Source organism: Pseudomonas sp. MYb327 (assembly GCF_040438925.1).
Lineage (GTDB): Bacteria > Pseudomonadota > Gammaproteobacteria > Pseudomonadales > Pseudomonadaceae > Aquipseudomonas.
Genome location: NZ_CP159258.1, coordinates 458,892 through 505,000 on the forward strand (window position 1 = coordinate 458,892; position 46,109 = coordinate 505,000).

Consider the following 46,109-nt stretch of genomic DNA (forward strand, 5'->3'; position numbering starts at 1 on the left):
TCGGTGTAGGGCTTGCCGGTTTTCGGGTGCCGGGATTGGCTGAGCCAGGTTTTGGCATAATCATCAAAGGTTTCGGTGGTCATGCCGGTGTGGGTGGCGCCGACAATCTTCAGCAAACCGTCCATGCCGGCAGAGGCCAGTGCCTTGTGATCGTTTTCCAGCACCGCCTTGAACGGCTGGGTGGTTTTCCATTCCGGGTGCTGTGCCGCGTTGCGTTTGACCTCATCGAGGGCGAACAGCAACTCGAAGTACATCGGCTGCTCGCTCCACAGGGTACCGTCATTGTCGAACACAGCGATGCGGTCTTCGGGTTTGACGAAGTCCTTGCTGCCTTGGTCGGTCACGGCCTGGACGAACTCGATGATCTGTTTCTTCGAAGGGCCGTCGTTCCAGGAGGGCAACGGTTCGGCCGCCTGTACTAGAAAGGGCAGGCTCAAGGCCAAGGTCAACAGGAAAACCATCCTGTGATAATGGCGTTGTAATGTCGAGTTGGTCATGGGAAATCCTTCTCCTGAACCGGGTTGAGTGGGCGTAACGCCGGGGTGACGGGTGCCTTGTCACGTTCGGCCTGACTATGCAGCGTAGACAAGGATTCTCCCAGTTGACGCAATGCCTGTTCTTTGACCGATTCCCGGCCATAGCAGGCACGCAGGAAGGTTTGCAGGCGCGGGCCGAGGTGAGTCAACTTCAGGCCGTGACGGGTGCGGCGTGTCCAGAGATACAGGGCACTCAGCTGTGCCGGTCTGCTGTCGATTTGTGCCGGGATTTGCTGCCACGCGTAGTCGGCCGACGCTTGCCACGCGGTGTGCCTCGCCTGGCGTCGGGCCCGCCAGCCAATGTATAGACGGTGGGCGAGGGGGCGGGTGAACCAGCCGAGGGCCACTATTGCTGCCAGCAGCGCAAGCCAGCCGACCCAGTGTCCGGACAGGTGCAGGCGGTTTTGCTGGCCGAGTTTTTTCAGGTCTTCGGTGATCGAGAACACCGGCTGGTAAGCGGTATTGATCGCCGCGTCGAAAGTCAGCGCAGGCACGGTCGCCGTGCGCGTCTGGCGACTGCCGGCGTCCCACCATTTCAGCTCGATGGCGGGCAAGGTGTAGTGGCCTTCTGTGTCGATCCGGTAAGTCACGGTGTCGATCCGCTGGCCGCCAGTGAAGTTGCCTCGGCCGTCGTTGAGGTTGTTGATCTGCGGCGCTTTCGGATAGCGGCTCAGGCCCTTGATGTCGCCCAGTGACGGGGTGGGCAAGGCCATGGCCAAGGCGCCATCGGCCTGCAGCGTCAGTTCCCGGGTGATGCTGTCGCCTGCCTTCAGCGGTGAGGCGGAAGGCGTCATTTTTTGCGTGAAGCGCAACGCCTGAGCGACCAGCACCGGCTCATCGGGTTGGAACCCCGGGGGCTGGGCAGCGGTGAAGTGTAATGGCTGACTGTTCGCACTCAGCTCATTGGTGGCTTGTCCGGGCGTGACGTGTACGGTCAGTGCCGGAATGTCGAACTCCTGAGCCAGGTTCGGCGTGATGAAGTAGCTGTAGCGCATGCCCGCGTAGGTTTTGCCGTCGAGAGTCTGGTTCAGGTGCTCGGCATGGCCGTCGGGTGGGCGCACCAGTGCGCCGGATATTTTTAGGTCAGGCAGGGTTGGTGCATCGGTGAACCAGGTGTCGGTGAGAATCACCAATTGCAACTCGACCAGGCTGCCAACCATGACCGAGTCGGCAGGTTGCAGGGTGGCCTGGACTTTCAGCTCGACAGCGAAGGAGTTAGTCGCGAACAGACAAAGGAGTATCAGCGGAAGTTTTGTAGTAAATGGGCTTACGATAGACTCAATGTGATTTTTCAGGCTGATCATGGTTTACCCCCCACCTGATCCTGCAAGCTGAATTTTTGTTTGAGGAATTTGGCCGGCGAGGTGGTCAGGTTCTGCAGCCACTGTTCATCGGACGCGGCCTGCGCGGTCTGCACCTTTTTGCTTTGTCCCTTGCCCGGCGCCTTGTCCATCTTGATTTCATCAGGCTTAACCTCGGGGGTGTTCTTTTCGGCGTCTTCGGTGTCTTTCTCCAGGGCAATGGCCAGCGCCAGGTTGGCCGTGGCTTCCGGAAACTGCGGCTGTAATTTAAGCGCCTGGGTATAGGCGGCGATGGCCTGATCGAACTTGAAGCGGCGCACGTAGATATTGCCCAGATAAAAGTAGGCTTGCGGCGTGTCCAGCCGCGCGAAGCTGGCAAGCGCCAGGTCGAAGTCCGCAGCGTTGTACGCGGCCACGCCTTTCCAGTACGGATCGACGAACAGCGCGGCGGCCTGCGGATAGTGTTCATGTTCGAAAGCCCAGCGGCCCTGCTGGTCGCGGGTGAAGAAGGCGTCCGTCAAGGCATTGGCCTGAGCCGGCGTCGGTTGCAATCCCAAGCCCACGGCTAGCAATAAACCGGCCATCCAGTTCAGGCTCCAGCCCTTGCGCACGCTGAAGAACGCAATCAACAGCAGCGGCCAGCACAACCAGTAACCGGCGTCTTTCCAGTGCAGTTCACGCTGCTCGTCACTGGCGGCCTGGAAGTGTTGTTCGGCGTGCAGTTCGATCCAGTCCAGATCGTCGTTGTCGAGGGTCAGGCTGCCCAACGGGGCGTCCAGCGCGGATGCAAGTTGCTTGAGCGCGTCCTGGTCGAAACTGCCGATCTGCGGGCGCCCGTTGCTGTCGGTGCGAGGGCCGCCACCCGCGTCATGGATGATGCCACCATCCGTGTTGCCGACGGCCAGGATCATCACTTGAAGGTCACTGCCATCGAGTTGCTTGTCGAGCCCGTCAAGCGCCGAGGTGTCCGCGCCGTCGGTGATCAGCAGCAGGGTACCGGGAGTTTTTTCGGCGGCGAGCAGGCGATTGGCCTGATCGATCACGGCGCTGACGCTTTTCCCTGGTGTGCTGATGAGGTCGGTGCTCAAGGCTTGGATAAAGGTGTCGAGCAACGCTGGATCGTCGGTGGCCGGCAGCACCAGATGGGCGCTGCCGGCATAGGCGATCAGGGCGTTGCGTGCGCCGGAGCGGCGTTGGATCAGGTCGTGGAGCTTGTGTTTGGTCGCTTCCAGGCGTGTGGGCGAGACATCGCTGGCGTCCATGGAGGGTGACAGGTCGACGGCGATGATCAGCGGCGCCCGGTTTTCCAGAAAGTCTGGTCGATCCTGTTCCCAGGTTGGCCCAGCCGCCGCAATGGCACCTAATACCAATAACGCGCACACCAGATGTACAGGGCGTAGGCGATGAGGATCTTTTGGGGTTATTAACAAATGCGACAACAGGTGCGGCGCGATTCTGTTGCGCAGACGCTTTTGCAAATCACGACTGTGCCGCCAAAAAAAGGGCAGCGATGCGCCGAACAAACCGAGCAGCAACCAGTAGGGGCGCAGGAAGTGGAAGTCGCTTAGATTGATGTCCATCTCAGGCCTCCTGCTTTTGACGCGCGAGCATCAGCCGTGGAAGGAGCAGGGCGCCCAGGTGATACAGCGCCAACAAGCCGATCGCCGCGCCCAATGGCCACCAGAACAGGTCGCGCTTGGGCTGATGGCTTAGGGTTTTCACCTGATGCGGAGTGAGTTTGTCGAGTGTGCTATAGACCTGATCCAACGCATTGCGGTCTTCGGCGCGGAAGAACTGCCCGCCGGTGGCTTTAGCGATGTCGCGCAGGCCTTGCAGGTTGACCTTGGCTTCACCCTCGGCATTCGGGTCGCCGATGCCGATGGTGTGGATCACCACGCCTTTCGCAGCGGCCATAGCGGCCGCGTGATCCGGGGTGATGGCACTACTGGTGTCGTTGCCGTCGGTGAGCAGGATCAGCACCTTTTCCTGCTCGTGAGCTTTATCCAGCATTTTCAGGCTTAAGCCAATGGCGTCGCCGATGGCAGTGTTCGGCCCGGCCATGCCGATCCCGGTGTCGTCCAGCAACAGCGACAAGCTGGCATGATCGAGGGTCAAGGGTGCCTGCGGATAAGCACCGGTGCCGAACACGATCAGGCCGAGGCGATCCTCTTTGCGCTTGTCGATAAAACCATGCACCACTTCCTTGACCGCTGCCAGACGATTGATTTTCTGGCCATTGACGTCGGTGAAGTCGGTGGTTTCCATGGATTGGGACAAGTCGATGGCCAACATCAGATCACGCACCGGTTGTTGACGCTCGATGGGTTTCTCCACCAGCACGGGGCGACTGGCAGCGACCAGCAACAACGCCCAAACCAACAGGTTGAGTAGCAGTTGCCAGCGATTGCTGCGGGTGCCAGCTTGTCTCGGGGGCTGGCCGACTGCACGGCTCATCGCCCTGAAGAACGGCACGCGCACGGCGCTGCGGGCTTCACGGTAGTCCGGCAGGTAGCGATAGCCGAGCCACGGCAACGGCAGCAGGATCAACAACCAGGGGTAATCAAGCTGCCACATGGTGATGCTCCACCCAGTTCTTACAGGTACTGAACAGCGCCTCACGCTGCTCATTGGATAGGGCAAGCAACGTGGCGTCCGGTGCGTAGGCCAGCAGCGACAATTGCTGGCTGAAGTCGGCAGGCAACGGCTGTTTGCTGTGCTGCTGTAAAAAGGCCTGCCAGTCCTCCTTCCCCAAGGCCGCCGGCGACCCTGGTAGAAGCGAGCCTGCTCGCGATGAGGCTCTGACATTCGACATCGATGTTGGCTGACGAGACGCCTTCGCGAGCAGGCTCGCTCCAACAGAGGCCGTGGCTGGCATGGAGAGGGCCACGCGTTTCAGTAACTCCGGCAACTCGCGCAGCGCATTGAGGTCATTGCCGCGCTGCTGCAACTCCGCAAACCGCAGCAGCGCTTCACGCCGATACCGATCCCGGCGCCATTGCCAATAACGCCGTACGCTCACCAACACCACAGCAAGCAACAATAAACCTAGAAGCGCCCACCAGCCCCAGGTCTGCGGCGCGTAACTGATCGGAGTCGGCAGTGCCATTTCCTTGAGTTGGTCGATGCTCGGAATGTTCGGATTCATCGGCGTCCCCCGGCCAGCTTGCCCAGTTCGGCGCGCAGTTGTTCCTGGGCGTCGCTGGCAGTGCTGAACATCATCAACGGCACCTGGCTGCGCCGCAGCAACGTGGCAACATCCTTGAGCCGGCCACTGAGAAAATCCCCCAGGGGCTGATGCACCTGACGCTTCTCCACTGCCAGTTCCACCTGCAACTGGCCCTGGGTGATCAACACCCGGCCATTGGTTGGCAGGTTCAACGCCAGCGGGTCGTAGACTTGCATGGCAATCACATCGTTGTGCGCCGACAGTTGCCGCATCAGTTGCAAGGTACGTTCATCGGCCCCGGCAAAGTCGCTGACGATGCAAATCAGGTGGTCGTGGCCGGCGACGGCCAGGCAATGCTGCAGTACCTTGTTGAGCTGGTCTTCGCCTTCGGCGTCCGGATTGGCTGCGTTCAGCGCCTGATTCTGTTCGACAATGCGGCTGCATAGCGCTTCGATGCGTTTGCGACTGCGCAGGGGGGCGATACTGTCGATGCGCTGATCGTTGAACACCAGTCCGCCGACCCGGTCACCGGCGTTGAACACCATCCACGCGGCCAATGCGCCGAGTTCGGCGGTGATCGCGGATTTGAAGCTGCGTTGCGAGCCGAAGAACATCGACATGCGTTGGTCAACAAGGATCAGCGCCGGGCGGTCGCGCTCTTCAGTGAAGGTGCGCACCACCGGTTTGCCGGTGCGCAGCGAGGCACGCCAGTCGAGGTGGCGCAGGTCATCCCCCGGTTGATAGCGGCGCAATTCATCGAAGTTCAAGCCACGGCCACGCAGGCGTGATGCATGGTTGCCGGCCAGGATGCTGCCCTGGGGCTGACGCGCCAGAAAGCTCAGGTCGCGGGCCTCGAACTCCAGGGCCATCAACCGTTGCAGGGAGACATACACCAGGCCGTCGGCAGTCATCTTTCACCTCAGGCCGGAATCGCGACTTTGTCGAGCAGGCGGTTTAGCACCTGGTCGGCCGTGACGCCATCGGCCACCGCGTCGTAGCTCAGTTGCAGGCGATGGCGCAGCACCGGGTGCACCACGGCGCGCACGTTGTCCGGCGAAACGAAGTCCTGGCCCTGCAGCCAGGCGTCGGCCCGGGCGCAACGGTCGAGGCCGATGCCGCCACGGGGGCTGGCGCCGATATTGATCCAACGGCCGAGGTCGGCGTCGTAATCGGCGGGGTGGCGAGTGGCGTTGATCAGGTCGATCAGGTAGCGGTCGATGGTCGGTGAAACGTGCACCGCACTGACCTCCCGGCGCGCAGCAAAAATCACGTCTTGGGAAAGTTCGAAGCCATTGGCGGCGGCAGTTCTTGCGCCGAGGGCCTGTTCTTCTTCACGTAAAAGGCGCAACACCTGGCTTTCGTTATCCGCACTCGGGTAATCCAGCAGCAACTTCATCAAAAAGCGATCCATCTGCGCTTCCGGCAACGGGTAGGTACCTTCCTGTTCGATGGGATTTTGGGTTGCCACTACGATGAACAACTCCGGCAGCGCGTGACTGTTGCCGGCCACAGTGATTTGCCGTTCTTCCATGGCTTCCAGCAATGCCGCCTGCACTTTGGCCGGGGCGCGGTTGATTTCGTCGGCCAGGATCAGGTTTCCGAACAACGGCCCTGGCTGGAAGCGGATCTCGTTTTTACCCTCGACCTGGTGCAGCACTTCGGCGCCGGTGATGTCGGAGGGCAGAAGGTCGGGCGTAAACTGGATGCGGCTCATCTTCGCGTCCAAATGTTTGGCCAATGCCTTGACTGTGCGTGTCTTGGCCAATCCGGGCAAACTTTCCAGCAGCAAATGTCCGTTGGCTAGTAGACCCACGAGGATCTGCCGGATGACCTGATCTTGACCCAGCACCGCTTCGGCGATGCTGGCTTGCAGGGCGTTGATATCGGTGAGCGCTGTCATGCGGTTTTCCTTTCTTAAGCATGAAAGTCTGAGTCAATGAAATTAAACAGTAGACGAGATGCAGGAACACTCAAAAATTTTGCTTGAAATGAACGCTTTCATATGTTTTGCCACCGCACGTGGACGAAGCCCTGAAAACCTCGTTAATAATTGAATGCTCAAATATTTTTACATCTTGAGAGCCTCTTCGAAAAAGTGTCGCTCCTGCCCCGCTAGGCCAATAAACGCCTATCATTCCTCCATAAATATTTCGAGAATCAACCTCGTGTCTTAATCTGCGGGAAAATAACCTGCTTGGCTCGACAACGACATGAGCCGCTCCGCATAAGTTTCTAGCAAGCCTGTCAGGAATTAAGGCGTATTTATCTTTTTCGCTGGCACTAATGTAGATTATTGGTAGTGCACATTTAAGCGTTTGCTCAAAAATAGAGCGTGCAATATTTCTATCGGCCTTGGTTTCTTTTAATTTTATTGACGAAATTCCAATAGGGAGTTCACTGTCCCACCCTCCGCCGAACTTACTGATTAGTCGTATGACTAAACTTGAGATATGGAGCCGGGGGAGCTGATCTGGAAATTCTTTAATGGATTCAATTGAGAAAAATTTTATCCATTGGTGACCCTCGTTCACTGTGGCTTCGATTTTTATGTTCAGATCATGCGCAGACGAGAATTTATGGTAGGTCAGTAATCCTGATGAAAAGGTGGATTGTGTTTCCGATATTGAGAAAGTAATATGTTCTTGGTCGTTCGAGAGAATAAAATCACCCTCCAGGCTTGCTCGATTGAAATCATCAGATTTGAAATAGGTAAAAGGTTGGCACAATATCCAACTCATGCATTCTTGAATGACGCTTTTGATTGGCGGTGTTTTGCTAAGTGGGAATTTATAATTTACGCACACATTTGAATCCTTCAAAGCAAATAGAGTATTTGTTGCTATTGTAGGTTGCGTGAGTGAATCGAAGCTTAACGCGGAAGGTTAAGTCATGTTGTTTGAATGTTCGCAATTACTCCCTTCACTGATCAGGATAGCAGCGAATTTTGATGTTGCAATTGATGCGTTGTCGAATGCGCGCGAGCGCCCACTGGGCGAGCATTCGGAAGCGAATGCCCTCATCGACGAGGTTGAAATTGGAAGTGGGGGGGGGCTTCTTATGCTTTTTGGGTGTCTTTTAATTGTTTTTAGAAGGCACTACGGTTGAAGGAGATAAATATGCAAGCGGGTTGATTAATGTATTCGGTGTTCTTAGACTATGCTTCAAAGCGTCTGCTACGCGAGGAGTTGCTTTTTGTGCTTTCCGTAGTTTTGGTATATACCATTTTTGCGAGAGAATAATATGAAGTATGTCTTAGGATTGTTATCGTTGGCGTTGTTGACAGGTTGCACAACTCCAACCATGGATGAAATGCGCCAGGAAGAACCTCGACAGGTTTTGCATTCAAAAAAAACAGACAAAGTCATCGCTGATTGCGTGCAGCATGCATGGCAGGATATGCCCGTTTTTGAAGGGGAATCCGGGGCCACTCAGGAACCTGGCAGCAACGGAGGCTACACGGTGGCGACCGTCGGCGAGGCATATTTTGTCGATATTCAAGCAGATACGGAAGGCTCGGTAGTTAAGTATTACGCTATGACGTATCGCTGGATATCCAGGAAGCACCTGGCGGCGCTACAAGGTTGTTTGTGATTCCATCTAACATAAAATATCTCTTGGAAGTATTTTCTCCCCTTGCAGACGGGTGGCCCCGACAGTAATGCGTGCGGTGCTGAGACAGTGGGTTTTCGCGCAAAAAAAACCCGCGAGAAACTGCGGGCGGGAAATCCCAAAGGAGCTTGATTCACGGTGTATATATCAAAACGCCAAGTCGCTCCGCCACCAACGATGTGCAGGGCCGAATTACGATAGGTGCCTGAAAGGGTATTACCCGAACGTGACTTGGTTTGTTCGACGTCCATGTCACCCAGCCAGACCAAGGTGTAGGCCGCATGCAGGTCGAGCCCTTCGTCAAGCTTGTAATTGATCCCGGTGGCTAGGCGCCAGGCTTCGCCCATGGGATTATCGACGGTGCGATCCTTATCATCTACCGCCGAGCTGTCGTAGCCAAGTCCCATGCTCCAGCGCACCCTTGAGTTGGCCTGGTACTGAGCTCAGAGAGAGGCATGCCAGGTGTCTTTGTATTGGCGGTCGGCGGTACGGTTGACATCGGTGGCATTGGCGTCGACCTCTACACCAATGTCGCCAAACTCGCTCCAGTCCTGCCAGCCGAGACTGCCCAGCAACTTCCATTGCGGGTCGAGATCGTGCGCGATGCTGAACAGCATAGTCTGAGGCACCGACATATCCAGCTCAATAGAGTCGACATCCAGACGACGCAACGCGGCGTTGATGATTGGATTGTCGACCTTGCGCACGCTCGGGCTGTCCTTGAACTCCAAATCAATCTTGCTGGTATAGGCGAGGCCAATCTGGGTGCGATCATTCATTCGATAGAGCAAACCGATGTTGACCCCAGCGCCGACATCAGTGTCCTTGTATTCAAGCTGGCCGTCGGGGTTGTCCCGTAACCCAAGCAGGTTGTTGTTGATGGCCGTCTCGTTTCGGTAGTAGCCATACATGATGCGTGGGCCAATGCCGATGGAAAGATCGTCTGTGAGTTTGTGCGCCAGCGTGGGCTGGAAAGACACACCGATGATCGCCGCCTCCTGATTGAAGTAGCGTCCGGCCCAGTCATCGTCATAATCCAGGGCCAAGCCAAAATTGCCATACATACCGAACCCGATGGCCGAGCGTTCATCGATCTGGTGGCTGACAAAAAAACTGGCTCCCGGAAGGTATTGCAAGGAGTTGCCGCCTTCGTTGCCGTCGAACTGATTGTGGTTGTCGCGAGAGAAGCTTAGATCACCCAGAATGACTTGAGCATTGGCGCTGATCTGGGTGCCCGCCAATTCGGTAATGCCAGCCGGATTGCTCATCAGTACGCTAGGGTCGGTCGCAAGAGCAGCGGCCCCTGCATTGGCCAAGCCATTACCTTCCTGCCCTGTTTCATAAATCAAGATGCCACCGGCCCAGGCATTGCTGGCGAGTAGGCTCAAACCAAGAGCCAACGATATGGGTAACCGGAGAGATTGGTAACTTCTGTACATCACGCGTCCTCTGCGAGGCCCTCAGGCACGAAGGAAGGTCTGCCAAACTCTTTCGTGCTGATAGGAAAACGACCATCAAGACTGCGCTTACCTCTCAGACTGCATCACGCATTGCAGTGAGTCACGGCAAGGCAATTCTGTTGGCCGTATTTAGGTACTACTTGGTTTTAAGCTGTTTGTAGGATTTGACGATGTCTTGTGCCCAGATATCGAGCACTCCCCTGAAGTCTTTGGCTTGCACGACTTCTGAGGAATTTGCCAATTCAGACCCTGCGCCTTTACGAACCAATTGGGCCACCACCTTATTGTCGCCACCATCGATAAATGCCGCTTCAGTGGCGAGAGTGGTGTCCTGGTCGCGAATGCCGGTCGCCGCACTGACACCGGCGGCGACCAAGGCAATCGGGATTATCTCGTAAGGTTGCAGTCCCTTGGTCTTGGCACTGACGGCCGTAATGGCCGGACGCACAACCAACACGCCTGGGCCAGGGCCAGTAGCCAATGGAAGCTCTCTGGCAAAGGCATTTTTCAACGCTTGGTCATAAAACTGAGTAATACCATTGAGTGCACTTTGCGGAATTTTTTCGGTCGGTTGCGGTGGTGGATACATCTGGCTATGTTCGACGAATACGCTGGTGTAGCTGTTCGCGTCAACGTTCGGGTCGATCCAGCGCATGACGGGTTCACCCGACGGCGATTTTTCCTCTTTTAGCGCGCTGTAATCTTTGAGAAAACCCGAGTATTGCTCAGGATCAACGTAGGGGCTGGCGCATCCGGCAAGCGCCAAGGTCAATACGCATGCGGCGAGCGGTCTGATATGCATAAAAACTCCAGAGTAATCTATTGAAATCGAAAGTAGCGTCCACAGTAGCCACGCTGACGGCAGCGCTTTCAGCACTGCTGTCTGTTGAGGTGATTTTTCAAGGCGCGTATTTCCTTTACTTCCTGGCTATGCGCTTGAACGGGCTAAAAACCGGGGTGAGCTCCTTAGACGGCATCTCGTGTTTCCTCTTCCATTTCCTTGTCGTACCTCTGCGCCATACCAGGGGGAGCGGCGAGCTAATTTAAAAGTAGTAGGAACTGAAAAAATTTCGAGTAAATACAGGCAGTTTTAATGGAATCTGTGAGAAGAGGGTAAGAAAAGGCCCTGGCGGATCTCTGTAAAAATTAGAAAATTTTTTAATGCCTCAGGTTCTGAATTAAACCAGCCGATATCGAACGTACGTTCAGTTAGGCTTCATGGGTAGGACTTGTAAACGTCAAGCGGCTCGCTTACGGAGCCAATCCGCGAAAACGTTTTTAACCACAGGAGTGACATTGAAGCCAAGCATCCATCGAGGGCCGAATGCGTCGGAACGCTCTGTGTAGTAATTGACTTCGACACCAAAACGCCAAGGTGTGTCGCCAATAATTATTGTTTTGGCAGCTGTGAGGTTGATGGGAATCGTCCATTGATCGGTTTCCCAGTCGTAGGTCATGGTCGGATTTGTGCCATAGATCCAAGCATTGCCGGGAAGAACGAGGGCCAAAGGTTCTATGGAGGTTCGATTGACGGGGGTCTCGCCCCAACCAGCAACGTCCCATTGGTGAGAGGGGAATATACCCACGATGTACGTTTGAGTCTTTTTGGCAACAAAGAGCTCTGGGCCGAGGCTAACTTGGCCGTTGCCTAGCTCGCTTTTGGTGGCGGTAGGCAAAGAGCCGGTGATACCGACTGACCAAATATTGCCTGACGCGGAGCCGTGCCCAAAAGAGAGATCGAATCCCATATCCCCCAAGCCCGCTTCGTCTTGAAAGCTTCCTGTTTGACTGTTGTGGACGGGCCCCTCGTAAATAATCGGAATCGCGGGACGAGCGAAAATCATATATCCATCGTCGAGGCTAATCGGAAATGAGGGCTGAAAGAGGGTTCCGAAACCATGTTTATCGGCACCGGGAAGCTTGCCATCAAACCAGTACATTTCATTCTTAAATGTCAGTTTGGCGAGATCGGTGTTCGGGTTCGCGAGTTTTTGCGCCACCGCATTAGCGGAGTCATTTTCTTGCTCCTGCGCAATTGCTCCCTGAGTGTTGACCAAGGAGATTAGGCATAAGAAGGTAGGGATAGGAAAAGGGATGCGCATGGTTAATCTCCATTGTCAACTTGACGTTAGGCGCAGCCGAGCTTGCCAACCCATCTATGACTCAGCGTCTCACTTTGTATGGTTTTCGGATGGCCTTTGATTTTCGGTGCCTACCGATGGGAGCGGCCCTATGAACATTTTTTTCAGACGATCATGTCCGATGGCACGCGCAAGCTCCGAGATAACGCAGTACATGAATATCAACGTAACGAGCAGAAGCTGTACCGCCCAAAATTGGGGCCAATTCATAGAGTTCCAAAGCGTGGAGTTCGCATCCATGATGCTCGGAGCTTCTTTCCAGAACTCATATAGCCGTTCCAAATAATGAACAACAAGCGCGACCAAGGTATACATAAGCGTCTTCCAGGTGACATTCCAAATCAGTGGCTTTTCCGGAAAGCGGTTAATAAAGGGCAACATATCTGCAACTAATACTGACTTGCCGAGTATTAGAGAAGCAATCAGAACCGACGCTGAAACCGGAAGCGAAACGCCCGTTCCTTTAATCATGAGCGAACGGATGGCCGCTACTATGTGCAGAATGACGAAAAAGAATAGCGTAGGTGGAATTGCCTTGATGACTTCATGCTTTATGGTGAGCAGCACTGCTTTCATATTGTTCCCCTGGGAAAAGCTTGTGACCATAGATCGTTCCAGATTAGTACAAAATTTGGATTCCCCATCCGTGTGTCGAGTGAGTACCTCCAGACCAGGAACCGCTTGTCGTTGGAAGCGTGTCGTGATGCATTGGAGGAGGGGCGGGTCGAATCGCTGTAGCCTTCCAGCGGAAAAAACTGTATAGGTGGCAAAAAATAGTGAAGAAAAGAGGCTGCCGATGAACTGTTTGATATGCGCTGGTATAGCAGAGCGTATTAATTGCAAAGGGGCTTGGGAAGAAAGAGATTGCCCGAGTTGCGGACGGTATCGCGTGGCGGATGCGTTGGTTCTAACGCTAATGGAGCAAGGGCAAATTTTCGATGTGGGAAAAACCAGGGAGTGGCTTGCGAATAGGCGCCGAATCGAATGTGTGCCTTGTATTGAGGTCGAGGAAGCGTTATTAATTCTGTGACGGATGATGTAAGGACTTATGGTTTTACCATTAGCCGTCAATGCGAAATGGCGCAGAGGTCTTGTTCAGTTTCGTTTGAGCGCTATGGATTGCGGTTGGGCGGGTAGATGACTATGAACCTTATAGGGTCAATCCACTTGGGGCGATGCCGTCTGTCGCCTTCACTCAGGCATTTGTTACTCTGAGGTATTGTTCAACACCTGTTCATGGGCAACACGCAATACCTGAATGGCATTCGACAAATGGGGAAAGCCAACCCAGCGGTAATGTTCACCCTCAAGTAAACCAACCGTCGCACTTTCAACCAAAGCGGCCGAGTCTATTCCGCTGGCAACCACAGCTCCAATAAACGCAACAAGTGCCTGCTCAAGTGCAATTTCGCGATCAGTCACCATACATCTCTCCTTGAACCATCTCCTTGTCAAGCGGTGAGATTAATAACTCACTTGCAGTCATTTCGCCACTACTTTCTGTCGCATTTGGCGAGGCTAATGAAATTCAAGCTCAGCGGCGACCAGTTAGGGCTGAAGGTCATTGAAAATTAGGCGTACAAGAAAGTGAATGGCTCCAAGTCCTCCAGTTATTTCTCACCTATGCTGTTGGCATTCTTGACCAATTAGATGAATTGGGGGTGCTAGATGCGTCTTGTGAGAAAGGCTGCGGTGCTGCTTATAGTCGGGGTTGTAGGAACAGTTTGTGCACAAGAAATGCCGAGAGAGGCACAACCCTGTGTCGCCTGTCATGGCGAACATGGTTTGGGCACAGCCAAAGGCCCGATGCTCGCAGGACTGTCGAAGGAATACATTTACGCACAGATTGGGCACTTCATTTCTGGGCGGCGCAGCAACATACAGATGAGCCCAATGGCTCAGGGCTATACCGACCCTCAACTGCGTGAACCCGTGGCAGCCTATTTCGCTGCCCAAGGGAAACAACCGCAATTGCAGTTGCGAGGACAGCGTCAGCCTAAGTCGCTCGCGGAGCAGCTCTACTATCAGGGTGACCCCACACGGGATATACCTGCTTGCTTTAGCTGCCATGGGCCGGCCGCAGTGGGAGGAGGCCCCTTCCCGCGTCTCGCTGGGCAGCAGGCGGATTACCTGGGTGCGCAATTAGTAGCTTGGCAGAAGGGCGAGCGAAGTGGTGACCCGGATAACATGATGGGCACCATCGCCAATCGTTTGAGCGGAAAAGATATTCAGGCGCTAGCTAGCTATCTGTCGTCTATTCGGTGAGGAAACAGTCATGAGATTTGCCAAACTCAGGCAGGTGATACTGCTCTGCAGTGTACTTCCGAATCTAGTCCTGGGCGCCTATCCGGACATGCAAGATGAAATTGCAGCCCAGCCCAAAGCGGCTGACCTGCACTATTTCACGCCGCGTGACCTGTCGCGTATTCCCAACGACGCTTTTGGTGACAAGGTGCGCAAGGGATACGAGCTGTTTGTCGATACCCAGCAACTCAAGGGTCGTTATGTTGGCAATACGCTCAATTGCACCAACTGTCATTTGGATGCCGGTACAAAAGCCTATGCCGCGCCAATGTGGGCTGCCTATTTAGCCTACCCAGCGTTTCGCAAAAAGGATAACCGGGTGAGCAATTTTGCAGAGCGCATCCAAGGCTGCTTCAATTATTCGATGAATGGAAAAGCTCCAGCTATTGGTTCCCCCGAGTTGGTGGCTATGTCCGCTTATTCATATTGGTTACTAATGGGTGGGTTGCTCGATATGTACGGCATGCGGGACAAGCCCGTGCCCGAACTCAACGACACGCGACTTCAACTGGGTGGGAGAGACGACTCGTTCGTCCTTCCTGGGCCACTGACAGGTCAAGTCAAGCTGGCCGGGCGCGAGCACATGCCGGGCCGCGCATTTGCTGCTCTGCAGGAACCAACCCAGCCAGCGTCTCCCTTACGTGGAAAACAGGTCTACGCCCAGCACTGCGCGGTGTGTCATGGTGAACAAGGCCAAGGGCGCTTGATGGCCGGCGTCCCCGTCATCCCTGCACTCTGGGGGCCGGAGTCCTACAACTGGGGAGCCGGAATGCATAGGGTCAATACTGCCGCCACTTTCATTTTCGAAAACATGCCGCTGGGCAAGGGGGTGCAACTCGATGTTCAGCAGGCCTGGGATGTGGCGGCGTTCATGAATAGCCGCGAACGACCGCAGGATCCCCGATTTGACGGTGACCTATCAAGAACCACCAAAGCGTTTCATGACTCGGATCAGGGCTATTACGGTAAGACCGTTGACGGTGCGCCGCTGGGAAGTCAGGCATTCCCTGCCGGGATCCAGCCCTAGTAGGCGGGAGTCGTAGAGGAGTCATCGAGATGACGGGGAACTGCTCGATTAATAATCGAGAATCGGAATATCGATAAGGCACATGCCCGATGCACAGCCGCTCGTAAACAGGTTCAGCCCTGCGCAGTGATACTGGCTTTGCTTTGGAACATGGCGGTATCGGCCTTGAACATCAGCTCGTCGAGGTATTCACCATCTTCCGGGTACAGCGCCACGCCAAGGCTGGCACTGACCTTGATCTGGCTGTTTTTCCAAGGAATGGCCAAGGCGATGGCCTTGCAGATTTCCTGGGTGACACGCTGGATATCGCTACTGTGATGCGCGCCGTCGAGCAACACGACGAATTCGTCCCCGCCCATGCGCGCGGCTATTTCGAACTCGCGAATATTGGATTTTATGGCCCAAGCCGCGTGGATCAGGATGGCATCGCCCGCCTGGTGGCCGAAACGGTCATTGACCTGCTTAAAGTTGTTCAGATCGATATAGCACAGCGCCAGGTGCTCCCCACAACGCTCGGCGTTGAGCAGCTTCTGAGTAGCGAAGGGGATAAAACTGTTGCGATTGGGCAAACCAGTCAGGCTGTCATTGAAAGCCAGTTTGCGTACTTCTTCTTCGGCCTGTTTGCGTAACTTGATCTCGTTGTGCAGGCGGCGCTGGGCCCTCAACAGAATCAGGGTGAGCATCAGCGCCAGCGCGCAGCCAATGCTGATCAGGACAATAATTTTGCGCAGTCGCTCAAGCTGTGGCGGATTAGGATCATAGATGAAGTCCTTCAGACCTTCGATATTGCTGACCATGCCCAGTTCGAGGAAGTCTTCAGCCATACGTTGCCAGCGCCCGGGGTTCATGTGGCCGATCTCGATCAGGTCGGGTAGCACCAGCGCCCGCATGGCTTGAGCTTCGAACTGCAGGTGTGCGCGGCTTTTCTTCACCGAATACTGATTGAGCAGCAGGTCTATGATTTGCTCGGGGTTGTCCATCGCATAGCGCCAACCACGCAGACTGGCGCGGCGGAAGGCCTCGGCCCGTTGTGGATGATCGTCAATCTCGCCCTGGCTGGTGAATAAGATGTCGCTGTAGAAGTCGATCCCGTAGGTGATGGGCGCGATAATGTTGTAGTCGATGCCGCGCTGTTGCAGGTAGAAGGGCTCGTTGGTCAGGTAGGAGTTGAAGGCCGTCACTTTGTCGTTGGCCAGATCCTCGACTTTAAAACTGCTGGGTAGCAATTGCAGTTTATCGAGGGCTATACCCTCGTGGCGAAACATGGCCAGAAACTCGGCATCGGTCTGTGCATCCATCAGCATCACCGGCTTGCTGATCAGATCATGCACGGAGTGAACACCTTTGTCGGCGCGAGCCAGGAGCACTGAGGGGGAGTGTTGAAAAATCACCGCCAGCGCCACCAAGGGCTTGCCCTGCAAACGTGCGTAGAGCAATTCGCTGTTGGCTTCGCCGTACTGGGCGCGCCCGGAGAGCACTTCTTCGACCGGTGTGATGCTGGGGCCACCTTCGTGTAGGCGCACCTCCAGACCTTCTTCGCGGTAATAGCCCTGGGCGATGGCGGCGTAGTAGCCAGCGAACTGGAACTGATGTTTCCAACGTAGCTGGACGTCAATCACCTGTACGTCGTCATTCTGTTGGGTGACGGGGTTTGCCCACGCGGCCTGACCTGAGAGCAGCACGAAGAACAGCAGTCGACGCAGACGAGTCGACAAGGCTCTCTCCGGCTGGCGTGGCGTGATAGAGCAGCAACAGAGACTGGGCATGGTGGTCGTCCGTGAGTCGCGGTTATTGCTTAGGGTGCGGGACTTCGTGTGGCATTGTGGCATCACTTATGCGGTACCAGCAATCACGTGTCGGGATAAGAAAAACGGCTTCTACGGTTCCCCGAGTTCTGCACGAAAGCGACCTTCACCTCATCGATTGAAATTTTGAAGCGCTCGAACTCCAGGCTCTAGGTAAAGGAGTAGCGGTTGAGGCGTGCAAGCTGGTGAAACAACTAATATGCGACCTTATGCGTGCGACCGCTGTTGGCCGAGAGTGTGTAAAAACGCCTGCGCGAACCCTTGCTATGATTTCTGAGGATTTCATCGCAGGGAACCGCCCATGAAGCGCTTTATCCAAGGTGAACAGTACGCGGAAATGAAATGAAATTCTTCTGGACTACACTCGATGAGTAGTTGTAGCCCACGCGCATGTTGGACAGGACATGTGAACTCTTTGCTTCAAAAGAGAGCGACTCATTTATGGACAGCCCCTCCAATCCAAAGAGCACCCTAAATCCGCCGGTGTTCTATACCAGCGCGATTCTGATTTTGTTGTTGGTTCTTTACACCGTCGTCTTTCAGGTCGAAGCCCAGACTCAGTTCGATCACATACAGCGCTGGATCAATACTAATGCCAGTTGGTTTTATATCTTGGCTGTCGCCCTGATTCTGATCAGCGTGGTGTTTCTTGCCGTGAGTCGCTATGGGGATATCAAGTTGGGGCCGGATCACAGCGAGCCGGATTATCGCAATAGCAGTTGGTTTGCCATGCTGTTTTCCGCAGGCATGGGCATCGGCTTGATGTTTTTTGGGGTGGCTGAGCCGGTCATGCATTTCACCAGCCCGCCAGTGGGCGAGGGTGGCACAGTCGCCGCAGCGCGCGAAGCGATGAAAATCACTTTCTTTCACTGGGGCCTGCACGCCTGGGCGATCTACGCAATGGTTGCGTTGATCCTGGCCTATTTCAGCTTTCGCAATGGCCTGCCACTGACCTTGCGCTCGGCGTTATATCCGTTGATTGGCGAGCGAATCTACGGCCCGATTGGTCATGCCGTGGATGTATTTGCCATCCTCGGTACCGTGTTTGGTGTGGCGACTTCGTTGGGTTATGGCGTGCTACAGATCAACAGTGGTTTCCATCACTTGTTCGGCCTGCCTGTGAACACCACGGTTCAGGTCATATTGATCACGGCGACTTGCGCGCTCGCAACGCTGTCGGTCGCCAGCGGACTGGACAAGGGGATCCGCATACTGTCCGAGATCAACCTCGGGTTGGCCGTAGTGCTAATGATCTTTGTACTGTTGCTGGGGCCGACGGTTTTTCTGCTTCAGGCTTACGTGCAAAACACTGGCGCGTATTTGTCAGACATCGTGAACAAGACATTCAACTTGTACGCCTACGAACCCACCGACTGGATCGGTGGATGGACGCTGTTGTATTGGGGCTGGTGGCTGTCTTGGTCACCGTTTGTGGGGTTGTTTATTGCTCGCATATCGCGCGGTAGAACCATTCGCGAATTTGTCTGTGGTGTCCTCTTCGTACCGGCCGGCTTTACGTTGTTGTGGATGACAATATTCGGCGATTCGGCAATCCATATGATTCTCAACGAGGGCGTCACAGAGTTGGCGAAGGTGATTGATCAGGACAGTTCGCTGGCGTTATTTGCCTTTCTAGAGCATTTCCCTTTTTCCGGTTTGATCTCGATGCTGGCAGTCCTGATGGTGGTGGTGTTTTTCGTCACCTCCGCCGATTCGGGGGCACTGGTGGTCGACATGCTGGCGTCGTCCGGGCATGACCACTCTCCATTATGGCAGCGCATTTTCTGGTCGGTGACGATCGGAATAGTGGCCATTGCACTGCTGCTGGCCAATGGGTTGAAGGCACTGCAGACCGCAACGATCGCCAGTGCCTTGCCGTTCTCGATCATTCTGCTGGCGTCCATATGGGGTTTGTTCAAGGCGCTCAGTCTGGACGCTACCCGCCGTGGGCTGCGCAACCAGGCGTTGCCTGGGCTGCATAACACCCGCCACCCTCATGGCGGATGGCAGCGGCGATTGCGCGGTATTGCGATGCGTCCCCGACGTGCCCATGTCAATCGCTTCATCACCGAGGTGGTCAAACCCGCTTGTGAAGAGGTGGCTGGCGAATTGCGCAAGCAGGGTTATGAGGTCACGGTGAATGAGTCCGAGGGTGGCAGTGTGGTATTGGAGTTGTTGCAGGCAGGGGAAGGGCGCTTCCTCTATGAAGTACGCCCGCGTGCGTTCACCAGCCCGAGTTTCGTGGTTGGTGATAGCGAGGATGGCTCTGACGCCCGCAAATACTTTCGCGCTGAAGTCCACCTGCGAGAAGGGGGGCAGGACTACGACATCATGGGCTGGAGCCGTGAGGACGTGATCGGCGATATCCTCAATCAGTACGAACGTTATTTGCACTATCTGCATCTGGTGCGCTGAGCTCAGCCGCTATGAACCCCGGCACAATAATGCGACTGCTGAGTAGGTCTTTATCAATGGCAATGAAAGATCAGTACTCTGACGGCCACTTTTTCCGATACCAACGTTCGAACTGGTAAATACCGATGAAACATTCTTCAATGGAGATGTAAATGGCATCAGGGCAAGGTCTTTGCGCGGCTGTACGCTTTTCCCTGGGGTTGAACCAAGATTTTATTATCGCTGCCATTGCACCCTGTGCCGCAAGCTGGCCGGGGTCGGCCATAATGTCGCCACGCTAGTCAAGGTTCCAGACTTTTGTTGAGAAGCAGAGCAGGATGCGATCACCTGTCAGCACAAACGTAGCGGGTAGAGAAACGATTTTTGCTCACGATGTGGTTCGACCGTGCCGAGTGCTATTCACTAGACGCCTTGCTTCTGGATCCCGCTTGGCCTTCCAGATGGCGAACTGGACATAGAGTGTGTTGAGATTTCTGCACCGATGACGCTATGCCACGGGATGAGCAACGCAAAAAAAACCGTTGCGTAGCGTCGGATTTACTTGAGTTTCTTCTACATGAACCAGATCAACAATGTTTGATTCGGGAAGTTGATCAGCATAGGGAAACAAGCGATCCAAGCATTTTCACACAGCCTGGGCCGATAACTATCTATTCATCGCTTAGCGGGATAATCCGCAGCTCATATTCGAACGACAAGCGGTCGTACTACTCACCGATTGATTGATCCAAATTAATGTACAGCCGGTTATGCATTGACCTGAATGCGATGTGCCAACAAACTTTTCTTCTCTTTTTTCTTTCTAGAGGTCTGCCTGATGCGTAAAGTATTATCTTTCGTTGTACTAAGCCTTCTTGTATCGCAGTACTCCTTCGCCAGCGAAACCAGCAACACGGCTATCGGTGGCGGTGTCGGTGGCGCCCTTGGTAGCGTCGTCGGTCAGGCTGTGGGAGGGAGCACTGGCGCTGCGATTGGAGCCGGCGTAGGTGGCGCGGCTGGGGGCGCAATGACCGCGAAGAGTGGCAAGAAGACCGAGTCAGCTATTGGCGGGGGGCTCGGTGCAGCGGGTGGACAGGTAATCGGCAACAGTGTCGGTGGTTCCACCGGTGGCTTGATCGGCGCTGGACTGGGCGGCGCAGCAGGTGGTGCTATCGGCAACAATATGGCCGATGACAACGACCACCACGATTCCGATTACAAGCATAAAAATAAGTACAAGAATAAACATAGACACAAGCATGACGATTGATCTTGGATTCCGAGACTGAACATTGGACGCATTCTTTGAAAAGGGGGGGGACGTAGATTTCTCCCTATTGATCGGCTATCAGGCGGTGGCATTCATTTCTGCGTCTTACAGCAGCGACGTGATATCGCGGCATTGCCAAGCCACTCGCGGGCGCCAGGTTACTGGCGGTGCTTCCATTTGGTGTGCGTGCACCTACTTCGTGGGTATGCCGCTTTGCAGCACGAATATGCAGCCTAGCCCAATCAGGATGGCGCTGCTCACGCAAGGTACCAAACGTTGGAAGCCTGTCGCCGAGAATGGGCCGCGAAGTAGCGAAGCGCCTGGCACTGCCATCACGTCAGCCAGGGAAAAGACCAGGTTGACGAAGTTGCTAATCAACAGAAATTGCAGCCATACCGACGCGGCGCTGGTGGCATCGACGAATTGCGGTAGAAAGGTCAGAAAAAACAATGCCGTTTTCGGGTTGAGCACTTCCACTACCACGCTGTCGCGCAAAACCCCCAGCTTTCGTAGCGGCTCTGCCGTCACGGGTTGGCGACTATTGATGATCATCCCGCCCCCCAACCAGACCAGATAATCGACGCCGGCCAGGCGAATCACGTCGATCGCCATTGGTGCTGCCTGAAGCAGTGCGGATAGCCGACTGTCATTCTGGTGCCATCAGCACCGCGAGCGACATATTGATGAACTCTTCATTCTTGCTGATTGTGTCCAAAGCACCGCGTACGTTGCCGGCGACCTCCGCTGATCCGCGCTGTTCGACCCAGAGCGTGAGTTCCATGATTGCTGCTTCAAGAGCCAATTGATTTTGGTTGATTTTGAAGAGTACGGCAGGGAGTAAGTCTGCATTCGACATCGGGATACCTCCATAGAAAGAGGTCAGCGTAGCAGGCGGGTGTTATTCCTATTCGAGCCGCATGGGAGCTCAGGGCAATGCTCCTATGATAGAAACCAGGTCTCTGGGCGCAACAGCGTGGAGGCGAGTGAGACATCGCATCGGCTCAGTGGGCACTAGGCGATGCATGCATCAACTGAATCGGATGCTCGGCATTCAAGTTTGAGCAAACCGCCTCTGCCTCAGGCCTCGCTTTGAACACTCCATGCTTGCTAGCTGAGCCTCCCTCAACAAGATCGACGACCCTGTATCGCTTGCTGCCATCGTCCAGTGTGGTGGTCTCGATCACTCTGAATCTTGGGTGCATGGTTGCTTTCCGTGCATGAGATTGGTGTCCTACAAGTACCCGCAAAAGGAGACGACTTCAAGAACGGGACGGGCTTCAGCTGAGACAATTTATTACAGTGCAATGCACTCGCCTTTGCGGGAAGGCCGGCTCAGCAGTAGGTGGTGTGAGGATGCATTTTTCTTAAGGTCGCTGCTTCGGGCCGGCGGGCCCGGCTGAGTCAGCTTGAATGACGTCGGGGGCACTGACCAGAGACGGTAGTATGGTGCTGTCATCGATCAAACCGACCCTGCCTATTGAGCAACTGCTCGTTGTATCCCGCAAAACCAAACACCAATCAAGAACTTGCTGAGACGAAGGATTAGAGATGGAATGTACTTTTACCCTGACGTACCAATTGCTGTCTGACGACAAAGATATGGATGCGATTATGGATCGCTTGGCGGAAGCAGGCTGTGATGATGCTTTGGTTGGAGTCGGACAGCCAGGTCGCCTGGCATTGGAGTTTGTCCGTGAAGCAGCCTCTGCACATGACGCAATAGAGGGCGCCATAGAAGACCTGCGCCGAGCCTTACCTAACGCACGCTTGATCGAGGCAGCACTCGCTCTATGACTGACTGCGGTCGCCATACATTGCGCGGGTGGCACATGTGAGATTCGATAGGTGATGTGTTCGGCTGCGGAGCTAAAGCTACTTCGGCTATCGCTCTTTCGGGCTTTAGCCCGGCTCCACTTTACCTCCTCACGTTTGGTCGCCGTTGCTATGAGCCGGCAAGCAGTACCCGCCAGTAGATTCTCCGGGGCACGTTTACAGATCCGGATAATCATCAAGCTTAAGGCTAGGAGCGCCTCCGTCCTCCGGCTCGCGCTTGGGCGTATGTATCACTCCGGCTTCAGCATCTGCACGCATCTGGTCGAGCTCTTTGTGAAATGCCTTGTCCTGAACCGTGGGTTTGCTGGTGTATGGTTTTCGGTCAGGTACAGGCTGGGCTGCGTAAGTCGTTACCGCGTCTGGATCGTGCTGCAGCTTTTCTTGAACTTGCGATTCCAGCATTGCACGGAGCGCATCTTTGTCGGGACGGTTCAGCAATTTGTTACTCCTATTCGGGAGCCAGGCACTAGCCATTCGATTGGTACATTGAGCCGTTGGTAAGGGCAGGGCCGTTTATTTCGTGGTTGCATCGCAGATTGGCAGTTGCCCGGATTGCAGGTTAAAAATCCTGGTAAGCCTACCAAGCCTTGGCGGCAACCGTCTGTGATGAAAATGATGTCATAGCTACAGTCTTGGATGCAGCTTTCGAGATGACTGAAGTAACCAAACCCTCACCTGCCTTTTTTTGCATGGAGGCTCAGAGGGCAGCGAGCAATCGTTCGAGCTGTTCTCGCTCCCAGGCGCTCAACAGCTCGACAGGGTCAACTCCATCGCGCTCCCAGAGCTCAAGCGTCCCGATTCGGCCATCAGGCGACCTGCAGTAATCGCAGTAGTCCAGGGTGTCACAGTCATTGAAAAGCGTGAGCTGCCAGCCATCAATCTCCACGGGCATGAGGCCGTGGTAGATCTCGCTCCAGGACTGGATGGAGCTTCGCATCATGATGCGTTTGCCGAGCGCGACGTCCGTCAGCATCTGGTAGACCTCGCGGGCCGGTAGGAGAGGGGGCGTGTTCAAAGTGTTCTGCGCTCGCGTCGTCGCTTGCCCATAGCCAGGCTGCGGTATGAAGTGGCGTGAATGGAGAGGTCGCGCCTTCGGGCAAACCAGACCCGGCTAGCCTTACAAACTCGAAACCTATCACTCTGGCGACATCAGCACCGCAAGCGTCATGTTGATGAATTCCTCGTTCATGCTGATTGTGTCCAAAGCGCCACGAACGTTGCCGGCAACCTCTGTTGATCCACGCTGCTCAATCCACAGTGACAGCTCCATGATCGCAGCTTCAAGCGCTAACTGATTTTGATTGATCTTGAAGAGTAGGGAAGGGAGTAAGTCTGCGTTCGGCATTGTGATTCTTCCGTGAGTAAGCTCAAAAAATGCACGCTGTCGAGCAGGGCTCGTCTAGGAAACAGCATGAATATCGGATAAGTCAGGCCGTTTGAAATGGCTTTTTCCTGGCCGCATTGCGATCTGATCTGGCCTTTTCGTACGCCTTTTTCCTCTTTGTCGCTTCACCTATTAGATCGATAGCTACCTCGACATCACGTAGCAGTTGTTCAGGTGGTGGGATCGGCAGTTGACGTGCAGCGGGCGTATCGTGCGCTTCAATTGCCTCGCACGACCGGTCATAAATGTCGATCAATGTTTCCCACTCAGCTTGGGTGTGACCGATCACTGCTCCGAAGGACTCAACCGATACGACATCGCTAAAAGGCTGCACGGTATTGTTCATAAATTCTTCGCGAACAGCTCTTTCAATGGTGCCCCGTAATTTTCCGTATGCCCTTGTCACAGCCTGCGCGCTGTCGTCATTCATATACGTCCCCATAGTCTTTTGTATTTCTTGGGCAACCTCAGCGATGTCCTCCAAACGCATCTTGCAATTCATGGTTTCCCAGGTAAGACCGTCGACTATTTGGCCTGGCGCGTTATCCCAACGAACGGATTTGTAGCTAGCCTCGACTCCCGATTTTCGTTGAGCGGTGTTCAGCTCTGTGAGGAAAACCGCGTCATGGGTGAGCACAATGACTTGTCGTTCCTCTGCCAATAATGCGAGACGTTCTGCCATTTTCCGGCGGTAGCGGTGATCCAATGATGTCGACGGGTCATCGAATATGACGGCGGAGTGATGAGGCAACGAGCGGATTTCGGCCAAGAAGAGTGCCAGTGCAATTGCTCGTTGTTCCCCCTCGGAAAGCAGATGGTGAGCATCAAGATTGGAACCTTTTATTTTCAGTGTGACTTTGGTTGTGCCCGCACTCGTTCGCCCAGCGAGCTCAGGTTCAATGTCACGTCGATATCCTAGAAGCTGCAACTCGGCCGTCATAGCTTCGGCCAAAGCAGAAGTGACGTACAGCCTGGCGAGGTTCGTCATTTTTGTTGAGACACCGGTCGGACTTAGTGCTGCTAGGCACTTATCGAGATTTTGCCGCACGATGCTGTTTTGAACATATTGCTCAGCTTGTGGCAGCAACAATACGAACGCCTGACGAGCCCTGAGCTGCTTAAGCTCCTCCTGAAGTCGCGCTCGATTCTCCGGATCATCCGATTCGCGCAGCGTTTTGGCAGCTAATTTGTTTGCTTCTATTAACCGGCGTAACCGGATTTCCAGCCGATCGCCGTCAGGGAAGTCCGGAGCCGCCGGAGTCCAATCATTCGTTTCGACCGCCGTTTTCAGCCATGCTCTGCGTAACTGCCAGGCCTCACAAACTGCTACCAAATGAGCATGCTCATCCGGTGCTATTGCTATCAATTCGGCCAATGAGGGGGCGTCGAGCGGGGTAAAGCTTGCACTATTCAGTACAGTTAAAGCTGCTCGAAGTGCGTTCGCAGCAGCGGTTGCATTTGCCGCTGCATGCTCGTTGACGAAGGTTGAAAAATCTCGCATGCGCTGCTGTGCATCAGGGGCCAAAACTGTCTGACATAAAACGCATTTCGCTCCGTCCTCTGTGTGTGGAAACGGGTGCCTTGGGTACGCATCCGTAGTAGAAAAGCGTTCGGCGGCCTCAAAGAGTAATTTCCAAAGACCGTTTCCAGTTCCAGGAAGCGTTGCTTCATCCACCTCGCGTAAGTTTTTCTGTGCAGCCTGGTAGGCCGCCTCGGCATCTATGTTTTCATCATGAAGGCGCCTGAGAGTCTGAAGGGCTTCATCAGACACTAGGGCATAAGCTGACACTGCGTGCTGAGCGCCAACCTCCAGCCGCTCGGACTGTCTGTCCAAGGCTTGAGCCTTGGGTTCCGGGTTCATGTCTTGTAGGGTTTGTGCGAGTTCCTGCAAGCGGGTTTCGTCTTCTGCGCTCAATGTCCCTAGTGTTCTCATGACTTCGACGTCAGTCGCCACGCCCAATTCTTTAATGAGAGCACCCACCTCTGTCTCACCGCGTACAGGGTCAAACAGTCCAGCATTAAGGGCCACTGCGTCACGCTCAACTGTGATGATACGGTGCAGCTCTCGCTGTGCGAGTACAAGGCGATTCATTTGCCCCAAGCCATAGGGTAAAAAGACGGGCGTTCCTTCTTCTTCCACGTAATCCATAGCGCATGCCGCGTCATACACGGAGATCATGCTCAAATCTGAGTTTGAAGGCTCCCCCTGCGTCCACGTATTTTGCAGAGGACGGCCATCGACGAGGTAAGAAACATCCGCCGCTGGCACTCCTGCCTCACCGAATGCGTTGCAGCGGACATTGTCGCGTCGCCTAGCTCGACAGGTATTTTTGAGTAGCCTTGCGTACCCTGATTTACCGACACCATTTTCGCCGAACAACACGGTCAAACCATTAGGCTGCAGATCTACTCCACGCCCTGCTGGGAAGCCATTGATGTTAGACAGATTGGAGAGACCTAAAAGTTGGACAGTTGAACCACTTCCAATTCCTGCTACATGATCTTGAGTGAGTGGTGAGGCACGTTCGGGGGAAGCAGGCCCATTCCCATGAGCCTCTTTGATCATCGCAACCAGGCTATCAAGGTCGGCAGGACTTAGCGTGTCTTGGGTAAATAGCCGCCTGAGAGCATCTCTTTGCCAATCTTTAAGTTCGGCAGACCACACCAATAAATCATCGACCAGGCTCATGCATTTTCGCTCCATCCGTGGTGGAGCTTGGCGATAGGCCGTCCCCACAAACGCCATGAAGCATAGTCTACAGTTGATTGCTTCACTCACTTGCACCGATGGTTGGGCTAGCTCCGACCTAGTAGATATCGAAGATCAATGCCGACAAGACAGGCAACCTATTTTGAGCAACAGATCAGGCGCTCACCTGACGATTTCAATAGCTCTTTCAGATTCCCCACCTACGGCTGTACCAGCATGAAACGCTCCTGGCCCATCAGCGCAATCGCGTAGCGCACATGCAGACCACCTCGTTCCCAGACGAGCGTTTTGGAGATCCTGGCGTTAAGTATCTGCGCGTAGTAAGTACAGGCTTCGTCGAGATTCTTGACCAGTACATCTACGTGACTGAATTTCAGATCCATTTGCAGTCCTCCTGTTGAAACGGCGTCAATGGTAAACACGACATAGCGTTTTCCTCGATGCTTCGCTGATCGAACACGTTTATCCAAAGTCGTAGTGAAATATCAAAACGACACTGGTAATGTCCTGGCCACGTTCGTCAAACCATTAAGGGATGGAGGCGAAAATAGAAGCCCTGGAGCCGCGAACCTCCGGGGCTTCGTTTTTTCTACGCAGCAGCCACGTGGGCAATCAAGATATAGCTTCACAGCGGACTGACGTGACTGGCTCCGACGGCGTGGTTTATCGGGTCGTAGCCGGGGGCGAAAACTGATTGTGAGCCAAGCGTATGGACGGCCTAAGCCCACTCGGTGATCCGCACGGCTGAGTATGCGGCTTCGTTACTCGAAGCCTTTGGGATCCCTCAGGAACTCTTCGGCGATGTGCAGTGCGCTGATGTGATGTGCATGGACGATGGGATTGCCGCATGAACAATCTGTGGTCTTCGCTTCCCGTGTCCACACTCCGCTTGCCTGCCTTCGATATGTCCAGCCCGTGATGAAGCCGGCGCCGGTCAGTCGGAGTCCTGGGTGTTTGACGGTGAGTTCACAGACCTCAAATAGGTCGGGCCCGCGAGGTATGACACCAACGCCCTTCTGGTAGAGCGTCAGGTGATTTAGGGTCGGATGCTTGATCAACGTGTCTGCTTCGAATGCTACCGTGCCATTCACATTGATTAGCTTCTCGATCTCAGGGAAGCGAAGGGGCTTGCTCGTGTCGGCTGAGCCATAGAGCACCATGTCCGGAATTTCGACGAAGATTCCACTGTGAGGGTTACCATCAATCGAATCCTGGGTATCCAGAATCCTTGCACCACGATAGTACGCCGTTTGCGCACCTGCGATTTTCACAAAGCTCGGATGGTATTCCGGAAGCTCCAGTGTTCGCTTGAACGCAGGCAGATTTTTGAGGCTTGCCTCAGACTTGATCTCCTCCCAAGGTAAGCCCAGCAGTGATGTCAAGATCGGATCTTCTGCGGGAGAGGGAAAGAGCGTGTTCGTGTCGGTTAAGCCAAGGGCAGCGGCATATGCCTGCAGAACGTCGCTCGGGACAGTGATTTGTGCGAGAAAGCAATTCTGTGGAATCGGATCGTGCAGAGGGCCGAGAAGCCAAGCTGACTGAGCCACGGTGCGAGGTCTGTAGCCCTCAATGGTCAACGTAGCCAAGTTGACTAGGCCTACGTGATTAGCGGCCTGCTTGTTTAGCACATACAAATGGCCAGTGCCGATCACAGGTGCATAGCGAGCCATGCGCTTTCTGACCATCACCGCCCGCTCGTCACAGTCCTCGCACAACTCCAGAGTGGTCGCTTCAGTGTATTTGTGGCTGGCAAACCACGCAGCTACAGCTGGGCTGGAGGTGCAATCCACGTAAAACGAACGCCACCCGTAGTGTTGAAGGAGGGCCTGCTGGTAGCCAAAGTCTGCTCGATGTTTGGCGATGTATGCGTCCAACACGCTTTGGGAGTAGCGGCACCATTTGAGCATTTCGCTTGGTATGCAACCCTTTCTATCGAAGGACGTGCCGATGGAGGGGGTTCCCACCTCACCGTAATGGGTGGTCTGGCCACGAAACAAAACATCCGCACCGAAGCTCCCAATGAGCTGGTTTAACTCGTCGACGCTTTTCGCTGCATATTGCTTCAAGGTGCCTCCCTCCCTCGCGATCGCGTATGGCGTTCGTGATTACCTGTGCCCTACAGATTCGCTACAACGAGCAGCGCAAGCTGAGACGCCAGCATTCTTGCACAGGCATGGTGTCGCTGAGGAGCTTCTGCAAGCCGTGCAGATAGAGGCCGGTAATATCAGGTTATGCCTTGGGGTGCTTTCTCAGTCGCCGGTTTGATACCGTGCTAGCGGTTCGACCCCAAGTAGCCTGTTCAGAAGGAATCAGTCATGTTGATGTTTAGGAAGTACAGCCCGAGGTTCGCCAGTGAGGGGGAAATTGCTGCGCAGCGCTATGCCAACAAGCTGGTGTGGCCCGGTCGTGTGGTTTCCTTACTACTCGCGTTTCCGCTAACGCAGTGGCTTGCAGCGATTCTCGGAATCGTTATGGGGCTGATCGTCTATGCGGTAGGGGGGGATTTTCGGAAACATGAGAAAGCGCTCGCCGGGCAGACCCCTTTCTGGCGTCGGCTCTGGCTGATGAAGGGTGGTGCAACGTTCTTGGGTTGTACCGTCGTTGCTGCCGGCGTGGCGCTGGGTCAGACAGATTGGTTGGGCAAGGCGCATGCGTTTCATGAGGTCGCCCAATCAGCTATGACATTCGTGACCCTTACCGAAGCGTTGTTTAAGTAAACGACCTGCGAGAGGTCGGTCACTCCGACCTCTCATGCCCGTTCCGGGGAAGCGCTCCTCGCACGTTCTTTTTCCTGACAATCGTATTCAGATCGGCACAATGATCCGACTGCGGGCTACACAAACATTGTCTTTCACTGCGTAGCATTCCACGTAATGATCGCCTTGGAAGGTGGAGTGCTCGGTGATTTGGCTGTGGCCGCTGTCGATACGGATCTCGCCGCGAATCATGTTTCGCTCGATAGCCTGCGGGCCAACATTCTTAACCTTCCAGTAGATCTTATAGGGTGGCGGCACATCGATCTCGGCGACCCAGAATGTCAACTCACGCTGCTTCGGAATCCGGTAGGTCATGACGCGAGACATGAGATTGCGAAGTCGGTCACCCTCGTTCTTAACCGAGCAATCGATGCGTAGGGTGTACTGTATGTCGAGGCTGAATTTTTGACCGATGAACTGCTCGACGTTCTTGACGCGGTTTTCCTCGATGGCCTGCTTTTTTTCCTGCTCGACGTATTCGGGGAAATGCTCGCCAAACACCGTGCTCCACCGCTCATGAGCAACCTCGGCATCGCCCAGGGCCTCCTGTAAGCGCCTCAGCGCCTTTTTGGCTTTGGGGTGGAAGTTTCCTGATTTGGTGACGATGGAGCCGCTACCGGGTGCACGCCACTGTTCCTTGTTCTCATCGATATCTACCAGATACGCGAAGAAATCCCGAGTCATTTCGCTGTAAGCGGCATAGGACTTGGTGTCGTAGTCCGTGGTGCTCTTTAGGAACTGGTAGCACAGGGTATCGATGAGCATCCCCTTTAGCGGCACGCCATGATCGTTCTTCCAGGCTCGCACCATTTTGCAAAGACGCTTGAGGTTATGATTTTTGTCCTGGTTTAGCGTGTTGATCTCATCGATTTCAGCGACCGGGTTGCAAGTTTCCCAGCTGCCTCCGTCATTGGCATCCGGATAGGTGTAACTGCCATCCTCATGATCGAATGCCGGGAGAACCTCCACCACGTAGTCCGAGAAATTTATCGACACCACCTGCTGCTGGGCCCTCACCTCATGGTTCGGGAAGCGCTCTTTCAGAGCAAGCCGGATCTCACCCAGCAACGACGACTGCTTATTGTTCTCGTAGCGCTGGAAGCGATCGTATACCGACCACGGCAGCACGAACGCCATGTCCAGGTCGCTTACGCCGTGCACTGCGGTATGTCGACCGTACGAGCCGACCTGACGGCAGTGCAGGGTTTCTGAGGCACTGTCGTAGTATTTTCCGTTTAGCTTCTCGGTGATCTGCCGGTAGCTTTTGGAGATCTCGTCGGCATTTTTGACCGCCAGGTTTCTACGAAACTGTTCGAAAAGCTCTTTACTCATTGGTGCAGACTTCCTTCAGGGAGAGTAGAAGTTCCGGGTGTGCGGTAAGCCATGACCCGCCCACCAAAGCGATCAGAATCACTACGATCAGTGCGTAAGCTGAAAACGGGATTTTGTCCCTGAAGAACGTAAATTCACGGTGTTCTGCGATCCAGTCGATCTGTTGATCCCAAAAGAATTTTTTATGAGCAAGCCAGCCCGAAAACAGAATGTGCTTCCTCTGGCAGGCCGATCGGAAATCAGTGGTGATTTGATCCAGTTCTGCTTGATCGGCTACGGTGAATTGCTGGTTGGATGTGCAACGGGCCGACATGCCTTTCAACTGATCAAGCAACTGAGTCAGCTTGTTCCCAGCCTGAAAATATTGCTCTTTGGTGTCTGCGTAGTAGGTGATGTAAAGGCTACAAATGCCGATCACCGTGATGAGCGCTGAGACATGTTTTGCCGCCAAAAAATCGATGTAGAGCGCGAGCACACCAATCACCAAAGAGACCAGGCCGATCCATCCAGGGGCTTTCTCCACAATGTCGTAGGTGGAAAAGTGAAGTTTGGCGGAGTAACCGACGTCGTATGCCTTCTCGGCGATCAACTTCAGCGCAACCTGCTGATCCATATAGCTTACCTGCAGTGAATGAGCGTCATGCCGACGTGGGTGGCTTCTGAGTAGATGGAGCCTTCGTAGATGTAGGCTACTGGACGACCGCAGTAAGCATACAAATGCTCGTTATCATCGGTATACGCTATTGGCGTACGTTCGCGATCATAGAAATCTAGGTTCATCAAAACCCTTCTTTTAGGAGCGAGGGAGTGCAGGGCACGGCTGTGCCCTGAGCTCTGTTAAGCGGTCAAATTATTTGGCCGCTTTGGGGCGAATGACGATACGGAACGGCTGACCGTTCGCACGTCGAATCACCTTCCCCGATTTGGTGGTGATGGTCATGCGGTAGATGACCTCGCCTTCCTCGTCGGGTTTTTCGAACATCTCAAGCTGGGACATAAAATGTCTCCTACTGAGGTGGCTCGAACACAAAACTCGCTCCCTTGCGAAAGAAGCCCACAGGGGCTACCATCGCGAAGCTTCTCAACAAAGCGCGAGAGACATCTGGAACCTGTTCAGACGTCTTTTACCGAAGGCCGGTCAAGTTCGTACCTTGACTGGCCTTTCTGTTTCTGGTGTTCCGTCATCGCATCCAAACCACCCTTGATATCTCTTCAGGTGCTAGAAATACTGATCAGGTACAACCATATGTGAATCCTATCATCATCATTTTGATTACGTCAAATCCTCGCGTGCTATGATGGATGATAGGCAATAGAACGACCATGCGGTGGCATGGTCAGCAAGACAGCAAGACAGCAAGACAGCAAGACAGCAAGACAGCAAGAAATTGGATGGTTAGACGGAGAGCATATGATTGATTTAAGCGAGTACAGCCAGGCGCAACGGGAACGTCTGGTGTACATAGACTTTCGCCTGTATTTCACAGGCTCCGTCTCGCGGATGGATCTCATGGATCGGTTTGGTGTAGGTGGGGCAGCCGCAACTCGGGATTTCGGTCAGTACCGAGAGATTGCGCCTGAGAATACAGAGCTCGATTCAGTAACCAAGTTGTATGTGATTCGAAGTACGTTCTCGCCTCTGATAGCCCATTCACCAGAGAGAGTTCTCACTGCACTTTCGCAGGGATACGGCTATGGTCTCGACTCAGATGAGAAGCCGCTAATCACGCACGAATCTGTATCTCTTCTTAGTAAGCCGAATGTGGAAGTTTTAGCGCCTATCACTAGGGCGATACACCTGAAGCAGGTAGTTAAGATCAGCTATACCTCTAGCTCCGGCCAGTCAGAAAGGGAAATCGTACCATTTGCTATCGGTTGTGATGGCCTGCGTTGGCACGTCAGAGCCTTTGATCGGAAGCGTGGAAAATTCGGAGACTTCGTTCTGACTCGAATCGGGCAGGCCGAGATCCAGATGGGAGATAAACCCAGAAACGAAGAAACCCCTAAGAATGATGACCAGTGGAATCGCATGCTCGAGCTTCCCCTTGTCCCGCATCCCGATAAAGACTCAACAGAGATCGTGAAGCGTGACTACGACATGCAGGATGGGGTGCTTAAGTTGCGTGTACGAGCTGCTATGGCAGGATACGTTTTGCAGCAATACCACGTGGATTGTTCGGCAGACCACAGCATTGGGGATAAGGCCTATCGTCTATGGCTAAGAGATCCATTGGCCCTCTATGGTGTAGAAAGCTCGATGTTTGCACCTGGATACAAAAGTCCGAATAGCGAGAGCTAGAGGGCGGCATATTTGATCCGTCTCGTCCTCGCAGGCCTTCTCGGGGCTGGGTAATTCAGTGCAAGCATTCATTGATAATAAATGTTGCGACGTAGAGCTGAATCGGCCAAAGCCTCCACTATGGTGCCTCCTAATCGAGCAGTAATGGTCGGACGGGGGCTGTATTGGGGGTTCGCCGGTGACTTTGGCATGGCTGCACATTTCCTGATCCCGCAGATAGAAAATATTGTCAGGTATCAGATGAAAGCAGCAGGTCTCAATACCTCAACCGCAAACGCTGAAGGGATTGTGAACGAGAATGGCCTGAGTACCTTAATGGACGTAGATGGTGTCGACGACGTGCTAGGGGCGGATGTTGCATTCGAAATCAAGGCTCTTTTCTGTAGCCCCTTTGGCCCCAATTTGAGAAATGTCTTTGCCCATGGTCTGATCGACGATGACGCCTTCTATACAATTCCGATTGTCTACGCCTGGTGGTTCATGCTCAAACTAATTTCCACGCCATACTGGAATGGTATGGTCGAGGCGCAGAGGAACGCTCAGCAGGGCTCTGCAAAACCTCCAGAGTCCGGTAGTTGACTTGTGGCGTCTATCATTTTTTGCGCTTGCATCGCTTGGGCCATGTGGCCCGGCTCAACTCGATGGTTTACCTGACACCCCGGAGCAACGCCTAGCTGCTATGTAGTGAGCCAATCTCGTAGGTATACCTATGCCTTACGCAACTCTTACATCTCGCGGCCGAATCACAATCCCAGCTCATGTACGCGACTCGCTCGGTTTGAAGTCAGGAGACAAAGTTCACTTCTTTGAACTGCCTGATGGCCAGTTCGCGATGGTTGCGGCCATTCATTCTGTGCAAAGCCTCAAGGGCATGATCCGGAAGCCAAGAATCCCCGTGAGCGTAGCGGACATGAATGCGGCCATCGCTGCTAGAGGTGCAGATGCGAGTTGAACCGAACGAAGTCTTTGAGCTCATGGGGCGATTAGAGATGGGAGTGCTTGTGTGAGACTGCCCGTGACCGTCTTTTTTGCGGCCAATCCGAAAAATGCGCTTGACGGTGACTGTGTATGGATATACAGTTATCGCAATTGCACAGACGGTGCCAATCCTGGACGTAGCTTTTGTGGACGCGCCAGCACGGATCGTGATGCAAGGAGAAAAAGTCCCTTAACTGGGGCTTTTTTTTGCCTGAAAATCGAGAGTGAATATGGCGAGCCTACGCGGTGCGCCATAAAGGATGCTGAGCAGGAAGCCAAGGATATCGCTCCTTCGAGCCACCGGCTCGGCTCAGGACGCCACTTGATTCGCAAATGGTTATCGTACGAAACGCTTGAGTGACCGGCGACTCGCTATTACTTGCTCTCGTATCTCGTCAGGATCGATCGACATACCGCCGTCCGGTGTAACGCGCAGAGATTTCAGATTGTTGAGATGGGATATGAACGCACGATCTCTCGCTTGCTCACGGCCTGATCTTTTGTCGCGACAAACCAATCCTATCAATCGATCTATCCACTTCATGTCGCATTCCTGTATTCGTGATTCTTGGCAGCATTTTCAATGATGAGCAGGACAATGTCCTTATCATTTCGTCCTGCCGATCGGAAGGTGGTTAGGTATCGTCGCTCACTCCAATCCCGTAGCCTGCTTTCCGAGTTGATCAGAGAGAAACGCATAGGGCCTGACGCTTGCTGACGCTTCCATCTCCAGGAAACCCCCGAATTTATTGGTCTGTAACGCGTTTTTTGCTCAGTAACGTTGCTTACGTTACAAGTCAAAAGTTACGTTACAGTACGCCTGAGTAAAGCTCCGAAGCGAGCGGAGCGCGCAGGCCGGCGGCCGGAGGCGTGCGGGATGGAAGCCCGTCGGGCCAAGACGGAGCTTGCGATCGGCTTGGTTCACGCCAGCCCACTCCTGCAAGGACACGCACCAAACTCGTACGTTTGAGAACCTAGGATTCTAGCCACGAAAAATATTTCACTTTTTCGCTAAAGTTTTTCCTCGCAACATCCGTTGTTATTTTTAACAGCAACGAAATGGTGATTTATGAGCAAGGCTGAAATACAAACAACTGGGTTTTTCACAGAGCGTGAGTTCACGTGTTGGCGCGAGCGTGATTATGAAAAATTCTATCCATGTAAGGTGTCAAAACAGGAGGGTAACTATGTCAGTTTAAGTATGGGCGACATGTCGTACAGCTTTGACGACACCCTTGCTGAAGATATAGCGCGTTGTATCTTGGATGCTGATCTCGTCACTGTGGGTAAGCTTTATGGGTATATACCAAAGCCTGCTATGCGAGACAGTGACTTTGATAGCTGGTATAAACAGAATAATTCTGGAACTTGGAATTATTTTGGTGAAGGGATGTTCAGCTGTCATCGATCAGGAGGTGTAATAACTTTTGTAGAACGGGTAACTGATGAGGACGATACAGCTGAAATAATGGGCATTTACACAATTGATGACGTTGGGATAACTCTGGTGTTGGAGTCCTCGAGCTATTCGTTCAGCAAACTTGATGCAGTTTGGCTGTCCAATGCGTTGATGGGGGCCTTAGGAGAGGAGCCGCTCGACTTCGTGAAAATATCGACCATGTGATGACCATGGCAGCATTTTCAGCGATGTGCAGGAGATGCTAAATGAGTGAACGATTAGCAGCGAGATACTGGATGACCTGCTCCAGTCCTGCTCGGTATGCGATGAGATCACGTGGTCGCCCACTCAGACCACGATTCTTACTGCTTAGCCAGATCTTTGCATTTTGCTCGGTTCCCACGAGCGCGAGCAATGACTGATACAGCTCAACGAATAGCAAGGCATGGCTCCAAGCTTCAGTACCCGGTTGAAGCAATTCATGGCCGTGACGTAGACGCAGCACAGTGAAAACCTGCTCGCCCAAGACGGCTGATAGTTCATCGTCATCAAGCGCCAGTCCTTCGCCAGCGCGGATAAAGGCTTTGCTAAGTACAGCGTTTGCAGTGCTCGATTCGCCTGATTTCATGCTCCACCATATGGTCTGTGATGACCGAATTTATCAGCCATGCAATCAATGGTCTGTAACGTAATTTTGTGCTTTGTCACATTGCTTGCGTTACAGTGCACAAAGCTACGTTACAGCCCCAGAAGGCGAGGGGGCAGGCAAGCGGAGCGCGCAGGCGTGCGGATGGAAGCCCGTTAGGGCCAAGACCGACGCCTTGCGCGTGGGCTTGGTTTACGACAGCCATCCCCAATTAGGGGCACGCCCAAAACCATTGCCTCTCACCAACCCGCATAATGAGTAACCAGGTGGCCCCAGTCCGAGAGCGCCGACCCATTTCTGCGGAGGATATCCATTGCCTCGGCGGCGGGAATTTTGGTCGGACAGCCCCCAGTCAGATATGTTTTGTCCTTACCCTGGTTGTACAAGTGCATGATCGTTAAAACCATGATCTGTTGAAGCGGCGACATTGCGTGATAGCTTTTGCGCATTGCTTTCAATTCTTCGGGGATGGGCTCTTCTCCCCCAGCCCAATCGAAGCCGCGAGGCCGTAAGTTATAATGCCTGCCTGAGGTTCCATAGGCGCGTGCGACATGTTCAAAACAAGCCTCAAGCGAGTAAGCCTCTACGATGTCCCACACTGCTTGCCCAAAGATATTCCCGCGCGCTGATGCACTGGGGAGCGTAGGGGTGGAAGCCCCGCAAACCATCGACAGCGCCGTAAGCTCAGCACCATCCATGCATGGCACTTTATCCACCATGTCGACCAACGCCCAACCGGGAAAACGGCCAGCAGCAAACGTGGCGTTAACCGCTGCGTAGGCAGCAAGGGCGACTGGTTGTAGCGAGTGGTGGATGTAGGCTTGGCTGGCAGTGTGAGTATTCGTGAATGCCCATACACCTTTCGAAAGCTGATGGACGCCAATCTCAGACAGAAGGCCTTTGGCCTTATCAACGTAGTCATTATTCAAGAATTATAATTCCTTGTGCCAATTTGGTGTCCCATTCGCCACTGTTCCTGTTAAGGGCGCGCATGGCTTACAGTAATTGAAGCCGTTACTCGAGTTTCATCAGGGTTGGCCCGACTCGTCACTGTCATCGTTGTCGTGAGTCTGCCAGTCGCCCGCCAAGGGTATGACTGCACTTTGTTGATACTTCCCGAATGGTGATTCAGCGTCGTGTGGAGGAAGTTGGAATGAATGCCTCCGCTCCAATAGCTCAGGAAAGCGCTTGAAGACCGTCAGGTGGTGCAAGGGGATGGTTTGAATATAGGCGAAGAGATTGCCTAGGTTGATGCTGACGCGAGGGTTTCCGGGAGCTTGAAACTCATCGCTCAGTACATGCGAGAGACTCCACTCGATCAAATTGATATCGATGTCAGGTCGGGCATCAGTCCAGGACAATGCAAGCTGAGAGGCGTGACTATAGCTACGGTAGCCTAAACCTTTAGCGAGCAGTTCTAATGCGTGGGTATGCATGATCGGTTTTGAGCCAGGCCAGGTTTTGATGAGGAAGCGAGCAACTTTCTTCATGCCTCTATGGCGTTCAAGATCAGCGGGAAAAAGGGGAAGGATCATCGCAAGCTCCGGTCGTTAGAGGTGTCGGCCGTATTTTTCACGCGGCAAGACATTGTCGTACTTGACGTATGTTCCATAAGACGGGCCTCGTTTGCGGTGATAGAGTACTTTAAGTGTCTTGTACCTAATCTGCTTCAGTAGGCTAGGTATTTGTTAGCGCTTCAAAACAGTGAAATGTCAGTTCACTTCGTTATAATTCAATATCCTTGAAGGCAAAATACATCTCCTCATAAGCGTAAACTCCGAAGTTTTCGGTGCTCAAAGTATGTGGCCCGTTGAGACGAAGTACGCTATTGGTCTCCAATGAAAGAAGGTCATCTGGGCCTAGCCGCTGAAATTCCCAGCTTTGCCATTGGGTTTTCAAGGGATACTCCTTCCACCGGCGATCGTAAGTGAAAGAAATCACATCAGCGTTTTTACCTTCCGGCAGAGTAGCGATGATGGTTAGTTTTTCTGAGGAAAGATGAAGCATCGAAACGGGTGATAGAAGATCACTTACCAGTGCCCGATCGATTAACTCAAAAATCTCGTACTGCGGGTTTTTGTCCCAAATGATTGCGAACCGCTGCAGTCCAAGTTCTTGCATTTCGAGCTGCTCACTAAAGCGCTGAGGTGCAGCGTAAACGGTGTACTTGAGTTCACCATTCTTCGTGCTGACCATGTCGTACTCCGGCTGGAAGAAGCGGGAGCAGGTACGGATTGAGGGCGGTCTCTTCTGCATAATCACTTTTTACTCCTAAAAGTTGGTAGCACCGGCTTGAGCGCTGCTAGTAAGCGGAGCGCGCAGACGCGAGGATGGAAGCCCAAAGGGCCATGACCGGCGCCTGCGCCGAGGCTTGGTTCACGACAGCCGTCCTCTGGAAGAGGCGCGTACAAGAAGATATTCGACTGGTGGCACTAAAATTTAATGTCATCATCAAATGAATCAAAATCGTATCGACGCTCAGATCCTTCTTGAGGCTCTTCTTGAGGCTCTGATCCGAACATATTTTCAGGATCCCACTCATCCCAAAATAGAAACATATCAGATGTGAATTCCGTAATGCCTAATACATTGTTCTCCAAGATTTCGGGAGCGTAATTTCTAAACAGCCTACAGCTCTCGACTCGATTGGTTACATCAAGATCAACAATAAACATTGCCGTCCAACAGTCATATAAAGCGCCAGAAGCGATATCCGCCCAAGCGTTTACAAACCCTTCATAATGTCCGTCGTCCAGCATGGAGTCGTATGCGATGAAAAGTGTGCCCTTAGAAGCATGTAACAGCTTTACAGGGGCTAGCACTCCTTTGATGATGCCTTCTTCGATCAAGTCGATTACCCGAGTGTCGGGGCGACCTTCCCATAGAATCGCAAATTTCTGCAAAGAAACTGTACTAAGGGGCATGGAGTTAACGTCCCTTGTCTGCTGAGTGCTAAAAATAGTATATGCACCCTCACCATGTTCATCATGGGGATGCTCATGTTCTGTATAAAGCAGTCGGGAATAGATCATGTACGCACCTTTTGGCAAAGCTACGGTACTGACAGTGGATGTGGAATAGAACAGTGCATTTAATGACGCATGACCTTTGTGGCCATTTATCAAGCGTCAGGCTTACGATGATGATGCGGGTGGATGTAATACTGGGATGCGAGGCACTCGGAATGCCCCGTCATGGACGCTACCGAACCCATCACCATCGGGCAGAGCTGAGTGGGTGCTGCTGGTTGAGGGGTGAAAGACGGGCGTATATCAACATGAGACTGGTGAGATGCCGGCTCATCGCCTTTGAATATATTATCTGAGCAGTCATGCAGAACAGGAATCGAGTATTGATCAATACCCAAGGTATTCGATTCAAGGACTTCTTTGACTGCACGCCAAAACAAGTAATCGGAGCGGCCTGAATAGGCTTCGTGCTCGCAAGAAAAATCTATTTCCAATCCTCGATTGAGATCCAATTCTTTGATCGGTTCCCACAAGGATTCAATGGCATGGAAGGTGGTACCTGCCACTTCGTCACTCAAAAAGATCCGGAGCAGGTTTTTGTGGATGGAGATGAGCTTCACCCCGGACATGGCGCCTTGAATGTGCGCTTGTTCCAGGGTCTCCATCATGAACCTTTCTTCCAGAGGCTGGCCGTACAGGACGGCGAATCGCTGCTTGGCTGCCTTTGTCATCACTTCGAGGTTGGGGTCTTTCCACTGCAGAGTGCTAAACACTACGTAGTGGTGACCATCATCCAGAGCTACCGGAGCGCATTCGGGGTGAAACAGGGGCAAAAAAGACATATCGGCTTTCCTCCTAGGTGTACCTAGATCAAAGTCGATAGGTGAAAAACTGTCAAAGGTGAAAACGACCTTTCGTCCGAATAATTCCTTTTGTATTCAAGGCCTTAACGAGTATATCAAGAGAATACCCATTAAACTGGGAGGCAGAAGAAGGTCGCATTTTCTACTCAATTGACAGGTTTTCGCAGCAGGATTCAGAGCAAAGCGCACAGAGATGGGAGAGGGTGGGACACCGCTCACGGAGTAATGATCCTCTGGCTTCTCCCATCGATCTTTCGACATTGTCACTAAAGTCAGTGCCATTCTTGTACTTGATGAGTGCGGCATCATTGCTCCTGGCATAAGCATGCCGACATTTTGAATGTTGGTGTTGGACTAATGCTTCAATTGAGGGCGCAAGGGCTGAGACAGTATAATAAGAGTTATGTGATTGTTTAAGAAGCCATAGCGAATATATTTTGGGGTAAATTACAGTGAATGCTGAAAGATACAGAGTGTATAGGGATGTTTATTAATAATGTACAGATGGTTTCCTTATTTCGGCCGAGGTCTGGATAAATGTTAAGTGTATATATTGTCAATAAATCTATAATAAATCCTTTCCTCTTTTTTTAACTTTTTTTCAACTTTTTCACGCTTGTGGGGTTGCAAAGAAGTTGAGGAGGGTCTATGTTTTATCAATCATGGCAGTAGGGGGCTCACCTCTACCAAGGTCGAACGGTGGCAAACGAGCCCGCCGCTAACTCAGCATGAACTTAACAACATTTTGAGTGTTGAGTATCCCTGTGCCACGGGGTATTTAAACCGCTAAAGATCAAGCACTATAGGTTGCCGCTATAGGTTGCATCTGAACTGAAATTCATCGTGCGGACTTCAATATGTCAAATTTATACTACACGGTGGATCCAGATACTTATCTTGGACGTAATGCTTTCAAATGTATGCGAAAATCTACGGGCGGCGCGTGGGAAAGATCAATGGCATTTGATTTTTTTATTTTTTGGCTTGTCGAGCTCGGGCGCAGCTATCACACAATCAGAGTCTACTCAGATCGGGTAGCGATTTTTTTGGACTACTTGGAAGTTGGCATAGCTGTATGTGGTAGTGCTGACATAACAACATATATGAGGCTTTCGCGACTTTATCATTCTTACCTTACACAGGGAATTAATTCGATGTCTTCGCTTGTTCAAGCGATTGACCGACGTCGACCTTCGCCAATGGTAAGCAAAAAAACATCGTTAGCGCATCATGCTGCGGTTGAGCAACTGATCATAGGATGCCATGAAGGATATGACGGCGCGCTGGATTGTAGTGTAGGCGAGGATGCGATGTGCCAGGCCAAATTGTTAGCAGAGCTTCGGTCAGTTGGTGTCCCTAAGTCAGAGCAAGAACTTGCCTATCTAGAGAAAGTATATGGAAGACAAGTTAGGGGAAAAAAAAATAGCAAGCGGCTGAGGATTTTTTCTCATTTACCTAAAATTAGGAAATCGTTAGAACCTTATGGGGAGGACAAATTTTTCCCTCTTGATAAAATTACGCAACTCATTAACGAAGCAACCTCCTACAGAGATGGTGCATTTTGGGCGTTGATGGGGGCCTCCTCACTGAGAGCATCTGAGGCGTTGCAGGTGCTGTGGGAAGATATCGATTTAGTTACCCGTGAGATCTTTGCAGTTGAACCATCAGAGCGGGAAAATTATTTGGAGGCATACGAAGGGTTAACTGCCGCTCAACGAGATCAACTTTCATGGAAAGGAAGAACCACTAAATACACGCTGCTTCTACAGCCTTACGGTGACATGTTTTTTGATCTTCTAGAACTATATATGCAGTACGAATACCAGCCAGGTGTTGCGAATAATTTCGTATTTCAATCACAGTATGGATATCCGCTTCGATTTTGTGATTATGGAAGTGTGATAGTCAAACCATTCGCTACTGCCGCTGCAAAGGTATTAGGTTCAGGGCTAAAGCCATACAGAATGAAACTTCATAGTCTCCGGCATAGTTTCTGCGTCTACATGAAAAATTTTGTCGAACATACTCATGGTGTGGGTCTGTCTGATTACGAAATAATGGCGTTGACGGGGCATTCACAAATTTCAAGCGTGGCTCGATATGCTGTTTTAGATATACAGTTGCTTAACGAAAAGCTGTATGTCGCATTTGCTGATCACAAGGCCAATGCAGGGAAAAGTGTAGATGAGCTTTTGATAGGTTTTCATGAGAAAAGGATTGCTTATCTACAAGTTAAAATCGCAGAAGAAAAGGTGGCCCGCGATAAGAAGACTCAGGAGGCGGCATGATAAACACTTCAGACTCTATACTGTTCCTAATGTCTGCTGAGAAAATAGCTGATAGTTACCCTGGCGCAATTGCCCGACTCGATAGAGTTTTTCATGGGCGGAAGGGTAGTAAGTCTCATGTTTTTTCTAAGCTCTGCGAATATAAGCCGTCAGATGATATTGTATTGGCATATATTGAGCTTCTATTCGTCTTCAGTATGACGCAAGGTAATTCGGTTGTATCTTCTGCCGAAAAAAAACTGATGACATTATTTGGCGTGGACTCAGTTGGTGAAATAGCACGCAGGCAATTTAAGCAAATGGCTAAGGTGTTGTTGATTATATTATATAAGTCGAAGTGCCTTCTTCTTCCTTATGTATTTACCCGGCCCTTGCTTCCATGGTTGGATGAGTTGCCAGAATCGTCAGCGTGTTATACCGAAGTTATGCTGGTGTTCAGAAGATTAGATACAGAAAAGGCTACCGGTAGCAAATACGGCTTGGAGTATGTCGCCGAGGAAAAGAAGAATCGGCGAAATTTTCAGATGGCAGCAAAATTGATATTGAGTTCCACTTGGTACACGCCAGAAGAAATTCTGCTTAACGAAGTCTGGGAGTGGAGAGATATTCAATTAAATTCCACTGAAAATGGAATGAAAATCTCTCCGCTACCGTTAGAGCAAATTTCTAATATTTTAAAGGATAAGTTCCCATCGAGGATGGGGTTTGGTGGAGTAGAAGTACGCAAATCGTCAGGAAGAAACATGTCCGAAGAGCTTTCTGATAAAGTAGCTCGGCTAGGACGCGAAGAATTTTTTTCTTCACATATTATGCGTAGTAGTGATCCGCTAGAGCTGGTACGTACAATCCTTGATGATTCAAGGATACCTGCGAGCCATTTCATGGGTGAAACACTGAAAACGTTGGATTTGGCTCTCTGCTGGAAGACAAAGGGATTTGATATTGGGGAGTCAGTGGAAGTTTGGGCTGATCTGGAAACCGAATATTTAGAAACTCAAAATTATGAAAATGCTAAGCAATGGAATACTTTATTCGGTCGGTTGAATTTCTATTTGTTTCTTTATTTGCCTGGATGGTTTAGCCTGCATCCTGGTAGTAGTTTTGTATTTCCGAATGCTCCAAACAAATTCATAGGGAAAATCTTTTATAACGTAAAAAATGCTGCGCGAGGCGCTCGGCCTTTAACATTTGTAGAGTTCTACGGGGCGTTGGGCTTTGAGTTCTACTATGCTGTAGGTAATAACCTCCGTATCTTCTTTGAATATCTCATTGATTTTTGCTTCGATCAGTTAGGGTGTAAGAAACTGGCGCAACCCGTTAATTGGTTGCCGAAATCAAAAAAAAGCTCTACAACGACGAAGCATGCATTTTCAACGAAAGATGAGGATTTGTATATCCGCTACCTGGATGCCGTAGCTTCTGCTGAAACTGCTCTTGAGGAGTTTGTTAAATCATTTAGATTCAGGTGTGATGCCAGCTCAAGCGCTGAGATCACGTTCGAAACTGTAGGCTATGTTCCATTCGTTAATGTGGATGGGCTAAATAAACCGATTTTGTCTATAGATCGTAGAGCGTTGGCGTTGGTAAAAGTAGGAGGGGAGTTTCATTATAATCCCGCAACGACTATTTTTCCATACTGCCTCGTGAGAGGAGGGCTCCGGGGCCAAAATTTGCAATGGCTTGCTGCGGACAGTTATGCGATGCACGTTGATCGAGATATGGATTCTCGCTTGGGGATATCTTATTTATACATAAATACCGACAAAGTTCATGAGCAGCCTTTTACTGTTATTTGTCGATATTCAATAATAGAGCAGTTAGATCGTCAAGCCGCATGGCGCAAAAAAATTCACTCGGATTATAATGCTCGAGGCTTTAATAAAGCCTATTTTTACAACGGCAAAAGGGAGTCTAAGTGGGGTTCAATTTTTTGCCTTTTCTGCAATAATGCTGAGTCTGGTGAGCCGATCAATGATAGTGTTTATGCCGAAGTTGTTACATATTCGCAACTTGGATTTCAGTCTTGGATGAGGGTTTCTGGTTTTGGAGAGGTTGAGTGTGTGGCCTATATAGGTGTGCCACCCGCGACTAAATCTCGCAAATCAGATTTTTATACTTGGGATCAGTGGCAAATTACCAGGAAAAAGAGCGGGGTTGTCAAGGTCGCCTACGAGAGTGCGCCCGATGGAGATACTCCATTTTGTCCGGTTAGCTTGAGGGCGAAAGTCACCAGTCATGGGGGACGTGCAACGCATGTTACTCAACTACTTTCTCGTCTGACTCCCGAGGAGGTGGCCAAAACAACAGGACAGACTGTGAAGACCGTCATCCATTATGACACAGGAAAAAATGACTTTCGACGCCGCTTTTCTGGGGTTATAAATCATCTAGATCCAGTTAAAAGTCCATTAATAAAATCGGATAGAGTTAGCACAGGATTTGAGTCGTTGCTAGCCGCTCGTGGGAGCGGCGACGTGAGCAGTATCGTCAAAAAATATGGATTTCTTAATTTTCCCGATAAGCACAGCTATGATGATAATCAAGATGCGTTCGGAATCATAGCGAGAGAGAAATCGGCAAATATAATTGAGGTCTCAACTCATATATGTGTAAAAGGATTTGTATGCCCAGGGCATATTGTGGAGAAATTCAATGGGGGCAAACTTTGCCCTTGGTGTCCTTATGCCATTTTTTCGTTAAACGCAATTTTTGCTGTCGCTGCCAAACGGCATCAAATGGCCGAAGACTTTAAGCGTATTCAAGATCAGCTGGCGTCTTTCGATTTGAGTCATTTGACGCGGGATCTGAAAACCTTAGAAGTTGAATTGAAATTTCTGGGCGAAGAGTTGCTCGCTTGGTATTTTCTTGAGCGAACCATGGATACATTGATATTTAAGCGCGGTAAGGGTGAGGTCAAGTCGTCTCACATAGCTGCGGATAAGAATATAGTATGCAGCGAGATAACACGGCATGTGGTTGAAAGAGGATCTCCCGAAGAGTTTTTGCGGAGGTTAGATGAGGTCTGTCAGTTTCCGAGCACAATGTCTGTTGAGTTCAGAGATAAGGTGAACCGAGCAATTAGACTGGTGCTAGCACAGCGTGGGGACATCTATGAGGCCCTACTCGAACCCGTTGTGGTAAATCCAGAGATTCGTTTAGCTGCGTTGATGCGAGATGAGCTCCGTGCTCAGGGAATTGATATGGATCACTTAGTTACCTTGCTGACCTCCGCAGATCTCGAGTGGTTTAAATTAATTTCGGATACTAGGACTTTGACTTCTGGGGAGGATGACAGCGATGCTTCACGCGAATCCTAGTAAAAAAAGGGAGTCGGATATCTCAAAGATTGAAAGGCGAGCACGGTTTATACAAGAAGCTCTCCAAGTGGTTAAAGACGAAGAGGGGCTGACATTCAGGTTTAAAAAGAACTTGCTTTCATATATCGCTAGATTTATAGAGAAGAGCGAGCGGCTTGCATTGTCGTCTCAGACAACCCTCGCTTTGGTGCCGAAAATGAGAAGTGTTACAGTTGGTGGTCTTTACAAGTCAAAGACCTACTCAGCCCTGGTGGATAACTGGATTCTAGACAATCCACAACGCGTTTTGCATGTTGCGAAGAGGGATAAATCTGTTGAGGCT

Annotated in this window: 43 protein-coding genes and 3 pseudogenes (2 of these 46 cut by a window edge); 15 read left to right on the forward strand and 31 right to left on the reverse strand. The window is 52.3% G+C overall.

Annotation, left to right across the window (positions count from 1 at the left end; all coding sequences use genetic code 11):
- The 8 genes from ABVN21_RS02030 to ABVN21_RS02065 all read right to left on the reverse strand — a co-directional run.
- On the reverse strand, positions 1–497 hold the beginning of the coding sequence (locus tag ABVN21_RS02030) for an HAD family hydrolase (RefSeq protein ID WP_339555553.1). It extends 532 nt beyond the left edge of the window; only the first 497 of its 1,029 coding nucleotides appear in the window; it begins with the start codon at positions 495–497; its stop codon lies beyond the left edge, outside the window.
- A complete protein-coding gene (locus tag ABVN21_RS02035) occupies positions 494–1,840 on the reverse strand; it encodes a hypothetical protein (RefSeq protein ID WP_339555554.1) in 1,347 nt (448 codons plus the stop codon). Before ABVN21_RS02035 ends, ABVN21_RS02030 begins: the two co-directional genes overlap by 4 nt.
- Positions 1,837–3,417: a VWA domain-containing protein gene (locus tag ABVN21_RS02040; protein WP_339555555.1), complete on the reverse strand. Its 1,581-nt coding sequence runs from the start codon at positions 3,415–3,417 to the stop codon at positions 1,837–1,839. Before ABVN21_RS02040 ends, ABVN21_RS02035 begins: the two co-directional genes overlap by 4 nt.
- 1 nt (position 3,418) lies before the next feature.
- Positions 3,419–4,411: a VWA domain-containing protein gene (locus ABVN21_RS02045; protein WP_339555556.1), complete on the reverse strand. Its 993-nt coding sequence runs from the start codon at positions 4,409–4,411 to the stop codon at positions 3,419–3,421.
- On the reverse strand, positions 4,398–4,982 hold the full coding sequence (locus ABVN21_RS02050; protein ID WP_339555557.1) for a DUF4381 domain-containing protein: 585 nt from the start codon (positions 4,980–4,982) through the stop codon (positions 4,398–4,400). Before ABVN21_RS02050 ends, ABVN21_RS02045 begins: the two co-directional genes overlap by 14 nt.
- Positions 4,979–5,914, reverse strand: coding sequence for a DUF58 domain-containing protein (locus ABVN21_RS02055; RefSeq protein ID WP_339555558.1), 936 nt, complete (start codon positions 5,912–5,914; stop codon positions 4,979–4,981). Before ABVN21_RS02055 ends, ABVN21_RS02050 begins: the two co-directional genes overlap by 4 nt.
- 8 nt (positions 5,915–5,922) lie before the next feature.
- The gene (locus tag ABVN21_RS02060) at positions 5,923–6,903 is read right to left on the reverse strand and encodes a MoxR family ATPase (protein ID WP_339555559.1); all 981 of its coding nucleotides are present in this window, start codon (positions 6,901–6,903) and stop codon (positions 5,923–5,925) included.
- A 70-nt stretch (positions 6,904–6,973) separates the two neighbouring features.
- Positions 6,974–7,807 carry a hypothetical protein gene (locus ABVN21_RS02065; RefSeq protein ID WP_339555560.1) on the reverse strand — a complete coding sequence of 278 codons (834 nt, stop codon included), beginning with the start codon at positions 7,805–7,807 and terminating at the stop codon, positions 6,974–6,976.
- Between the two features lie 85 nt (positions 7,808–7,892).
- Here ABVN21_RS02065 and ABVN21_RS02070 point away from each other — a divergent pair, with 85 nt between their 5' ends.
- Positions 7,893–8,108 (forward strand): hypothetical protein, encoded by a 216-nt coding sequence (locus tag ABVN21_RS02070; protein ID WP_339555561.1) that lies wholly within the window; start codon positions 7,893–7,895, stop codon positions 8,106–8,108.
- A 135-nt stretch (positions 8,109–8,243) separates the two neighbouring features.
- Entirely contained in the window at positions 8,244–8,594 is a 351-nt protein-coding gene (locus ABVN21_RS02075) for a hypothetical protein (protein WP_339555562.1), read from the forward strand.
- A 167-nt stretch (positions 8,595–8,761) separates the two neighbouring features.
- Here the strand turns inward: ABVN21_RS02075 and ABVN21_RS02080 are convergent.
- The 5 genes and pseudogenes from ABVN21_RS02080 to ABVN21_RS02100 form a co-directional block, all read right to left on the reverse strand.
- A pseudogene (locus ABVN21_RS02080) lies at positions 8,762–10,051 on the reverse strand (outer membrane protein transport protein); the annotation flags it as partial.
- A gap of 157 nt (positions 10,052–10,208) precedes the next feature.
- On the reverse strand, positions 10,209–10,874 hold the full coding sequence (locus tag ABVN21_RS02085) for a DUF3313 family protein (RefSeq protein ID WP_339555563.1): 666 nt from the start codon (positions 10,872–10,874) through the stop codon (positions 10,209–10,211).
- 436 nt (positions 10,875–11,310) lie between these two features.
- On the reverse strand, positions 11,311–12,174 hold the full coding sequence (locus ABVN21_RS02090) for a hypothetical protein (protein WP_339555564.1): 864 nt from the start codon (positions 12,172–12,174) through the stop codon (positions 11,311–11,313).
- Between the two features lie 69 nt (positions 12,175–12,243).
- Positions 12,244–12,789: a hypothetical protein gene (locus ABVN21_RS02095; protein ID WP_339555565.1), complete on the reverse strand. Its 546-nt coding sequence runs from the start codon at positions 12,787–12,789 to the stop codon at positions 12,244–12,246.
- Between the two features lie 630 nt (positions 12,790–13,419).
- Complete coding sequence (locus ABVN21_RS02100; RefSeq protein ID WP_339555566.1) at positions 13,420–13,638, reverse strand: hypothetical protein; 219 nt, start codon at positions 13,636–13,638, stop codon at positions 13,420–13,422.
- A gap of 360 nt (positions 13,639–13,998) precedes the next feature.
- On the opposite strand from ABVN21_RS02100, the gene ABVN21_RS02105 reads away from it, so the two are divergent.
- Positions 13,999–14,478, forward strand: coding sequence for a c-type cytochrome (locus ABVN21_RS02105; RefSeq protein WP_353637221.1), 480 nt, complete (start codon positions 13,999–14,001; stop codon positions 14,476–14,478).
- A gap of 10 nt (positions 14,479–14,488) precedes the next feature.
- The gene (locus ABVN21_RS02110; protein ID WP_105754993.1) at positions 14,489–15,544 is read left to right on the forward strand and encodes a c-type cytochrome; all 1,056 of its coding nucleotides are present in this window, start codon (positions 14,489–14,491) and stop codon (positions 15,542–15,544) included.
- A 113-nt stretch (positions 15,545–15,657) separates the two neighbouring features.
- Here ABVN21_RS02110 and ABVN21_RS02115 read toward each other — a convergent pair whose 3' ends face one another.
- Positions 15,658–17,259, reverse strand: a complete 1,602-nt coding sequence (locus ABVN21_RS02115; protein WP_339555568.1) for an ABC transporter substrate-binding protein — start codon at positions 17,257–17,259, stop codon at positions 15,658–15,660.
- A 531-nt stretch (positions 17,260–17,790) separates the two neighbouring features.
- Here ABVN21_RS02115 and betT point away from each other — a divergent pair.
- Both betT and ABVN21_RS02125 read left to right on the forward strand, forming a co-directional pair.
- Positions 17,791–19,764 (forward strand): choline BCCT transporter BetT, encoded by a 1,974-nt coding sequence (betT, locus tag ABVN21_RS02120; protein WP_339555569.1) that lies wholly within the window; start codon positions 17,791–17,793, stop codon positions 19,762–19,764.
- Between the two features lie 817 nt (positions 19,765–20,581).
- Entirely contained in the window at positions 20,582–21,013 is a 432-nt protein-coding gene (locus tag ABVN21_RS02125; RefSeq protein WP_105755054.1) for a glycine zipper domain-containing protein, read from the forward strand.
- A 192-nt stretch (positions 21,014–21,205) separates the two neighbouring features.
- Here ABVN21_RS02125 and ABVN21_RS02130 read toward each other — a convergent pair whose 3' ends face one another.
- Both ABVN21_RS02130 and ABVN21_RS02135 read right to left on the reverse strand, forming a co-directional pair.
- The gene (locus ABVN21_RS02130) at positions 21,206–21,625 is read right to left on the reverse strand and encodes a LysE family transporter (protein WP_353637222.1); all 420 of its coding nucleotides are present in this window, start codon (positions 21,623–21,625) and stop codon (positions 21,206–21,208) included.
- Between the two features lie 34 nt (positions 21,626–21,659).
- Positions 21,660–21,869 (reverse strand): hypothetical protein, encoded by a 210-nt coding sequence (locus ABVN21_RS02135; protein WP_339555570.1) that lies wholly within the window; start codon positions 21,867–21,869, stop codon positions 21,660–21,662.
- A 692-nt stretch (positions 21,870–22,561) separates the two neighbouring features.
- Here ABVN21_RS02135 and ABVN21_RS02140 point away from each other — a divergent pair.
- Positions 22,562–22,789 (forward strand): annotated as a pseudogene (locus tag ABVN21_RS02140) (hypothetical protein); the annotation flags it as partial.
- Between the two features lie 213 nt (positions 22,790–23,002).
- On the opposite strand, the gene ABVN21_RS02145 reads toward ABVN21_RS02140, so the two are convergent.
- The 6 genes and pseudogenes from ABVN21_RS02145 to ABVN21_RS02170 form a co-directional block, all read right to left on the reverse strand.
- Complete coding sequence (locus tag ABVN21_RS02145) at positions 23,003–23,284, reverse strand: hypothetical protein (protein WP_339555571.1); 282 nt, start codon at positions 23,282–23,284, stop codon at positions 23,003–23,005.
- Between the two features lie 259 nt (positions 23,285–23,543).
- Entirely contained in the window at positions 23,544–23,819 is a 276-nt protein-coding gene (locus ABVN21_RS02150; RefSeq protein ID WP_339555572.1) for a hypothetical protein, read from the reverse strand.
- A gap of 162 nt (positions 23,820–23,981) precedes the next feature.
- Positions 23,982–24,191: a hypothetical protein gene (locus ABVN21_RS02155; RefSeq protein ID WP_339555573.1), complete on the reverse strand. Its 210-nt coding sequence runs from the start codon at positions 24,189–24,191 to the stop codon at positions 23,982–23,984.
- Between the two features lie 82 nt (positions 24,192–24,273).
- Entirely contained in the window at positions 24,274–26,919 is a 2,646-nt protein-coding gene (locus ABVN21_RS02160; RefSeq protein ID WP_339555574.1) for an AAA family ATPase, read from the reverse strand.
- Positions 26,920–27,143: 224 nt separating this feature from the next.
- Positions 27,144–27,323, reverse strand: a pseudogene (locus ABVN21_RS02165) (VOC family protein); the annotation flags it as partial.
- Between the two features lie 378 nt (positions 27,324–27,701).
- Entirely contained in the window at positions 27,702–29,006 is a 1,305-nt protein-coding gene (locus tag ABVN21_RS02170; RefSeq protein ID WP_339555575.1) for an FRG domain-containing protein, read from the reverse strand.
- A 249-nt stretch (positions 29,007–29,255) separates the two neighbouring features.
- On the opposite strand from ABVN21_RS02170, the gene ABVN21_RS02175 reads away from it, so the two are divergent.
- On the forward strand, positions 29,256–29,657 hold the full coding sequence (locus ABVN21_RS02175) for a hypothetical protein (RefSeq protein ID WP_339555576.1): 402 nt from the start codon (positions 29,256–29,258) through the stop codon (positions 29,655–29,657).
- Between the two features lie 87 nt (positions 29,658–29,744).
- Here ABVN21_RS02175 and ABVN21_RS02180 read toward each other — a convergent pair whose 3' ends face one another.
- The 3 genes from ABVN21_RS02180 to ABVN21_RS02190 form a co-directional block, all read right to left on the reverse strand.
- Positions 29,745–31,028: a nucleotidyltransferase gene (locus ABVN21_RS02180; protein ID WP_339555577.1), complete on the reverse strand. Its 1,284-nt coding sequence runs from the start codon at positions 31,026–31,028 to the stop codon at positions 29,745–29,747.
- Positions 31,021–31,641, reverse strand: a complete 621-nt coding sequence (locus tag ABVN21_RS02185; RefSeq protein ID WP_339555578.1) for an SLATT domain-containing protein — start codon at positions 31,639–31,641, stop codon at positions 31,021–31,023. The genes ABVN21_RS02180 and ABVN21_RS02185 overlap by 8 nt, the downstream gene beginning before the upstream one ends.
- A gap of 237 nt (positions 31,642–31,878) precedes the next feature.
- Positions 31,879–32,025, reverse strand: a complete 147-nt coding sequence (locus ABVN21_RS02190; RefSeq protein ID WP_339555579.1) for a hypothetical protein — start codon at positions 32,023–32,025, stop codon at positions 31,879–31,881.
- Positions 32,026–32,361: 336 nt separating this feature from the next.
- Here ABVN21_RS02190 and ABVN21_RS02195 point away from each other — a divergent pair, with 336 nt between their 5' ends.
- The 4 genes from ABVN21_RS02195 (at position 32,362) to ABVN21_RS02210 (ending at position 35,929) form a co-directional block, all read left to right on the forward strand.
- Positions 32,362–33,327: a WYL domain-containing protein gene (locus ABVN21_RS02195; RefSeq protein WP_339555580.1), complete on the forward strand. Its 966-nt coding sequence runs from the start codon at positions 32,362–32,364 to the stop codon at positions 33,325–33,327.
- A gap of 189 nt (positions 33,328–33,516) precedes the next feature.
- A complete protein-coding gene (locus ABVN21_RS02200; protein ID WP_339555581.1) occupies positions 33,517–33,906 on the forward strand; it encodes a DUF4209 domain-containing protein in 390 nt (129 codons plus the stop codon).
- Positions 33,907–34,036: 130 nt separating this feature from the next.
- Complete coding sequence (locus tag ABVN21_RS02205; protein ID WP_339555582.1) at positions 34,037–34,279, forward strand: AbrB/MazE/SpoVT family DNA-binding domain-containing protein; 243 nt, start codon at positions 34,037–34,039, stop codon at positions 34,277–34,279.
- Positions 34,280–35,374: 1,095 nt separating this feature from the next.
- Entirely contained in the window at positions 35,375–35,929 is a 555-nt protein-coding gene (locus ABVN21_RS02210; RefSeq protein ID WP_339555583.1) for a hypothetical protein, read from the forward strand.
- A 37-nt stretch (positions 35,930–35,966) separates the two neighbouring features.
- Here ABVN21_RS02210 and ABVN21_RS02215 read toward each other — a convergent pair whose 3' ends face one another.
- The 6 genes from ABVN21_RS02215 to ABVN21_RS02240 form a co-directional block, all read right to left on the reverse strand.
- Positions 35,967–36,332, reverse strand: coding sequence for an MbcA/ParS/Xre antitoxin family protein (locus tag ABVN21_RS02215; protein ID WP_339555584.1), 366 nt, complete (start codon positions 36,330–36,332; stop codon positions 35,967–35,969).
- A gap of 257 nt (positions 36,333–36,589) precedes the next feature.
- Positions 36,590–37,279, reverse strand: a complete 690-nt coding sequence (locus ABVN21_RS02220; protein ID WP_339555585.1) for a hypothetical protein — start codon at positions 37,277–37,279, stop codon at positions 36,590–36,592.
- A 99-nt stretch (positions 37,280–37,378) separates the two neighbouring features.
- On the reverse strand, positions 37,379–37,885 hold the full coding sequence (locus ABVN21_RS02225) for a hypothetical protein (protein ID WP_339555586.1): 507 nt from the start codon (positions 37,883–37,885) through the stop codon (positions 37,379–37,381).
- A 190-nt stretch (positions 37,886–38,075) separates the two neighbouring features.
- Entirely contained in the window at positions 38,076–38,546 is a 471-nt protein-coding gene (locus tag ABVN21_RS02230; RefSeq protein WP_339555587.1) for a hypothetical protein, read from the reverse strand.
- A 236-nt stretch (positions 38,547–38,782) separates the two neighbouring features.
- Complete coding sequence (locus tag ABVN21_RS02235; protein WP_339555588.1) at positions 38,783–39,382, reverse strand: hypothetical protein; 600 nt, start codon at positions 39,380–39,382, stop codon at positions 38,783–38,785.
- A gap of 89 nt (positions 39,383–39,471) precedes the next feature.
- Entirely contained in the window at positions 39,472–40,161 is a 690-nt protein-coding gene (locus tag ABVN21_RS02240; RefSeq protein ID WP_339555589.1) for a hypothetical protein, read from the reverse strand.
- A gap of 878 nt (positions 40,162–41,039) precedes the next feature.
- On the opposite strand from ABVN21_RS02240, the gene ABVN21_RS02245 reads away from it, so the two are divergent.
- The 3 genes in view from ABVN21_RS02245 to ABVN21_RS02255 are tightly spaced (each overlapping or abutting the next) and all read left to right on the forward strand, a layout consistent with a single transcriptional unit that may run on beyond the window.
- The gene (locus ABVN21_RS02245) at positions 41,040–42,470 is read left to right on the forward strand and encodes a tyrosine-type recombinase/integrase (protein ID WP_339555590.1); all 1,431 of its coding nucleotides are present in this window, start codon (positions 41,040–41,042) and stop codon (positions 42,468–42,470) included.
- The gene (locus ABVN21_RS02250; RefSeq protein WP_339555591.1) at positions 42,467–45,787 is read left to right on the forward strand and encodes a hypothetical protein; all 3,321 of its coding nucleotides are present in this window, start codon (positions 42,467–42,469) and stop codon (positions 45,785–45,787) included. Before ABVN21_RS02245 ends, ABVN21_RS02250 begins: the two co-directional genes overlap by 4 nt.
- Positions 45,768–46,109, forward strand: the 5' portion of a protein-coding gene (locus tag ABVN21_RS02255; RefSeq protein ID WP_339555592.1) for a hypothetical protein. It continues 306 nt past the right edge of the window; only the first 342 of its 648 coding nucleotides appear in the window; its start codon is at positions 45,768–45,770; its stop codon lies beyond the right edge, outside the window. The genes ABVN21_RS02250 and ABVN21_RS02255 overlap by 20 nt, the downstream gene beginning before the upstream one ends.

Coding starts and splice junctions, on each gene's coding strand:
- ABVN21_RS02225 (WP_339555586.1), bottom strand. CDS start 37,885: ATGATCCTTCCCCTTTTTCCCGCTGATCTTGAACGCCATAGAGGCATG.
- ABVN21_RS02050 (WP_339555557.1), bottom strand. CDS start 4,982: ATGAATCCGAACATTCCGAGCATCGACCAACTCAAGGAAATGGCACTG.
- ABVN21_RS02240 (WP_339555589.1), bottom strand. CDS start 40,161: ATGTCTTTTTTGCCCCTGTTTCACCCCGAATGCGCTCCGGTAGCTCTG.
- ABVN21_RS02205 (WP_339555582.1), top strand. CDS start 34,037: ATGCCTTACGCAACTCTTACATCTCGCGGCCGAATCACAATCCCAGCT.
- ABVN21_RS02155 (WP_339555573.1), bottom strand. CDS start 24,191: ATGCCGAACGCAGACTTACTCCCTTCCCTACTCTTCAAGATCAATCAA.
- ABVN21_RS02195 (WP_339555580.1), top strand. CDS start 32,362: ATGGTCAGCAAGACAGCAAGACAGCAAGACAGCAAGACAGCAAGACAG.
- ABVN21_RS02190 (WP_339555579.1), bottom strand. CDS start 32,025: ATGTCCCAGCTTGAGATGTTCGAAAAACCCGACGAGGAAGGCGAGGTC.
- ABVN21_RS02130 (WP_353637222.1), bottom strand. CDS start 21,625: ATGGCGATCGACGTGATTCGCCTGGCCGGCGTCGATTATCTGGTCTGG.
- ABVN21_RS02150 (WP_339555572.1), bottom strand. CDS start 23,819: ATGCTGACGGACGTCGCGCTCGGCAAACGCATCATGATGCGAAGCTCC.
- ABVN21_RS02180 (WP_339555577.1), bottom strand. CDS start 31,028: ATGAGTAAAGAGCTTTTCGAACAGTTTCGTAGAAACCTGGCGGTCAAA.
- ABVN21_RS02210 (WP_339555583.1), top strand. CDS start 35,375: ATGAGCAAGGCTGAAATACAAACAACTGGGTTTTTCACAGAGCGTGAG.
- ABVN21_RS02035 (WP_339555554.1), bottom strand. CDS start 1,840: ATGATCAGCCTGAAAAATCACATTGAGTCTATCGTAAGCCCATTTACT.
- ABVN21_RS02110 (WP_105754993.1), top strand. CDS start 14,489: ATGAGATTTGCCAAACTCAGGCAGGTGATACTGCTCTGCAGTGTACTT.
- ABVN21_RS02200 (WP_339555581.1), top strand. CDS start 33,517: ATGGCTGCACATTTCCTGATCCCGCAGATAGAAAATATTGTCAGGTAT.
- ABVN21_RS02135 (WP_339555570.1), bottom strand. CDS start 21,869: ATGTCGAATGCAGACTTACTCCCTGCCGTACTCTTCAAAATCAACCAA.
- ABVN21_RS02085 (WP_339555563.1), bottom strand. CDS start 10,874: ATGCATATCAGACCGCTCGCCGCATGCGTATTGACCTTGGCGCTTGCC.
- ABVN21_RS02160 (WP_339555574.1), bottom strand. CDS start 26,919: ATGAGCCTGGTCGATGATTTATTGGTGTGGTCTGCCGAACTTAAAGAT.
- ABVN21_RS02055 (WP_339555558.1), bottom strand. CDS start 5,914: ATGACTGCCGACGGCCTGGTGTATGTCTCCCTGCAACGGTTGATGGCC.
- ABVN21_RS02040 (WP_339555555.1), bottom strand. CDS start 3,417: ATGGACATCAATCTAAGCGACTTCCACTTCCTGCGCCCCTACTGGTTG.
- ABVN21_RS02100 (WP_339555566.1), bottom strand. CDS start 13,638: ATGGTGACTGATCGCGAAATTGCACTTGAGCAGGCACTTGTTGCGTTT.
- ABVN21_RS02215 (WP_339555584.1), bottom strand. CDS start 36,332: ATGAAATCAGGCGAATCGAGCACTGCAAACGCTGTACTTAGCAAAGCC.
- ABVN21_RS02235 (WP_339555588.1), bottom strand. CDS start 39,382: ATGATCTATTCCCGACTGCTTTATACAGAACATGAGCATCCCCATGAT.
- ABVN21_RS02250 (WP_339555591.1), top strand. CDS start 42,467: ATGATAAACACTTCAGACTCTATACTGTTCCTAATGTCTGCTGAGAAA.
- ABVN21_RS02175 (WP_339555576.1), top strand. CDS start 29,256: ATGTTGATGTTTAGGAAGTACAGCCCGAGGTTCGCCAGTGAGGGGGAA.
- ABVN21_RS02075 (WP_339555562.1), top strand. CDS start 8,244: ATGAAGTATGTCTTAGGATTGTTATCGTTGGCGTTGTTGACAGGTTGC.
- ABVN21_RS02070 (WP_339555561.1), top strand. CDS start 7,893: ATGTTGTTTGAATGTTCGCAATTACTCCCTTCACTGATCAGGATAGCA.
- betT (WP_339555569.1), top strand. CDS start 17,791: ATGGACAGCCCCTCCAATCCAAAGAGCACCCTAAATCCGCCGGTGTTC.
- ABVN21_RS02095 (WP_339555565.1), bottom strand. CDS start 12,789: ATGAAAGCAGTGCTGCTCACCATAAAGCATGAAGTCATCAAGGCAATT.
- ABVN21_RS02230 (WP_339555587.1), bottom strand. CDS start 38,546: ATGGTCAGCACGAAGAATGGTGAACTCAAGTACACCGTTTACGCTGCA.
- ABVN21_RS02045 (WP_339555556.1), bottom strand. CDS start 4,411: ATGTGGCAGCTTGATTACCCCTGGTTGTTGATCCTGCTGCCGTTGCCG.
- ABVN21_RS02125 (WP_105755054.1), top strand. CDS start 20,582: ATGCGTAAAGTATTATCTTTCGTTGTACTAAGCCTTCTTGTATCGCAG.
- ABVN21_RS02245 (WP_339555590.1), top strand. CDS start 41,040: ATGTCAAATTTATACTACACGGTGGATCCAGATACTTATCTTGGACGT.
- ABVN21_RS02185 (WP_339555578.1), bottom strand. CDS start 31,641: ATGGATCAGCAGGTTGCGCTGAAGTTGATCGCCGAGAAGGCATACGAC.
- ABVN21_RS02090 (WP_339555564.1), bottom strand. CDS start 12,174: ATGCGCATCCCTTTTCCTATCCCTACCTTCTTATGCCTAATCTCCTTG.
- ABVN21_RS02060 (WP_339555559.1), bottom strand. CDS start 6,903: ATGACAGCGCTCACCGATATCAACGCCCTGCAAGCCAGCATCGCCGAA.